General features: G+C 69.3%; 53 protein-coding genes, 1 tRNA gene and 1 pseudogene (1 of these 55 only partly in view). 28 read left to right on the top strand and 27 right to left on the bottom strand.

The annotated features are described in order from the left end of the window. The 3 genes from ABD705_RS08515 to ABD705_RS08505 all read right to left on the bottom strand — a co-directional run. On the bottom strand, positions 1-330 hold the beginning of the coding sequence (locus tag ABD705_RS08515) for a CoA transferase (RefSeq protein ID WP_344782544.1). 1,113 nt of this gene lie to the left of the window's left edge; 330 of the gene's 1,443 nt are visible here — the first part of the coding sequence; it begins with the start codon at positions 328-330; its stop codon lies off the left edge, out of view. 85 nt (positions 331-415) lie between these two features. After that, positions 416-1,264 (bottom strand): aldo/keto reductase, encoded by an 849-nt coding sequence (locus tag ABD705_RS08510; protein WP_344782542.1) that lies wholly within the window; start codon positions 1,262-1,264, stop codon positions 416-418. A 95-nt stretch (positions 1,265-1,359) separates the two neighbouring features. Beyond that, positions 1,360-1,791 (bottom strand): VOC family protein, encoded by a 432-nt coding sequence (locus ABD705_RS08505; RefSeq protein WP_344782540.1) that lies wholly within the window; start codon positions 1,789-1,791, stop codon positions 1,360-1,362. A 207-nt stretch (positions 1,792-1,998) separates the two neighbouring features. Here ABD705_RS08505 and ABD705_RS08500 point away from each other — a divergent pair, with 207 nt between their 5' ends. From ABD705_RS08500 to ABD705_RS08465, 8 genes are all read left to right on the top strand, one after another. Beyond that, positions 1,999-3,216, top strand: a complete 1,218-nt coding sequence (locus ABD705_RS08500) for an acyl-CoA dehydrogenase family protein (protein WP_344782538.1) — start codon at positions 1,999-2,001, stop codon at positions 3,214-3,216. Next, entirely contained in the window at positions 3,213-4,427 is a 1,215-nt protein-coding gene (locus tag ABD705_RS08495; protein WP_344782536.1) for a CaiB/BaiF CoA transferase family protein, read from the top strand. Before ABD705_RS08500 ends, ABD705_RS08495 begins: the two co-directional genes overlap by 4 nt. A 26-nt stretch (positions 4,428-4,453) precedes the next feature. After that, on the top strand, positions 4,454-5,644 hold the full coding sequence (locus ABD705_RS08490; protein ID WP_344782534.1) for a mandelate racemase/muconate lactonizing enzyme family protein: 1,191 nt from the start codon (positions 4,454-4,456) through the stop codon (positions 5,642-5,644). Then, a complete protein-coding gene (locus ABD705_RS08485) occupies positions 5,641-6,765 on the top strand; it encodes a CaiB/BaiF CoA transferase family protein (protein WP_344782532.1) in 1,125 nt (374 codons plus the stop codon). Before ABD705_RS08490 ends, ABD705_RS08485 begins: the two co-directional genes overlap by 4 nt. Before the next feature lie 52 nt (positions 6,766-6,817). After that, positions 6,818-8,140, top strand: coding sequence for an MFS transporter (locus ABD705_RS08480; RefSeq protein ID WP_344782530.1), 1,323 nt, complete (start codon positions 6,818-6,820; stop codon positions 8,138-8,140). A 63-nt stretch (positions 8,141-8,203) separates the two neighbouring features. Then, entirely contained in the window at positions 8,204-9,142 is a 939-nt protein-coding gene (locus tag ABD705_RS08475; RefSeq protein ID WP_344782526.1) for a LysR substrate-binding domain-containing protein, read from the top strand. 37 nt (positions 9,143-9,179) lie between these two features. Further along, positions 9,180-10,640, top strand: coding sequence for an aldehyde dehydrogenase family protein (locus ABD705_RS08470; protein ID WP_344782524.1), 1,461 nt, complete (start codon positions 9,180-9,182; stop codon positions 10,638-10,640). Positions 10,641-10,967: 327 nt separating this feature from the next. Beyond that, positions 10,968-12,404: an HNH endonuclease signature motif containing protein gene (locus ABD705_RS08465; RefSeq protein ID WP_344782522.1), complete on the top strand. Its 1,437-nt coding sequence runs from the start codon at positions 10,968-10,970 to the stop codon at positions 12,402-12,404. Between the two features lie 115 nt (positions 12,405-12,519). On the opposite strand, the gene ABD705_RS08460 is transcribed toward ABD705_RS08465, so the two are convergent. Then, positions 12,520-14,415, bottom strand: coding sequence for a DUF2207 domain-containing protein (locus tag ABD705_RS08460; protein ID WP_344782520.1), 1,896 nt, complete (start codon positions 14,413-14,415; stop codon positions 12,520-12,522). 35 nt (positions 14,416-14,450) lie between these two features. On the opposite strand from ABD705_RS08460, the gene ABD705_RS08455 reads away from it, so the two are divergent. From ABD705_RS08455 to ABD705_RS08430, 6 genes are all read left to right on the top strand, one after another. After that, positions 14,451-14,888, top strand: coding sequence for a MarR family winged helix-turn-helix transcriptional regulator (locus ABD705_RS08455; protein ID WP_344782518.1), 438 nt, complete (start codon positions 14,451-14,453; stop codon positions 14,886-14,888). Between the two features lie 156 nt (positions 14,889-15,044). Then, complete coding sequence (locus ABD705_RS08450; protein WP_344782516.1) at positions 15,045-17,135, top strand: prolyl oligopeptidase family serine peptidase; 2,091 nt, start codon at positions 15,045-15,047, stop codon at positions 17,133-17,135. A gap of 190 nt (positions 17,136-17,325) precedes the next feature. Then, positions 17,326-18,405 (top strand): type I restriction endonuclease, encoded by a 1,080-nt coding sequence (locus ABD705_RS08445; protein WP_344782514.1) that lies wholly within the window; start codon positions 17,326-17,328, stop codon positions 18,403-18,405. A gap of 18 nt (positions 18,406-18,423) precedes the next feature. Next, positions 18,424-19,266, top strand: coding sequence for an NAD-dependent epimerase/dehydratase family protein (locus ABD705_RS08440; RefSeq protein WP_344782512.1), 843 nt, complete (start codon positions 18,424-18,426; stop codon positions 19,264-19,266). 27 nt (positions 19,267-19,293) lie between these two features. Then, positions 19,294-19,902 (top strand): DUF1214 domain-containing protein, encoded by a 609-nt coding sequence (locus ABD705_RS08435; RefSeq protein ID WP_344782510.1) that lies wholly within the window; start codon positions 19,294-19,296, stop codon positions 19,900-19,902. After that, the gene (locus ABD705_RS08430) at positions 19,899-20,558 is read left to right on the top strand and encodes a DUF1254 domain-containing protein (RefSeq protein WP_344782508.1); all 660 of its coding nucleotides are present in this window, start codon (positions 19,899-19,901) and stop codon (positions 20,556-20,558) included. The genes ABD705_RS08435 and ABD705_RS08430 overlap by 4 nt, the downstream gene beginning before the upstream one ends. 59 nt (positions 20,559-20,617) lie before the next feature. On the opposite strand, the gene ABD705_RS08425 is transcribed toward ABD705_RS08430, so the two are convergent. The 3 genes from ABD705_RS08425 to ABD705_RS08415 all read right to left on the bottom strand — a co-directional run bounded on the left by ABD705_RS08425 (position 20,618) and on the right by ABD705_RS08415 (position 22,747). After that, positions 20,618-20,690, bottom strand: a tRNA-Arg gene (locus ABD705_RS08425). 76 nt (positions 20,691-20,766) lie between these two features. Beyond that, positions 20,767-21,441 carry an asparagine synthase gene (locus ABD705_RS08420; RefSeq protein WP_344782506.1) on the bottom strand — a complete coding sequence of 225 codons (675 nt, stop codon included), beginning with the start codon at positions 21,439-21,441 and terminating at the stop codon, positions 20,767-20,769. Positions 21,442-21,523: 82 nt separating this feature from the next. Next, positions 21,524-22,747: an NAD(P)/FAD-dependent oxidoreductase gene (locus tag ABD705_RS08415; protein ID WP_344782504.1), complete on the bottom strand. Its 1,224-nt coding sequence runs from the start codon at positions 22,745-22,747 to the stop codon at positions 21,524-21,526. Between the two features lie 124 nt (positions 22,748-22,871). Between ABD705_RS08415 and ABD705_RS08410 the strand changes: the two genes are divergently transcribed. Then, positions 22,872-23,357, top strand: a complete 486-nt coding sequence (locus tag ABD705_RS08410; RefSeq protein WP_344782502.1) for an Lrp/AsnC family transcriptional regulator — start codon at positions 22,872-22,874, stop codon at positions 23,355-23,357. A gap of 58 nt (positions 23,358-23,415) precedes the next feature. Here the strand turns inward: ABD705_RS08410 and ABD705_RS08405 are convergent, their stop codons facing one another. Further along, entirely contained in the window at positions 23,416-24,366 is a 951-nt protein-coding gene (locus ABD705_RS08405) for an aldose 1-epimerase family protein (RefSeq protein ID WP_344782500.1), read from the bottom strand. Between the two features lie 142 nt (positions 24,367-24,508). Between ABD705_RS08405 and ABD705_RS08400 the strand changes: the two genes are divergently transcribed. Then, positions 24,509-25,090: a DnaJ family domain-containing protein gene (locus ABD705_RS08400; RefSeq protein WP_344782498.1), complete on the top strand. Its 582-nt coding sequence runs from the start codon at positions 24,509-24,511 to the stop codon at positions 25,088-25,090. A 72-nt stretch (positions 25,091-25,162) separates the two neighbouring features. Here ABD705_RS08400 and ABD705_RS08395 read toward each other — a convergent pair whose 3' ends face one another. The 8 genes from ABD705_RS08395 to ABD705_RS08360 all read right to left on the bottom strand — a co-directional run bounded on the left by ABD705_RS08395 (position 25,163) and on the right by ABD705_RS08360 (position 33,617). After that, positions 25,163-26,209, bottom strand: coding sequence for an NAD(P)H-dependent flavin oxidoreductase (locus ABD705_RS08395; protein WP_344782496.1), 1,047 nt, complete (start codon positions 26,207-26,209; stop codon positions 25,163-25,165). 73 nt (positions 26,210-26,282) lie between these two features. Then, positions 26,283-27,893, bottom strand: coding sequence for a xylulokinase (locus ABD705_RS08390; RefSeq protein ID WP_344782494.1), 1,611 nt, complete (start codon positions 27,891-27,893; stop codon positions 26,283-26,285). Then, positions 27,890-28,588: an L-ribulose-5-phosphate 4-epimerase gene (locus ABD705_RS08385; RefSeq protein ID WP_344782492.1), complete on the bottom strand. Its 699-nt coding sequence runs from the start codon at positions 28,586-28,588 to the stop codon at positions 27,890-27,892. The genes ABD705_RS08390 and ABD705_RS08385 overlap by 4 nt, the downstream gene beginning before the upstream one ends. Before the next feature lie 45 nt (positions 28,589-28,633). Next, positions 28,634-29,347, bottom strand: coding sequence for an HAD-IA family hydrolase (locus ABD705_RS08380; protein ID WP_344782490.1), 714 nt, complete (start codon positions 29,345-29,347; stop codon positions 28,634-28,636). A gap of 1 nt (position 29,348) precedes the next feature. Continuing rightward, on the bottom strand, positions 29,349-30,401 hold the full coding sequence (locus ABD705_RS08375) for an NAD(P)-dependent alcohol dehydrogenase (protein WP_344782488.1): 1,053 nt from the start codon (positions 30,399-30,401) through the stop codon (positions 29,349-29,351). Between the two features lie 24 nt (positions 30,402-30,425). Then, positions 30,426-31,313, bottom strand: a complete 888-nt coding sequence (locus tag ABD705_RS08370) for a carbohydrate ABC transporter permease (RefSeq protein WP_344782880.1) — start codon at positions 31,311-31,313, stop codon at positions 30,426-30,428. Between the two features lie 5 nt (positions 31,314-31,318). Further along, positions 31,319-32,176, bottom strand: a complete 858-nt coding sequence (locus tag ABD705_RS08365) for a carbohydrate ABC transporter permease (RefSeq protein ID WP_344782486.1) — start codon at positions 32,174-32,176, stop codon at positions 31,319-31,321. Between the two features lie 58 nt (positions 32,177-32,234). Further along, a complete protein-coding gene (locus tag ABD705_RS08360; RefSeq protein WP_344782484.1) occupies positions 32,235-33,617 on the bottom strand; it encodes an ABC transporter substrate-binding protein in 1,383 nt (460 codons plus the stop codon). A gap of 112 nt (positions 33,618-33,729) precedes the next feature. On the opposite strand from ABD705_RS08360, the gene ABD705_RS08355 reads away from it, so the two are divergent. After that, positions 33,730-34,665, top strand: a complete 936-nt coding sequence (locus ABD705_RS08355; protein WP_344782482.1) for a sugar-binding transcriptional regulator — start codon at positions 33,730-33,732, stop codon at positions 34,663-34,665. A gap of 4 nt (positions 34,666-34,669) precedes the next feature. Beyond that, positions 34,670-35,464 carry an aspartyl protease family protein gene (locus ABD705_RS08350; RefSeq protein WP_344782480.1) on the top strand — a complete coding sequence of 265 codons (795 nt, stop codon included), beginning with the start codon at positions 34,670-34,672 and terminating at the stop codon, positions 35,462-35,464. Positions 35,465-35,490: 26 nt separating this feature from the next. Here the strand turns inward: ABD705_RS08350 and ABD705_RS08345 are convergent, their stop codons facing one another. Further along, on the bottom strand, positions 35,491-36,324 hold the full coding sequence (locus ABD705_RS08345) for an SDR family oxidoreductase (protein ID WP_344782478.1): 834 nt from the start codon (positions 36,322-36,324) through the stop codon (positions 35,491-35,493). A 47-nt stretch (positions 36,325-36,371) separates the two neighbouring features. Continuing rightward, positions 36,372-37,637, bottom strand: coding sequence for a pyridoxal phosphate-dependent decarboxylase family protein (locus ABD705_RS08340; protein ID WP_344782476.1), 1,266 nt, complete (start codon positions 37,635-37,637; stop codon positions 36,372-36,374). Between the two features lie 98 nt (positions 37,638-37,735). Here ABD705_RS08340 and ABD705_RS08335 point away from each other — a divergent pair, with 98 nt between their 5' ends. Beyond that, positions 37,736-39,646, top strand: a complete 1,911-nt coding sequence (locus ABD705_RS08335) for an FAD-dependent monooxygenase (protein ID WP_344782474.1) — start codon at positions 37,736-37,738, stop codon at positions 39,644-39,646. After that, positions 39,643-40,068, top strand: coding sequence for a MarR family winged helix-turn-helix transcriptional regulator (locus ABD705_RS08330; RefSeq protein ID WP_344782472.1), 426 nt, complete (start codon positions 39,643-39,645; stop codon positions 40,066-40,068). The genes ABD705_RS08335 and ABD705_RS08330 overlap by 4 nt, the downstream gene beginning before the upstream one ends. A gap of 45 nt (positions 40,069-40,113) precedes the next feature. Here the strand turns inward: ABD705_RS08330 and ABD705_RS08325 are convergent, their stop codons facing one another. The 4 genes from ABD705_RS08325 to ABD705_RS08310 all read right to left on the bottom strand — a co-directional run bounded on the left by ABD705_RS08325 (position 40,114) and on the right by ABD705_RS08310 (position 43,702). Then, on the bottom strand, positions 40,114-41,175 hold the full coding sequence (locus tag ABD705_RS08325; RefSeq protein WP_344782470.1) for an MBL fold metallo-hydrolase: 1,062 nt from the start codon (positions 41,173-41,175) through the stop codon (positions 40,114-40,116). A 69-nt stretch (positions 41,176-41,244) separates the two neighbouring features. Next, complete coding sequence (locus ABD705_RS08320) at positions 41,245-41,724, bottom strand: MarR family winged helix-turn-helix transcriptional regulator (protein ID WP_344782468.1); 480 nt, start codon at positions 41,722-41,724, stop codon at positions 41,245-41,247. 35 nt (positions 41,725-41,759) lie between these two features. Continuing rightward, on the bottom strand, positions 41,760-42,842 hold the full coding sequence (locus tag ABD705_RS08315) for an alkene reductase (RefSeq protein WP_344782466.1): 1,083 nt from the start codon (positions 42,840-42,842) through the stop codon (positions 41,760-41,762). Further along, positions 42,839-43,702: an SDR family oxidoreductase gene (locus ABD705_RS08310; RefSeq protein ID WP_344782464.1), complete on the bottom strand. Its 864-nt coding sequence runs from the start codon at positions 43,700-43,702 to the stop codon at positions 42,839-42,841. Before ABD705_RS08310 ends, ABD705_RS08315 begins: the two co-directional genes overlap by 4 nt. A gap of 186 nt (positions 43,703-43,888) precedes the next feature. Between ABD705_RS08310 and ABD705_RS08305 the strand changes: the two genes are divergently transcribed. Genes ABD705_RS08305 through ABD705_RS08295 form a run of 3 tightly spaced genes read left to right on the top strand, consistent with a single transcriptional unit; the run spans position 43,889 to position 46,950 of the window. Further along, a complete protein-coding gene (locus ABD705_RS08305) occupies positions 43,889-44,983 on the top strand; it encodes a LolA family protein (RefSeq protein WP_344782462.1) in 1,095 nt (364 codons plus the stop codon). A gap of 55 nt (positions 44,984-45,038) precedes the next feature. Continuing rightward, positions 45,039-46,082, top strand: coding sequence for an ABC transporter ATP-binding protein (locus ABD705_RS08300; RefSeq protein ID WP_425562062.1), 1,044 nt, complete (start codon positions 45,039-45,041; stop codon positions 46,080-46,082). Continuing rightward, positions 46,069-46,950, top strand: a complete 882-nt coding sequence (locus tag ABD705_RS08295; protein ID WP_425562057.1) for an ABC transporter permease — start codon at positions 46,069-46,071, stop codon at positions 46,948-46,950. Before ABD705_RS08300 ends, ABD705_RS08295 begins: the two co-directional genes overlap by 14 nt. Before the next feature lie 2 nt (positions 46,951-46,952). On the opposite strand, the gene ABD705_RS08290 is transcribed toward ABD705_RS08295, so the two are convergent. Then, complete coding sequence (locus tag ABD705_RS08290; RefSeq protein ID WP_344782458.1) at positions 46,953-47,969, bottom strand: hypothetical protein; 1,017 nt, start codon at positions 47,967-47,969, stop codon at positions 46,953-46,955. Positions 47,970-48,000: 31 nt separating this feature from the next. Continuing rightward, positions 48,001-49,170, bottom strand: coding sequence for an acyl-CoA dehydrogenase family protein (locus tag ABD705_RS08285; RefSeq protein WP_344782456.1), 1,170 nt, complete (start codon positions 49,168-49,170; stop codon positions 48,001-48,003). A gap of 79 nt (positions 49,171-49,249) precedes the next feature. On the opposite strand from ABD705_RS08285, the gene ABD705_RS08280 reads away from it, so the two are divergent. The 3 genes and pseudogenes from ABD705_RS08280 to ABD705_RS08270 form a co-directional block, all read left to right on the top strand. Next, entirely contained in the window at positions 49,250-50,194 is a 945-nt protein-coding gene (locus ABD705_RS08280; RefSeq protein WP_344782454.1) for a Ppx/GppA phosphatase family protein, read from the top strand. A gap of 298 nt (positions 50,195-50,492) precedes the next feature. Further along, positions 50,493-50,816, top strand: a complete 324-nt coding sequence (locus tag ABD705_RS08275) for a hypothetical protein (RefSeq protein ID WP_344782904.1) — start codon at positions 50,493-50,495, stop codon at positions 50,814-50,816. Beyond that, positions 50,747-51,040: pseudogene (locus ABD705_RS08270) on the top strand (UBP-type zinc finger domain-containing protein); the annotation flags it as partial. The gene ABD705_RS08275 and the pseudogene ABD705_RS08270, both read left to right, overlap by 70 nt. Positions 51,041-51,058: 18 nt before the next feature. Here ABD705_RS08270 and ABD705_RS08265 read toward each other — a convergent pair. Both ABD705_RS08265 and ABD705_RS08260 read right to left on the bottom strand, forming a co-directional pair. After that, positions 51,059-53,149, bottom strand: a complete 2,091-nt coding sequence (locus ABD705_RS08265) for a RecQ family ATP-dependent DNA helicase (RefSeq protein WP_344782452.1) — start codon at positions 53,147-53,149, stop codon at positions 51,059-51,061. A 109-nt stretch (positions 53,150-53,258) separates the two neighbouring features. Continuing rightward, on the bottom strand, positions 53,259-53,729 hold the full coding sequence (locus ABD705_RS08260; protein WP_344782450.1) for an SRPBCC family protein: 471 nt from the start codon (positions 53,727-53,729) through the stop codon (positions 53,259-53,261). Between the two features lie 16 nt (positions 53,730-53,745). On the opposite strand from ABD705_RS08260, the gene ABD705_RS08255 reads away from it, so the two are divergent. Further along, positions 53,746-54,069 (top strand): ArsR/SmtB family transcription factor, encoded by a 324-nt coding sequence (locus tag ABD705_RS08255; RefSeq protein WP_344782448.1) that lies wholly within the window; start codon positions 53,746-53,748, stop codon positions 54,067-54,069. A 60-nt stretch (positions 54,070-54,129) separates the two neighbouring features. Here the strand turns inward: ABD705_RS08255 and ABD705_RS08250 are convergent, their stop codons facing one another. Then, positions 54,130-54,765, bottom strand: coding sequence for an NADPH-dependent F420 reductase (locus ABD705_RS08250; RefSeq protein WP_344782446.1), 636 nt, complete (start codon positions 54,763-54,765; stop codon positions 54,130-54,132). 228 nt (positions 54,766-54,993) lie between these two features. On the opposite strand from ABD705_RS08250, the gene ABD705_RS08245 reads away from it, so the two are divergent. Further along, positions 54,994-55,656, top strand: coding sequence for a TetR/AcrR family transcriptional regulator (locus tag ABD705_RS08245; protein WP_344782443.1), 663 nt, complete (start codon positions 54,994-54,996; stop codon positions 55,654-55,656). The last annotated feature ends 687 nt before the right edge of the window (positions 55,657-56,343 follow it).

Genomic DNA, 56,343 nt, shown 5'->3' with positions numbered 1-56,343 from the left:
CCAGTCGACCGGCGTGAACAAGCCCTCGCGCGCGAAGTCGGCGCAGGCGTCGCGGCTGTCCACCGTGACCGCCGGGGTCGCGGCGCCCGCACGTGCCGCGACGAGCTCGGCCGCGGCGCGGAGCCCCGCCGCGATCGCGCCGGTCGCCAGTCCCGTCACGTCGAACGCGGACGGCAGCACGACGCGCGGGCCGGTGGCCGACCCGGCGCCCTCGGCCGCCTCCCCGTCTGGGCCCTGACCGCCCGCGGCCCCATCCGCGGCTCGCTCGCCCGATCCGGTCGCTGCGGTCGCGCGCCAGAGCAGCGCCAGCAGATCAGCGAATGCGCTCATCATCCGACCTCTCGGCGCGGACCGTCCCGTCACCGGTCCATGCAGGAAATGCTACCAAGCCGGCCGCGCGATGTCGGGGGGGCGATCAGCCGACGGCGTCGAGCTCGGCGACCGTCTGCTCGTCCAGGGTGAGGCTTGCCGCTCCGAGGTTGTCGGCGACGTGCGCGGCCGACGAGCTGCCGGGGATGGGGAGCATCATCGGCGAGCGCTGCAGCAGCCACGCCAGGGTCACCTGCGCCGCAGTGGCGCCCAGGCGCTGGGCTGCGGCATCCACCACGTCGTTCGCGAGCTTGCCGGCGTCCAGCGGTGCCCACGGGATGAACGCGATCTCGTGCGCGGTGCAGTAGTCGAGCACGTCCTGCGACGAGCGGTCGGCGAGGTTGTAGCGGTTCTGCACGCTGGCGACCGTGAAGTGCGTGGATGCCTCTTCGATCTGCGCGATGCTGACCTGCGAGAGCCCGAGCGCGCGCGCCTTGCCTTCGCGCTGGAAGGCCGCGAGCTCGCCGAACTGCTCGGCGAGCTCGACCTTCGGGTCGATCCGGTGCAGCTGGAACAGGTCGATCTCGTCGACCTGCAGGCGCCGCAGGCTCATCTCGAGCTGCTGGCGCAGGTATTCGGCGCGGCCGACCGGGATCCACTTGTTCGGCCCGGTGCGCACCTGGCCCGCCTTCGTGGCGATGCGCAGGCCGGCCGGGTACGGATGCAGCACCTCGGCGATGATCCGCTCGCTGACTTCGGGGCCATACGAGTCGGCGGTGTCGATGAAGTCGACACCGAGCTCGACCGCGCGGCGCACGGCCGCCCGCGCGCCCTCGGGATCGGCCGGCTCGCCCCAGATGCCGCGGCCGGTGATGCGCATCGCGCCGTAGCCGAGCCGGGTGACCGTGCCGAGGTCTTTGATCGTGATCGTGTCCGTCGTCGCTGCCGTTGCCATATTCGGTGCAATCGGGGCGAGCGGGGATCTATTCCGCGCGGGCGACTGGGGCTGGCACCACGGGCGCGCAGACAGTGCGGCCCCGCCGCGGCGCTTCACTCGAGGCGCACGGTCCCGTCGCCGTCGATGTGCCAGCCGGGGTTATGCGCGATCTCCCAGATGACACCGTTCGGGTCGGCCACGTGGCCGTGGAAGATGCCGCCGAACTCGCCCTCCTGTGCGGACTTGACGATCGACCCTCCTGCGGCGAGAAGCTGCTCGATGGTGGTGGTCACGGCGGCGCGATCTGCGACGTTGTGTGACAACGTGACTCCGCTGACGCCGCTGGTGGAGTGGCCCCGCAGCAGATCCTGATCGAACTTGTCGGCGGCGAACAGCCCGAGCACCAGGCCCGGCGCGATCTGGAAGAAGAGGATCTCACCGGGCTGGTCGAACAGCGGCGTCCACCCGAGCCCGTCGCGGTAGAACTGCCGTGCGGCGTCCAGATCGGCCGTCGCGAGGGTGAGGAAGTGCACGCGTTGATCCACGTCGTCAGTCTGGCAGGTGGGGGGCGCAGCGCGACCCGCACCCCACAGGAAACTGCCCGCCGACAGCGAGCAGCGACCGTCGCCTCTGAAGTTTTACTTCAGAATATGGGATGAATCGTATGTTAGTGCTTCGGTATCTGTCCTTGCGAGACTCGAGTCTGGCAGCACAGCCGCTGCGATGACCGAATGTCTCGACGAGGAGGCGACATGACGTCCCCCACCACCACACTCACCCCCACGCTCACTCCGCCGGTTGCGTTCACCGAGGAGTACCAGGACTTCGCCGCGTGGGTGCGCGAGTTCGCCGCCGGCCACGCCGACAGCTACCTCGAGGTCGCCCGCCGCACTGAGTTCCCCTGGCATCTCGCCCGCGCGTTGGGCGCTCAGGGCCTGCTGGGCCTGGGCACTTCGGAGGAGTACGGCGGGATGGGGCGGCTCGGCGGCGAGCTCACCAAGGTCCACCTCGGCATCGTGCACGAGGAGCTCGCTTACGCGAACTTCTATCTGGCGCAGATCGCCTACACGTGCAACTTCACCGCTCCGCTGCTGGAGAAGTTCCTTCCGGCGCACCTCGCCGCCGAGTGGATCCCGGGCATCGTCGCCGGGGAACACATCGTCGCCTTCGGCCTGACCGAGCCCGGCAGCGGATCGGACGCCTCGGCGATGCGCATGAAGGCCGCTCGAGTCGACGGGGGCTGGAGCCTCTCGGGCGAGAAGACCTCGATCACGTTCGCCCCGCACTCGAAGGGGATCATCGCGCTCGCCAAGGCCGACGCATACGTGGACGCTGACGGCCGAGAGCACCGTGGCGGCATCACGTGCTTCCTCGTCCCCTTCGACTCCCCCGGCATCGAAGTGCAGCAGTTCGACGACCCCGGGTGGAAGCCGCTCGGGCGCTCGGCCGTGTTCATGGACGACGTCTTCGTCCCGGACGAGTACGTCCTCGGCGACGTCGGCGGTGCATTCCGCATGGTGATGGCTGAGTTCGACTACACGCGCTCGGTCATCGGATTCATGTCCACCGCAGTGGCCCGCAGGGCGCTCGACATGACCATCGAATACTCCCGCATCCGGACGACGTTCGGCAAACCGATCGCCGCCTACCAGGGTGTCAGCTTCCCGATCGCCGAACACGCAACCAAACTCGAGGCGGCGCGGTGGCTCACCTACCGCGCGCTGTCGAAGGCAGATCTCGGCGAACACCACACCACCGAAGCGGCGATGGTCAAGTGGTACGCGCTGGAGGTATCACTGGCGGCGATCCACGACTGCATCATCGCGCACGGCCACACGGGCTATTCGGAGGAGCTGCCCCTCCAGTCGATGTTCCGCGACGTGTCGGGCCTCGAGATCGGCGAGGGAACGCCACAGATCCAGAAGCTGATCATCGCGCGCGCGCTGATCGGGCGGGAGTACACGCAATGACCGGGCCACTCGAAGGCGTGCGGGTGATCGACCTCACACAGGCCCTGTCCGGCCCCTACTGCACGTCGATCCTCGCCGACTATGGCGCCGACGTCATAAAGGTCGAGCCGCCCCGGGGCGACATGATCCGACACACGGGACCATTCGCCGACGACGACGCGCATCACGACTTCGGCAATGTCTTCCAGAACGCCAACCGCAACAAGCGCTCCATCGTGCTGGATTTGAAGACTGAGGCGGGTCGTGCGGTCCTGATCGAGCTCGTGCGGGGCGCCGACGCCCTGGTCGAGAACTTCAGCACGGGTGTCATGGACCGACTGAACCTCGGATACGAACTGCTGGCCGAGATCAATCCGCGGCTCGTCTACACATCCATCCGCGGATTCGGCGACCCCCGCGGAGGCGCCAGTCCCTATGCGCACTGGCCGGCGTTCGACATCGTCGCACAGGCGATGGGAGGCCTCATGAGCATCACCGGCCCGGATTCCGACACTCGCGTGCGTGTCGGATCGGGCATCGGCGATACCGTTCCGGGGCTGTTCGCAGCCCTGGGCACCGTGATGGCGCTGTTCGAAGCCAAGACATCCGGCCTCGGCCAATACGTCGACACGGCGATGACCGACGGCGTGCTCGCCGTCAGTGAGATCGTGGTCAACGTCTTCGACGCCACCGGCACTTCACCGGCGCCCATGGGCAATGCGCTGCAGGGGTTCGCGCCGTTCGACACGCTGCGTGCGCGGGATGGTGAGGTCGCGCTCGGCGCCCCGCACAATGCCCAGTGGGCGAAACTGTGCGACATCATGGGGCGGCCGGACCTCATCAGCGACGACCGCTTCGACAGCGACCACCACCGCTGGGAGAACCGCGAAGCGGTGTACGACATCGTCGGTGCATGGGTCGGACGGCATACCGTCTCCGAACTCGTCGACCTCCTCGGCGGAAAGGTGCCGCTGGCACCCGTACTCGATGCCGCGGCGATCTTCGCCGACCCGCATTTCGCCGTGCGCGGCATGCTGCCCGAAGTCGAGAATCCGCGCACCGGTCGCACCACGCACGTGACCGGCCCGGTCACAAAGCTCACCCGCACGCCGGGGCGCGTGCGCCACCGGGCACCCCTGCTGGGTGAGCACACCGCGGAGATCCTCGCGGAGATCGGCTTCGACGCGGAACGACTCGTACCTCTCGTCGCCGCCGAGACGACGCATCCCTGAAAACAATCAAGACGAAGGACACATCAATGAAGATCACAGACGTCGAGCTCATCCCGGTCTCCACCCCTCTGGTCGTGCCATTCCACATGCCCGGCACCGAGATCACCCACATCCACAGCATCGTCATCCGCATCACGACCGACACGGGCCACGTCGGCATCGGCGACTCCGGCGACACCTCGACGTGGTACCGGGGCGAGACGCCCGAGTCGATCGCGGCGATCATCGAGAAGCACATCGCACCCCGATTCCTCATCGGACAGAACCCGCTGGCCATCGAGAAGATCGTCGGCGAGATGGACACGTTCGTGCGGGACAACAACCAGGCCAAGGCGCTGGTCGACTTCGCACTCCACGATCTGAAAGGCAAGGTCGCGGGTCTCCCGGTATATGAGCTACTCGGCGGCAAGACCACCGAAGGCTCACGCCAAGGGTGGGTCGCCGGCGCCGGCACCGAGGAGTTCCTCGTCGACCAGGCTCTGCTGGCGATAGCGAACGGATTCTCGCTGGTGAAGATCAAGAGCGGCGGTGACGAGGCGCAGGACGTGCGCAATGTCAAGGCGGTGCGCGAGGCCATCGGCGAGGACGTGCGTCTTGTCATCGACATCAACGGCTTCTGGAACTATGACCAGGCGCTGCACACCATCCGGAAGCTGGATGACTACGGCCTGTACTGCGTCGAGCAGCCGCTGCCGCACTGGGACATCGAGGGCCTCGCGCGCCTCCGCCAGCGCGTGGGCACCCCGATCTTCGCCGACGAATCCGCACAGGAACTGCACCACCTCAAGGAGATCATCGACCGTCGAGCCGCCGACGGGCTGTTCATCAAACTGCAGAAGGCCGGCGGCCTCGTCAAAGCCCAGCGCTGGCTGACGATGGCCCGCCTCGCTGACCTGCCGGTGATGAGCGGCTGCATGATCGGCTCCGGTCTGGAGGCGAGCCCCTCGGCCCACCTCATGATGTCGAACCAGTGGGCATCCCAGTTCACGCACGAGAACCTCGGACCGCTCATCATCAACAACCAGTTTGAGAACGCCGAGCATCGCATCACCGCGGACATCGCCCAGCAGGTGCCGGTCTTCAAGGACGGCGTTCTGTACGCGAACGAGGGCCCCGGGTACGGCATCGACCTCAACGAGGACTTCATCGCCGCCAACGGCACCCTCGGCGGCGAGGTCCGCCACGTCCGCGACGAGCGCGCACGGGTTCTGGTATGACCATCCCTGCCGCCCGGACAGGACCGCTCGCCGGGCTCAAGGTGATCGAACTCGGCGGGATCGGTCCCGTGCCCTTCGCCGGGATGTTCTTCGCCGACCAGGGTGCGAATGTGCTGCGCATCGACCGAGCTCAGGGCGGATTCGAGATGCCGATCGACCCCCGGTTCGACACCCTGCAGCGTGGAAAGCAGCGAGTCACCCTCGACCTGAAGAGCGGCGAAGGCGTCGAACAGGTGCGCGACCTCGCGGCACAGGCCGATGTGCTGTTCGACCCCTACCGTCCCGGGGTGCTCGAGCGCCTCGGACTCGGGCCCGACCTCCTGCTCGATGGCAACCCGCGGCTGGTCGTCGGGCGCATGACCGGGTGGGGGCAGTCGGGGCCGCTTGCCCAGCGGGCCGGCCACGATCCGAGCTACATCGCCCAGACCGGCGCTCTGCACGCGATCGGTCGGGCCGGCGGCCCGCCCCAGCTGCCGCTGAGCTTGGTCGGCGATTTCGGCGGCGGTGCGATGTACCTGGTGTCAGGCACCCTCGCCGCGCTGTGGGAGGCGCAGCGATCGGGTCGGGGCCAGGTCGTCGATGCGGCGATCGTAGACGGGGTGGCGCATCTGATGGCGTCACCGTACTCGCTGCTGGCCGGCGGCGCGTGGCGGGACGAACGCGGTCGAAACCTGATCGATTCAGGCGCGCCATTCGTCGACGTGTACGAAACGGCCGACGAGAAGCACGTGGCCGTCGCCGCACTGGAGCCGCCCTTCTTCGCACAGCTGACGGCCGGGCTCGGGTTCGCACCGGATGAGCTGCCGGGGCAGTGGGACACGGCCCGCTGGCCGGAACTGCGCACTGGGCTGGCAGCCGCCTTCCGCAAGCGCACTCGAGACGAGTGGGCAGCATGGTTCGCCGACACCGATGCGTGCGTCTCTCCAGTGCTCTCCATGGCCGAAGCACCCACATCGCCGCACTTGGCGGCTCGAGGCACATTCTTCGAACGCGATGGCGCCTACGAGCCGGCCCCCGCCCCGCGGTTCAGCCGCACTGCGCCGGGCCGGCCGGACGCACCATCGGCCCCCGGTTCCGTCTCCGCTGCCGACGCGATCGCGGCGTGGTCTTCCCGGGCTTAGCCCATCCGCAACACAGCTGTCCACATCAACGAAGAGAGAGACAATGTCACAGATGACAAAGACACGCGCAACGACGCGCGGCGACCAGACTCAGGTCAACAAGGTGATCGTGTCGAGCTTCTTCGGCTCGACGATCGAGTTCTACGATTTCATCCTCTACGCGACGGCGACCGCGACGGTCTTCGTTCCGGTCTTCTTCTCGACGCTCAATCCGCTCCTCGCGATCGTCGCGTCATATCTCACGTTCGCCGCCGGTTACGTGTCCCGCCCGCTCGGGGGCATCATCTTCGGCCATTTCGGTGACCGAATCGGCCGCAAGCGGATGCTTCTGGTGTCCATGTCGGTCATGGGTGCCGTCTCGGTGCTCGTCGGCCTCGTGCCCGCGATACCCATGTGGGGCGCTCTCATGCTGCTGGTGCTCCGCCTCGTCCAGGGCATCGCGATCGGGGGCGAGTGGGGCGGCGCAGCGCTCATGTCCCTCGAGCACGCCCAGACGTCCAAGCGCGGTTTCGCCGCATCGTTCGCGAACGCGGGCGGTCCGGCCGGCGCGTTCCTGGGCACCGCCGCCCTCGCACTGTTCGCTCTTCTTCCGCAGGACCAGTTCCTGTCGTGGGGCTGGCGCGTACCGTTCCTGTTCTCGGTGGTGCTGCTGGCGGTCGGCCTGTACATCCGGTCGCAGATCGCCGAAAGCCCCGTCTTCGTTGCGGCGATGAAGGCCGCCGAGTCGCAGAAGTCGCTCACCCGCAGTCTGCCCATCGCCCAGGTGCTGCGCCGTCCTCGCGCCCTGATCGTGATCGGCCTGGTCGGCGCTGGGGCGTTCGTGATCCAGGCCCTGTTCTCGACGTTCGGTCTCACGTATGCGGTCGGCGCCGGTGTCGATCGTCCGGTCGCATTGTGGGCGTTCGCGTTCTCCCAGTTGTTCGCTGCCGTCGCGATCCCCGCCTTCGGCGCACTGTCGGACCGCGTCGGCCGCAAGCCCGTGATGCTCGCCGGCTACATCGGCATGGCGGTGCTCGCTTTCCCGCTGTTCTGGGCCCTGGCCGCCGGCACCACATGGCTCGTGTTCGCCGTGTTCCTCGTGGCCCTGACGATTCTGCAGAGCTTGACGTTCGGACCGATGGCGGCGTTCCTCGCGGAGAACTTCGGCACCACCTCCCGCTACACCGGAGCCTCGCTGGGCTACCAGCTGGCCGCGCTGATCGGCGCAGGCTTCACCCCGGTAATCGCCTCGACCATCTTCGCATCGTCGGGTGGGGCGATCGAGGGCGTCATCTGGTTCCTGATTGCGGGTTGTGCGGTCAGCGCAATCGTGCTCGGCTTCTTCACGAAAGAAAGCCGCCACGTCGAGATCGACGACACCGTCGCCTCATCCTGACCAGTCCGCCGCCGCATCGCCCGGTGACGCCGCAACGGCGTCACCGGGCGGGAAGAGGAATCGATGACCACCCCCGAGTCGCCCTTCACCACCGGCACCGGGTTCACATTGCGTCAGCTGGAGTACTTCGTGACGACCGCCGAGGAGGGCTCGGTGACCGCAGCGGCAGAGGTGTTGTACGTCTCTCCGACCGCGGTGTCGCTGTCGCTGACCCAGTTGGAGCGCGTCCTCGGCGCCGACCTGCTGATCCGGCGGCGTGCGCATGGCGCAGAGCTCACTTCTCTGGGCCGAGAACTGCTCCCGCACGCACGAGCCGTGCTCGCCACCGCGTCGCACCTCGTCGACGAGGCGGGGCTGGGTGGCGAACTGCGCGGCTCGGTCGCGGTCGGATGCTTTCCCAGCATGGGGCCGTCGGTGCTGCCCGCACTCATCCACACCTTCATCGCCGACCATCCCGCCGTGCGCGTGCGATTCAAGGAGGACCACCCCGACCAGCTCACGGACGACGTCCGCACCGGCCGGATCGATCTCTTCCTGTCTTACGACATCGACCTCGGCGACGACCTCGAGAAGGTTCCGTTCGGTCAGCGCCGCGTCGGGGTGCTGCTGCCGGCATCACACTGGGCCGCGGACCCCACGACCCCCGTCGACCTCGAGCGCCTCACCCGGGAACCGTATGTCGCGCTGCAGTCGCAGCTGAGCACCGCGCACTTCGCGCAGATCTGGCAGGCGACCGGCATCACGCCACCGGAGGTCCGCTACTCCTCCGAGAACTTCGAGACCGTCCGCTCGATGGTCGGTCGCGGTCTGGGCTGGTCGATCACGATGCAGCGGCCTCGCACGCACGTCACCCATGAGGGGCTCGAAATCACCACCCGAGATCTGCCGGAGGGCATCGTCGACCCGGTCGACGTCGTCGTCGCCTGGCGATCGTCGGCATCTCTCAGCCGCCCTGCGCAGGCCTTCCGCGACCTCGTGCTGCGCGACGGCGGCACCGCTTGACCCGAACTCGACACATCCACGAAAGGAACTGATCACCATGACAACCTTGTTGACGACTCCCCTCTGGCAGGGGACGCTGTTCTCGGACGGCTGGCGCGCGGGATCCGGCGGGCCGCTGACTGTCAAAGCTCCCGGCACCGATGCCGTCATCGCGACTGTCTCCCAAGCAGGACTCGACGACCTCGACCACGCCGTCGCCTCGGCCACCATCGCGCAGAAGGGGTGGGCCAAGCAGCCGTACTCCACCCGTGCGGCGGTCATGCTCAAGGCCGCGCAACTGCTCGAGGCCGACCCCACGCGCCTGACCGATGTCCTCGTTCCCGAGAGCGGATCCGGCCAGGGCAAGGCCGGCTTCGAGGTCGGGCTCGTGGTCACGGAACTGCAGGAGTCTGCGGCGCTGGCGTCGCATCCATATGGCGAGCTGCTGCGGAGTGTGAAGGACCGCACCTCGATCGCCCGCCGCGTGCCGCTGGGCGTCGTCGGCGTGATCTCGCCGTTCAACTTCCCCGCGATCTTGTCGATGCGCTCGGTGGCACCGGCGCTCGCGGTCGGCAACGCCGTGATCCTCAAGCCGGACCCCCGTACGTCGATTTCAGGTGGCCTGGCGCTCGCTGCCCTCTTCGAAGAGGCCCGCCTGCCGTCGGGTGTCCTTCATGTGCTCCCCGGCGACGGTGCCATAGGGGCCGCCCTGGTCACTCATCCCGACGTGCCGTGCATCTCGTTCACCGGTTCGACCGCGGCCGGGCGCAAGATCGGCGCCGCCGCAGCGCCGCTGCTCAAGCGGGTGCACCTGGAACTCGGCGGCAACAACGCGATGCTCGTCCTCCCCGACGCAGACGTGCAAGCGGCGGCATCCGTGGGCGCATGGGGGTCGTTTCTGCATCAGGGGCAGATCTGCATGACCACAGGACGCCACCTCGTGCACCGCTCGATGGCTGCGCAGTATGTGGCTGCGCTCGCGGAGAAGGCCAACGGCATCCCGGTGGGCGACCCGACGCAGGGTCTTCCCCTGGGACCGCTCATCGATGACAGGCAGCGCGACCGCGTGCACGGCTATGTGACGGCAGCCGTCGAACACGGTGCCACACTGTCAGCGGGCGGCGACTATGACGGGCTCTATTACCGGCCGACCGTGCTCGCCGATGTCGCTGTGGACAATCCCGCATGGACGGACGAGATCTTCGGCCCGGTCGCTCCGGTGCAGGTCTACGACGACGTCGACGAGGCGATCGAGACAATCAACGCCTCCGAGTATGGACTGTCGGTGTCGATCATCACCTCGAACCCCTATGCGGCATACGAGCTTTGCGACCGCATCGAATCCGGTGCCGTGCACATCAACGACGCGACGGTCGACGACGAGGCCGTGATCCCGTTCGGCGGCACCAAGGCATCGGGTGTCGGCGGACGGTTCGGAGGCCCGCAGGCGAACCTCGACACGTTCACCGAGACGCAGTGGGTCACGATGCAGGGCAGCGTGGAACGCTACCCGTTCTGAGCCGCCGCCGGCAATTGGAACGCGCCGAATCCATGAGTGAGAAAAGAATCACAGAAAGATAACGAAAAAGCTGGCGCTCGTTACCTCGCCGTTATATAGTCGGTTTCAGGTAGTTGTTTTGCTGTGGCAGCTACCGACATGTGATTGCAGGACACTCTTGGTGCAAGGGAAAAGGGCCGGTCGGGAGCCTCTCCGATCGGCCCTTACTCTTGCCCGTGCGCGTCGGTTCCTGCACAGGCCGGGTGCTGGCGGGGTTGTCCACAGAAACCATCGGTGACCGGGTGTTTGCCCGATTCGAATGTCGGAGGCCCTCCCTATATTGGGAGCATGACCACGGCACCCGACGCACTGCTCGAGCAGCTCACGCGGCTGGATGCGATGCTCGGCGAGGCCCTGCACGCGGCCGTGGACGACGACACGACCCGAGTGCTGTCGGATGCCGCGACCATCGCCTTCACCAAGGTCACCGAGTCGATCGGGCGCCGGTGCGACGCGTTGCGCATTACGGCCGCGCGCGAGATCGACGACCGTTCACGGCCCGAGCTTGAGCGGGAACGGCTGTCTGCCCGCAACGGGTGCCGCAACGGCGTCGACCTTCTGGCCCGGCTGACCGGCACCGCTGCCGGCACCGCCACGGCCCGCATCGAGCTGTCCCGCCGGGTCGCCGGCCGCACCACCCTGGGCGGTGGGCAGCGGCCGGCCGAGTTCCCGGCCATCCGCACCGCCCTCGCCGACGGTCGGCTCGGTCTGGACAGCGCCACCGCCATCACCCGCACCCTCGGGCCGATCGCCGACCGCTGCGACCGGGCCCATCTTGCGGCCGCCGAGGGCGAGCTGGTCGCCGCCGCGACCGGCACCGGACCCGACTCGGCGACCCCGGTGTGCGCTGACGAGACCCGCCTGCAGGCGAAGGTATGGCGGCTGCTGCTGGACCCCGACGGGCCGATGCCCGAGCACGAGAAGGCGCTGCGTCAGCGCTCGTTCGTGTTCGGCCGGGAACGCGACGGCGTGGTGCCCTGCCACGGCGGACTGCTGCCCGACGTGGCCGCCCAGTTCCAGCGGCTGATCGACGCGCACCTGAACCCGCACACCCCCGACCACACCGAGAACCCGGGCGTCGTCTTCCGCGAATACCCCGAGTACGGTCCTGCACCCGATAACCGCACCCGGTCGCAGAAGCAGCACGACGTGCTGGCGTCGATCCTGAACGTCGCCGCCCGGTCGGCCGAATCGCCATCGATCGGCGGCGCCCCACCGACCCTGCTCGTGACGATCTCGGCCGACGACCTCCAACAGCACGGCGGTGTCGGTTTCGTCGACGGCACCGACGCCGTCGTGCCCGCCTTCGTCGCCCGGCACATCGCGTGCTGCGGCGGCATCCAACGCCTGGTCGTGACCGACAGCGGCCGCGTCGTTCAGCTCAGCGCTCCGAACCGCATCTTCACCGCCGCCCAGCGCCGTGCCATCAGCGCCCGCGACGGCGTATGTGTCATCACCGGCTGCCACGTGCCCGCCGAATGGTGCGAAGTCCACCACGTGCAGGAGCACTCCCGCGGCGGCCCCACCGACGTCGACAATGGCGTCAACCTCTGCTGGTGGCACCACCGGTCGCTGGATTTCAGCGGCTGGGAGATCCGCATGGTCGACGGGATGCCCCAGGTACGGGCACCCGGATGGATCGACCCGCCACGCCGATGGCAACCCACCCGAGGATCACTCCACGCACAGCACGACCGACAGCGACGCCGATTGGCCCGAATGTGATGCCGGCTATGTCGGGCCGGCACCGCCGGGCCGGCGACGGTGGGGCGGCCGGGCGGTGGGTCGGGCGGACGGCCGGGCGGTGGGCCGGGCGGTCAATCCCGAGGCACCGACGCGCTCACACGCCGCCGCCACCGCCCCCACCGCCACCACCGCCGGCGGAGCCGCCTCCGCCCGATCCACCCGACGTGGTCGACGACGAGGATGCCGCGGTGGACAGCGATCCGATCCCGGCCGCGAACGACGACGCGTCAAATCCGTGCGTGCCGGCGTACCAGTACGGCGTCGCCGCCGTCCCGTACCCGGCGCTGTACAGCACGGCGAGCTGGTCGGCCCACCGCTTCTCCTGTCCGAACACCACCGCATACGGGAGCAGCTTCTCGTACAGCTTCAGCACCTGCCGCGGGTCGGTCGCGTCGATCCGAACACGCTCGGCGCCGCCGGGCGACTGCAGCATGCGGATGCGGTCGGCCTCCGCCCACTCGATGAACTCGCGCAGCCCTCTGAGGTGGTCGCGCGCCTCCGCCCCCGCGCTGGTCAGCGGCTTGCGCACCGTGAGCATCGCCGTGACGACGAAAGCGGCGCCGCTGCCGAACAGCACGAGGATCGCCAGTCCGCCGCCGGTGTCGGCGGCAAGCGCGGCCACGCCGAAGCCGACCGCCGCCACCATGAACGCTCCGGCCAGCAGCACCAGCAGGCCGCGGCCGCGGCCGGCCGGCCTGCGGCGCAGTCCGATCGCCACCAGGTTCTTGTCCGCCCAGGCCAGGGTCTTCACCGCCGCCGCCGAGAAGCGCCGATCCGTGCGGCCGAATTCGAACGTCGCGCCGGGGTGGGCATCACCGCTGAACAGGCCGTTCAGCAGCATCCGCCCGTCGCCGTCGGCGCGCGACCGGTCCACCAGCTGCGCCTGCAGCCTGTAGCCGCCGAACAGCTTGCGCCCGCCTTCGAGAATGCGGATGCTGCCCACCACGGCCTGCTCGAGCACCTCGGCCGGAATCGCCTTCGACTTCTGCCCCAGCAGCACCGCCGACTGCAGCGCGTCGATCTGCGGCGGCGGCGTGTACTCGGCGATGATCGTGGGCCGCCCGGCCGCATCGGCGAGCTTGCGCCTGCGATAGCCGATGCCGGCCACGAGCACGCCGAGCGCGCCGAGCCCGGCCACACCCTGCAGCCACCCCCATGGGGTGGCCAGATACGACGAGTCGAACGGGGTGAAGGTGCCGGTCGTGAACCCGACCGCGATCGTCACCGTCGCCCGCGGCGGCAGCTGTGCTGCTCCGGCGGTGATCGTCGTCGAGCCATCGGCCGCGGTCTGCGCCGTGATGTCGCATCGGGTCGTGTCGCCGTAGGCGCCGAACATGCAGCTGCGCCGGCCGGTCAGGGCACCGGCAAGGTCGGCGGGCACGTGCAGCGTCGCCGAGACCGCGCCGAACGGCTGCGACCAGTCGTTGCCGTTGACGTCCCAGTAGAACTCGTCGGCGTCCGTGTCGGCGAAGGTCCAGGTGACGTGGCGCAGCGTGTAGGTGAACACGTAGGTCTGCGCGCCGTGCACGAAGCCGTCGGCGCGCGAGGTGATCGTGAACGCATCGTCCTCGTGCTCGACCTCGGCCGGCCGCACGCGGCCGTCGCCATCGGTGACCGAGACCAGCTTCAGCTGCAGCGGCTGCCCGTTGTAGCTGTCGGGGACGACGCGCCGCATCCCGTGGTTCTGATCGCTGTTCGGGAACAGCGCGACGAACGTCTCGACAACTCTCAGCGTGCTGGTGCCGTCGTCGGCGCGCCCGATCGTGTAGTCGGCGTGCATGCTCTGGAACGTGAAATCGTTCACATCGCCGGCGACCGGACCGGCCGTCGGCGCCGCCGCGGCGGGCACCCCGGGTGCGGCCGGTGCAACTGGGGCAGCCACCGCGGGAACGGACACCGCTGCAGCCGCTGGCCCCGCGCCCAGCACGGGCAGGATGGATGCCGCCGCGACGGCGATCAGGAGGGTGAGGGCGCGCAGGGTCTTGAGCATTCCTGCCAGCCTATGCGGGCCGATACGCTGGAGCCATGATCGACCGTCGCCTCGCTGTCGCCGCGTGGGAGAGTCTGTTCCGCGCGCAGCACGAGGTGTTCGACGAGATCAGCGGCGATTTCGAGTCGGCGCCACTCACCCAGGCCGAGTACGACGTGCTGTTGACCGTCACTCGCTCGCCCGAGATGACGGCCCGGCTGCGTGACGTCACCGGCAACATGCTGATCAGCCAGCCGTCGGTCTCACGTCTGGTGGAGCGGATGTCTGCGACCGGGCTGCTCGACAAGCTCCCCGACCCCGAAGACGGCCGCGGCGCTCTGGTGCGTGCGACCGAGGAGGGGGCATCCCGGTTCCGCGCCCTGGCCGCCTCGCACGCCCGCTCGATCGCGACGCGGATGGCCCGGCTCGACGACGCCGAGCTGAGCCGGCTGAAACTGCTCACCGACAAGCTCCGCGGCCACGGCGGCAGCTGACCGCCGCAGCGCGAGCCGGGCGGCCGTGATGGCGGTCGCCGCGGTCCTACTCCGATGGAGAGAACAGCTCGAACGCCGAAACGTATGCGCTCACCCGTCCAGGCTACGGACTGCGACGGCGGATGACGAGCGCGACCGCGCCCGTAGGCTGAACGGATGGCAGATCCTCTCGACGACGACCCGTACCTGTGGCTGGAAGCCGTGCACGACCCGGCGGCGCTGGACTGGGTGCGGGCGCGCACCGCCGAGACCGAGGCCGCATACGACTCCCCCGCGCTGGCGCAGCGACTGCGCGACATCCTCGACGACCCCGATCGCCTGGTCGTGCCCGCCCGGCACGGCGACTGGATGTACGACCTGTGGCGGGATGCCGCCAACCCGCGCGGTCTGTGGCGCCGGGCGACGCGCGCGTCGTTCCTGGCCGGGCGGCCCGACTGGCAGATGCTGCTCGACATCGACGAACTGGGCCGCGCCGACGGCATCCCGTGGGCGTTCGCCGGCGCGGTGCACGGCCCCCGCGGATCGCAGCGCGCGCTCGTGCAGCTGAGCCCGGACGGCGGCGATGCGCACGTCATCCGCGAGTTCGATCTGGCCGCCGCCGGGTTCGTCGCCGACGCCCCGTTCACCGTCGAGGCCGACAAGTCGCGCGGCGCCTGGCTCGACGCCGACACGCTGCTGATCTCCTGTGCGCTCGAAGGCGGGGCGAAGACGGCGTCGGGCTATCCGCGCAGTGCGCGCCTCTGGCGTCGTGGCTCTCAGTTGGCGCAGGCCCCCGTCGTCACCGACGCGGCCGAGTCCGACGTCGCCGTGTTCGTCGGCGCGGACCACACCGGCGGCCGTTCGACCGGGGTGACGGTGATCGCGCACGACTTCTTCCACGACGAGGTGCGGGTGTGGGCGCACGAACACGACCCCCACGGCGCAGCCGCGCAGGCCGACGCCGCGCCCGTCCCCGATCCGGTCCTCATCGATGCGCCCCAGGACGCGCACGTCGACCTGCACGGCGAACTGGTCACCGTCCGCACGACCACCGAGTGGACCGTGGCCGGCATGACCCACCCCGGCGGGACGCTGCTGGTCGGTCCGCTGCGCACCCTCACCGCCGGCGACGGGGCGGAGCTGGTGGCCGTGTTCACGCCGACCGCGACCGCGGTCCTGGAGGACTGGACCTTCACTCGCACCCGGCTCGTGCTCACCGTGCTCGAGAACGTGCGCAGCCGCATCCTCTCTCTCGACCCTGCGAACGGGTGGGCGCAGACCGAGCTTCACACGGGCGTGGCCACCGATGACATCCTGGCCGTCGACGTCGCGACCGCCGATGCCGACGAGGACGACGAGCTGTGGCTGCTCGCGCGCGGGTTCCTCACGCCGCAGATGCTGATCGTGACGGATGCCGCGGCCCCGGCGCCGCGCGTCGTCGACCGCGCTCGCACCGTGTTCGACGCCGAGGGCCTCGTCACGACGCAGCACTGGGCCGTCTCGGCCGACGGCACCCGCATCCCGTACTTCCAGATCGCGCCGCGCACGCTCGAAGGCCCGGCCCCCGTCGTGCTCAGCGGCTACGGCGGCTTCGAGGTCTCGCGGCTGCCGGAGTACGCCACGATCTTCGGCCCCGCCTGGCTGGAGCCCGGCCGCGTGCACGTCGTGGCGAACATCCGCGGTGGCGGCGAGTTCGGGCCCGGCTGGCATCTGGCGGCGCTGCGCGAGAAGCGGCACCGCGCCTATGAGGATTTCGTCGCGGTGGCGCGCGACCTGGTCGCCCGCGGCGTGACGACGCCGAACCGGATCGGCTGCCACGGCGGCAGCAACGGCGGGCTTCTGGTCGGCAACATGCTGACGCGGTTCCCCGACGACTTCGGTGCTGTGGTGTGCGGCGTGCCGCTGCTGGACATGCGCCGGTACACCCGACTGTCGGCAGGGGCGAGCTGGATCGCCGAGTACGGCGATCCCGACGACCCGGACGACTGGGCGTTCATCCGCACGTTCTCGCCGTACCACCTGATCGAGCCCGGTCGCACCTACCCCCCGAGCCTGTTCTACGCCGCGACCAGCGACGACCGGGTCGGTCCGGTGCAGGCGCGCAAGATGGTCGCGCGGCTGATGGATGAGACGGATGCCGAGGTGCACTACCTGGAGCAGAACGACGGCGGGCACGCGGCATCCATCGACAACGCCGCGAAGGCGGCGCTGCAGGCGACGATCTACGCGTTCCTGGACGACGTGCTGGTGCGGCGGCCGGGCCGGTAGTCGGACGACCGGCCGCACCCTGTTGTCGATCGCGTACGCGAGGCCTGAGAATATCGGACCCTTGTGCCCGAGAACACGACCGGTTCCGTCACGCCGCTCTCCCCCGCGTCCGGACCCCTGATCCAGCCCGCGGTGTCCCAAGCCTCCGCTACGCTCGGAATCGCATACCGCCAATCAACGGGGAGAAGGCATGGAATTCGATGAGCGCCTGCACGCGCTGGCTGTGAAGGTGAGCAGCCAGGCGGCTGCCGTCGAGACCGAAGAGGCAACCAAGAACGCCTTCGTCATGCCGTTCATATCGTCGATCCTCGGCTACGACGTTTTCAATCCGGCAGAGGTGATACCCGAGTTCACGGCGGACGTCGGCATCAAGCGTGGTGAGAAAGTCGACTACGCGATCGTCCACGACGGCGATATCCAGATCCTCATCGAGTGCAAGGCATCACTCGGGAGCTTGAAGATCGAGCACGCCTCCCAGCTGTTTCGTTATTTCGCCGCCACCAACGCTCGGATCGCAGCGCTGACCAACGGAGTCGTCTGGCAGTTCTACACCGACCTGGACGCGCCGAACCGAATGGATGCGAAGCCCTTTCTCGTTCTCGATCTCCGTGACGTCGATGAAACTGTCCTCCCCGAACTGCAGAAGCTGAGCAAAGCAAACTTCGACTTAGGGTCGATCATCTCCGCTGCGGAGGAGCTCAAATACGTCGGTGCGCTCAAGCGAGCGATCGCGGCCGAGTTCCGAACACCATCCGACGAGTGGGTGAAATTCTTCACGACCCGCGTTTATGAGGGTTCATACACGCAACGGGTTCGCCAGCAGTTCACCGCACTCGTGCCCAAGGCAACAAGTCAGTTCCTATCAGAACGTGTCAATGAACGGCTCAAAGCCGCACTGACGGCAGGAGACCAGCACCCACCCCAGACACCGCCCGTCACGAGCATCGAGGCTGCGGAGGACGACCTCAGTCAAGACCCAGAGATCGTCACCACTATGGAGGAGCTGCAGGGATTTCGCATTGTCAAAGCGATCGCATGCGCCGTCGTGGATTCTCGCCGAGTCACCCAGCGCGACGCGAAGAGTTACTTCGCTGTCCTCCTGGACGACAACAATCGGCAGCCGATCGCACGCCTGCATTTCAATGGGAAGCAAAAATACCTCGGCCTCCTGGATGAGGAAAAGAACGAGACGCGGCACCCCATCGAGGCCCTGGACGAGATCTACGCACACGCCGGGTCCATCCGGAGCGCTGCGGCTCGATACGCCTGACCGTGGCAGGGTAGTGACATGCGCATCGCTCTGACCGGCTCTTCCGGAAAACTCGGCTCGGTCGTCGCCCGCGAGCTGCGGGCGTCGGGCCATGATGTCGTCGGACTCGATCGGGTCGGCGAGCGCCGTCCCGGCTTTCTGCAAGTCGATCTGACCGATTACGGCCAGGTCGTCGACGCGCTCGGCGGCATCGACCGCGGGCCCGGATTCGACGCGGTCGTGCACCTGGGCGCCATTCCAGCCCCCGGCATCCGCACCGACGTATCGACGTTCCACAACAACATGCCGAGCACGTTCAACGTGTTCTGGGCGGCGGTGCGGCTCGGCATCCGTCGCATCGTCTACGCGTCCAGCGAGACCGTCCTCGGTCTGCCGTTCGACGTGCCGCCGCCCTACATCCCGGTCGACGAGGAATACCCGCCCCGCCCGGAGAGCGTCTACTCGATCGTGAAGGTGCTCGAGGAGCAGCTGGCGACCGAGCTGGTGCGGTGGTACCCGGACCTGTCGATCACGGCGCTGCGCTTCTCGAATGTGATGTGGCCCGAGGACTATGCGACTTTCCCGGCATTCGATGCCGACCCGATGCTGCGCAAATGGAACCTGTGGGGCTACATCGACGCGCGCGACGGCGCCCAGGCGATCGAGCGCGCGCTGGAGGTCGCACCGGCCGGATTCGACCGGTTCATCATCGCGGCGGCCGACACCGTGATGTCGCGTGGGAACCGGGAGCTGGTCGCCCAGGTGTTCCCCGGCGTGCCGGTGCACGGCGAGCTCGGCGACCACGACACGCTGCTGTCGATCGACAAGGCGCGGCGGCTGCTGGGCTTCGAGCCGCGGCATTCCTGGCGCGACCGGACGTGACGGCCATGCGCGGGCTACTGTGACGCTATGACCGGGGTGTTCGGGTGGATCTCGCAGTCCGGCGTCGTGCAGGGCGTCATCATCGGCGCGACGTTCGCGTTCCTGACGACGATCCTGATCCTGAACGCGGCCGGCCGGTCCCTGACCCGCCGGGTCAACGGCTGGCGTGCGATCGTCCGGGTCGGCAAGCCCGGCAACGGCGTGCTCGCCCGCGCAGCGTGCGCGAAGGCGCTGCCGGTGGTGAACTCGTGGGAAGAGGCGGCGTATTACACGGCCGTCACGGACGGGTCCGGGCGCGCGCTGCGCGGCGACGCCGACTACCGGCTGCATTTCGCCGCCGGTCAGTTGCCCCCCACCGGCGCGTTCTGGTCGCTGACGCCGACCGACTCGACCGGATACTCGCAGCCCAACGCCGCCCACCGCTACGCCGTGGGCAGCCGGTCCGACCTGGAGGCGAATCCGGACGGTTCGGTCGACGTCCATCTGCTACGGCAGGTACCCGCGGCCGCCCAGCGCAACTGGGTGCTGGTGCCGCCAGGTCGGTTCACGCTGTGGCTGCGCGTCTATCTTCCGGGTGCTGCGATCGTCGACGGCAGCTACCAGGTGCCGCCGGTCGTGCGGGAGACGCGAGCATGAATCGGATCATCCTCAGATACGCGACCCCGATCGTCATCATCATTCTGCTGATCTTTGCCTGGGTGATCTCTCGCAGACTCGAGACCGGCCGGCAGGATGTCATCCCCCTGGTCGTCGCCGGCGTGATCGTGTGGGTCGTGGGCACTGCGGTGTTCATCTGGTTCTGGCCGCGGATCACCGTGGGCGGGTTCAAGCGGGCGATCCTGAGGCGCGGGCTGGGCGGCGGCCCGATTCCGGTCAACACGCTGTATGCCGTGCCTGGCACCGCCACTCCGGATTCTGCGGGTGGGTCGCTGATGGCCACGGGCGCCGAGGACCTGCTCTATGTCGGGGGGTGGCTCGACCTGCGCGAGGGCGCCCAGGTGCTGCACACGCCGGAGCTGACCGGCCGCTATTACAGCGTGCAGCTGACCGATCCGGCCACGAGCGCGAACTTCGCCTATGTCGGCACCCGCGCGACCGGCTCCGCCGCCGGCGACTACCTGCTCACCGGGCCGCGATGGACCGGCACCGTGCCGGACGGGATGACCCGCATCGCAGCGCCGGGCACCCAGGCTCTCGTGATCGGCCGCGTCTTCGCCGCCGATGAGGCCGATCTCGCGGAGGCGTACGCGCTGGCGCAGCAGCTGCGGCTGAGCCCGCTGCGTCAGCGCTGAGCCGCAAACGCGAAACGGCCCGCTTCCGCGGGCCGTTTCGGGACTGTCTCAACACAGTGTGCGCCCGAAGAGACTCGAACTCCCAACCTTCTGATCCGTAGTCAGATGCTCTATCCATTGAGCTACGGGCGCTCGCGCACGCGAACGTGCACAGGGGTCAATGTTATCCGACGATCCGGCTCGCCGCTAATCGAACCCGGATGCCGGACTATTCGAGTTCGGACAGGTCGGCCCGGCCCGGCTTCGCCGGCGCTGCGGCGGCGAGCTCACCGGCGGCACCCTGCGCGTTGCGACGCCGATGCGCAGCCAAGCGCGGCAGGTCGACCAGGCGCAGCGACTGCATGCGCGCGTCGCGCAGCTTGGCGTAGTCGGGCTCCAGGTCGGGGCGGGCGGCCTCGATGCGCAGCGCGCTGTCGATGTTGCGCTCCACCTCGGACCACGCCGCCTCGCGGGCATCCTCGACGAGCTTGCGCAGCTCCTCGGGGTCTTCGGCGCGCTCGCGCAGCACCTGCGCCACCTGCTCGGACTGCCGCTGGCGCCGACGCAGGTTGCGCACGTCGCGGCTGCGATAATCGTGCGTGCCGTACGAGTCGGTGTGCCGGCGGCTCGCGCGCTTGCGCTCCGACTCGACCCGCGCCGCATCGGCCTGCGCCTCGTCCGCCAGACTCAGCAGCACATCGCGCGCTTCGGGCAGGAACCGCTCCACGGCGAAGTCCTCGCCGTGCGCGAGGATCTCGACCAGGATCGTGTTCTTCAGCGTCAGACGGGTCGCCGCCGACGCGACGTAGACGCCCTCGCCGACCATGTCGGCCAGTTTCATCTGCTTCGGCCGGCGCCATGAGCGGGTGCGGTCGGTCCGGTCGCCACGCATCGTGTCTGCCACCCGATCTCCCCGGCCCGCCCGTTGTCCTCCACACAGATTAGCCGCCGAACCCGGCGCACCGCGGCCGGGGCGCGCACCCCCGTCAGCGCAGCGGGTCGAACGGCGCGATCTCGGGCGCCGTGCGCCCGGTCACGATCCGCTCGGCGAGGAACCTGCCGGTCGCCGGCCCCAGCACGATGCCCCACATGCCGTGGCCGCCGGCGACGAACACGTCGGGTGCCCGGGTCGCGCCGATCAGCGGCAGCCCGTCGGGTGTCACCGGCCGGGAGCCGACCCACTCGTCCTGCCGCCGGTCCAAGTCCATGCCGTCGAGCAGCCGGCGCGAGGCCTTCACGATCGCCTCGATGCGGCGCGGCTGCGCGGATTCGTCCGGGCTGCGGAACTCCATCGTGCCCGCGATCCGGAACCGCCCCTGGTACGGCGTGCACGCGATCCGCTCGGCGGGGAAGTACACCGGGTAGCGCACCGGCTGCTCGGGCGCGACGCTGAACGAATAGCCGCGGCCGGCCTGCACCTGCACCCGCACTCCGAACTGCCCCGCCAGCGCCGGCAGCCAGGCGCCGGTGGCCACGACGACGTGGTCAGCCTCGATCCGCTCGCCGTCCGCCAGCGTCACGGCAGGGCGCGGGCCCGGCGTGATCTCGGTCACGGTCGCCGGCATCCGCAGCTGTGCGCCGCGCGCGGCCACCGCCCGGCCCAGCGCCTCGACGAACGGGCCGGGCTCGAGAAACCGCTGCCCGTCCAGCCGGTACACGCAGGTCACCTTCTCCGACAGCTGCGGCACCAGTTCACGCGGGTCGGCAAGCCGATCCACCGGCACGTGCTGCCCGTGCCGGGCCACATCGCGCAGCTCCTGCAGAAACGGCGCGCTCTGCTTCTCCTTCTCGAACCCGACGACGAACGGGCCCTCGCGGGTCCAGGCATCCACCCCCGCCCCGGTGATCTCGTCATAGGCGTCGAGTGCGACCTCGTCGATCGGCGTCAGCGCCGCCATCGTGCGGTCCCACGCGCGATGGGTGCCGTGGGCGGCGAAGCGCAGCAGAAACGACCAGAGCTTCGGGTCCACCCGCAGCGGCACCGCCAGCGGCGCGTCGGGATCGATCAGCGCTCCTGGTCCGTACGTCCAGATCGACGGATCGGCCAGCGGCATCGCCATGCCCGGGGTGAGCCAGCCGGCGTTGCCCCACGATGAGCCGGCGGCGACACCGGTGCGGTCGATGACCGTCACCTCGACGCCCCGCTCCTGCAGGTGCCAAGCCGTGGCCAGGCCGACCATGCCTGCGCCGATGACGATTGCGTGCGACATCAGATTCCCGTTCTGCGCAGACGTCGTCGTTGCGCGTCTCCAGTCTGGTGATGGTTCGTCTGCAGGGTGCACTTCACGAAGATCATTCGAGAATGGATGCCGTAGACTGCAGATACTTCACGAAATGGCGAGATCCTCCATGCCCCCAGCCGCACGTGTGCTCGACGACACCGACCACGCGATCCTGCGCGAGCTGACACAGGACGGCCGACTGACCAACAGCGAGCTCGCGGCTCGGGTCGGCATCGCCCCGTCCACCTGCCACGCGCGGGTGCGCGCACTGGTGTCGACGGGCGTGATCACGGGCTTCCACGCCGAGATCGACCCGGCCGCCACCGGCCGGCAGCTCGAGGCGCTGATCGCGATTCGGCTGCACGCCCACGCCCGCGGCGGGCTGCGCGCCTTCCAGCGCTACCTCAGCGAGCTGCCCGCCACCCGCCGGGTGTACTTCGTCTCGGGCGAGCGCGACTTCCTGGTGCACGTCGCGGTGGCCGATTCGGCCGGCCTGCGGCGCCTCGTCGGCGACACGCTCAGCGTGCGCGAAGAGGTGGCCGCGACCAACACCAGCATCATCTTCGAGCACGTGCCCGGCATCCGCACCGCACTCTGACCGGGTGCCCCATCGGGCACCCGGACCGGGCGCCGCGGCCGGTCTCGTCAGAGCGATGTCAGCCGATCGCGGCGATCCGCCAGGCGGCGGTGGCCGACTCGCCCGGCTCCAGCACGATCAGGCCGGTGTCATAGGGGTAGGCGGCGGCGTTGAACGCATCCGGCGCGCAGGTCATCGGCTCCACGGCCACAGCGGCCCGGTGCGCGGGGTCGGCCGCGCCGCCGGGCTGGTCGGAGGTGAACACCTGCACCCACGGGCACGCGGCATCCCAGACCATCTCGACGCCCGAACCGGCCGCATCGGTCAGCCGTGCCGCGACCTGGCCGTCCTTACCCGTGGCGAGGCCGGTGAACGCGTGGTCGAGCACGGCGGCGCCGATCCGGTGCGCGGAGCGGTAGTCGAAGCGCGCCGCGTCGGTGTCCACCGGCGCGAGTCCGTCCGGGAGCATCCGCTCGGTCGCCACCCGCAGCACCTGTGCGGCGGGCAGCTGCAGCGTCCAATCGTCGGCGTGACCGGCGCCGGCGACCAGATAGGGGTGCGCGGCGGTGCCCCAGGGGGCGGGATGCTCGGACTCGTTCACCGCGGTCACGGTCTGCGTCAGCCCGTCGGCATCCAGTGCATACGCGCTGCGCACGACCACGCGCCACGGATAGCCCTTCTGCGCCTCGATGACACCCTCCAGCGTCACGTGGCTGGCGCCCTTGTCCACCGGCTGGTAGTCCAGCCAGGAGGCCAGTCCGTGCAGCGCGTGCCCACGGGCGGGCTCGGTCAGCGGCACCTGGTAGTCGACGCCATCGACCGAGTACTTCCCGTCGACCACGCGGTTCGGCCAGGGCGCCAGCGTCGCGCCGCGATGACCGGGCCGCACCTCGTCGGCGTCGAACGGCAGGATCAGATCGCGCCCCTCGAAGGTGAGAGAGCGCAGCGACGAGCCGACACTGGCGACCACTGCCTCGTAGTCGCCCGCGCGCAGGGCGTGCTGAATGCCGGAAAGGGGGGTACGTGCCATGGCAAAGTCCCTGAAGGGTGAGGTGTCGGGGGTTCGGCGTCGCCGCGCGACGCCACACCCGGGGAGTCTACCCTGGTGCCCGGTTCCGCCCACTGTACCGGACAGGGCGTGGCGACGTAGGCTCGTCGCACCGGAGCATCTGATGACCGACGACCCACGTGAATCCGCCGCCCGCTACCGCCTCGAGCGCGAGCAGGAGCAGGCCCGCCGCGAGCACCCCGAGCTGTTCCGCGGCGCGCCCGAGCAGCCTGCTGAGCCGCCGCGCGCAATGACCGAGACGCAGCGCTGGGCCTATGTCGAGACGTCGCTGCAGCAGGCGATCCGCCGCGGCGACTTCGACGACCTGCCCGGGGCCGGCAAGCCGCTGGAGGGCCTGGGCGATCACCACGATCCGGACTGGTGGATCCGCCGCAAGATCCAGACCGAGCAGCTGACCGGCCTCGGGCCGCCGGCGCTGACCCTGCGGGTCGAGCACGCCCGGTTCGAGGCCACCCTCGACGCGCTGCGCAGCGAGGCCGACGTGCGCGAGCACGTCGAGGACTTCAACCGCCGGGTCATCAGCGCGCGCCGGCAGCTGCTGGGCGGTCCCCCGGTGGTCACGCCCACCCACGACACCGAGGCCGAGGTGCGGGCGTGGCGCGCGCGCCGCGCGGCCCGCGAGCCTGCGCCCGCTGCAGGGGAGTCGCCGCCGGTGCCGCAGCGCCGGCGATTCCGCCGCCGCTGAGCGGGCCGTCGCCCAGCGGGCGTGTCGGTCCGGCCGCACGTGACCCCCGTAGCCCGGCGGCCGAGCGACGCGTCAGTCCGGCAGCCCGGCGGCCAGCTCGGCGAACACTTCGGCGGCGTCGTCCAGGTGCGCCAGCGCGGCGGATTGACCGGCCCACAGCGACGCGAACTCGCCGATGCCGCGCCGGCGCGCCTCGGCGCGGAACTGCCCGGTCAGCCAGTTCTGCGCCGGGAACGGCGCGATCGCGCCGCGTGACTCGATCTCGCGGACGGCACGATTCGGGATGCCGCGGGCCAGCCGTCCGCTCATCGCCCGCGTGAGCACCGTGGTGACGTCGGTGGCCGCGCCGATCGCGGCCCGATGCGCCTCGCTGGCATCGGACTGCCAGGTGCGCAGGAACGCGGTGCCGGCCAGCACTCCCGATGCGCCGAGGGCGAAGGCGGCCGCGACACCGCGCCGATCGGCGACGCCGCCGGCGGCGATCACCGGAACGCGCACGGCATCGACGACCTGGGGCACCAGCGCGAACGTGCCGACCAGGGATGCCTCCGGCTCGGCCAGGAACGACACCCGATGGCCGGCCGCCTCGGCGCCGCTGGCGACGATCGCGTCGACACCCGCGGCTTCCATCGCGACGGCCTCGGCGACCGTGGTGACGGTGCCGGTGACGCGGATGCCCCGCTCGTGCGCGGCGGCCATCAGCTCGCCCGAGGGTGTGCCGTAGACGAGGCTGAGCACGGCGGGGGCGGCATCCAGCACCGCGGCGAGCTGATCGTCGAACGGCGGGAGGAACCGCTCGGGCAGCGGCGGCAGCGGCATCCCGAGCTCGTCGAAGATGGGCTTGACGGCGGCGGCCGCACCGCCCAGGCCGGCGTCGTCGGGGGTGACCTCGTCACCCGTGGGCAGCCACAGGTTCAGCGCGAACGGGCGCGAGGTCGCGCCGCGCAGCGCGGCGGCGACCTCGCCGATGCGTTCGGGCGAGTAGCCGTACAGGCCGTAGGAGCCCAGGCCTCCGGCATCGCTGACGGCCGCGGTCAGCTCGATGGACGACAGCCCGCCGAACGGGCCCAGGATGATCGGCTGGTCGATTCCGAACAGCGCGCGAAGCGAATCTGCCATAGTCCTGACGCTACCGCGCTGACGCTGCGCCGGCCCACCCCTACCCGAGCACCCGCCGGACGAACCATTAAGATCACAGATCGGATGTCAGGTGCGCGACAGCCGCATGTTCGACAGCCAATCCGGCCCGATATCGATGCAGGTAGACGCCAAATCCAGCGACGTCGTCAGGCAACGGTGCGACTACATCGATCTGAGCATCTGCGAACACACGCTCGGCGAGATATCGGGCCAGATCCATGTCAGCCGACTCGGACAGGTAGGCCGCCAGCACCGCGATCCCCCAGGCCCCGCCCTCCGACGCACTCTCGCCGACTGCCACAGGTGCACCCAGCGCGGCCGCCAGGAACCGTTGGGCCACCCCCGCCGTCCGAAACATCCCGCCGTGGGCATACATGCGGTCCAGGCGAACGCCCTCGTAAGCGAGCGCACGCATTCCCATGGCGAGGGTGCCGAAAACGCCGTACAGCTGCGCGCGCATCATGTTCGCCAGTGTGAACGTGCTGTCCGGTGTCCTAATGAACAGCGGCCGACCGGCGTCGATGCCGGTGATGGTCTCTCCGGCAAGGTAGTTGTAAGCGAGCAGCCCTCCGGCGTCCGCGTCGCCGGTCAACGCCTCGTGGAACAGCACGTCGAAGACTTCGTCCGAGGAAAGCAATGCACCGGCTGCCGCCGCGAATCGCGCGAACACGCGAGCCCACGCCGCCAGCTCGCTCGCCCCGTTGTTGCAGTGCACCATTGCGACCGGACTGCCCGCCGGCGTGGTGACCACGTCGATTTCGCGGTGCACCCGCTGCAACGGTCGCTCCAACACGACCATCGCGAAGATGCTCGTGCCTGCGCTGACGTTGCCCGTCCTAGGCGCGATTGCGCCCGTGGCGACCATCCCGGTCCCCGCATCTCCCTCGGGCGGACACAGTGGCACGCCTGGCAGTAGCCTGCCGGCCGGGTCCAGCAGCGCTGCACCGCCGACGGTGAGTTCACCGGCGGGCATGCCGGCAGGAAGCACGTCCGGCAGCAGCGTTCGCAGCCGCAGACCGGGCACGTCGGCCGCAACGAACCGGTCGTAGCGCGCGACGAGCTCCCGGTCGTAACTGCCGGTCGCGGCGTCGATGGGAAACATGCCCGAGGCATCGCCCACCCCCAGCACCCGACGGCCGGTGAGCCGCCAGTGGACATATCCGGCGAGCGTGGTCAGAAAGTCGATCTGCGGGACATGCGGCTCGTGATCAAGAACCGCCTGCTGCAGGTGCGCCACCGACCATCGAAGCGGGATGTTCTGACCGAACAACGCGGTAAGCGCTGCCGAAGCCGGCCCGGTGGACGTATTCCGCCACGTTCGAAACGGTACGAGTGGCTCGCCGGAGGCATCGAACGCGAGATAGCCGTGCATCATGGCGGAGATGCCGAGTGCACGCAACCGACGGATCTCGACGCCGAAGGACTCCCGGACGCAATCGGCGAGATTCCGATACGCCGACTGCACACCAGACCACACCTCATCCAGCGGATATGTCCAGCGACCGTCGACGAATGCGCTCTCCCAAGCGTGCTCTCCCACCGCAAGCACATCGGCCGGATTTTCGCCGATCAGACATGCCTTGATGCGGGTCGACCCCAACTCCACACCCAACACCGCGTTGCCCGCGACGATCAGCGCTGTACCTTCGTCCGGAGTGATCATGACATCCTCTGGGCCTCATCGATCTGCCCATAGACATTCTGATAGCGCTCGTAGAGCCGGTCGATCAGATCCCGCGGAATCGGGAGAACCTTTCCGCCCTGCCGGGCGATGTGCACGGTTCGGGCGACATCCTCGAGCATGACTGCCGCCTTTACCGCATCCGTCGCGTTCACGCCGATCGTGAAGGGCCCGTGGTTCTGCATCAGGACCGCGCGAGATCGATGCCCGCGCAGTGTCTGCACGATTCCGCGACCGATCGACTCGTCACCGATAACGGCAAGCGGCCCCACCGGGATCGGGCCGCCGAACTCGTCTGCCATCGCAGTGATGACGCAGGGAATCTCCTCCCCTCGGCTGGCCCACGCCACCGCATAGGGCGAATGGGTGTGGACGATACCGCCGACCTCAGGCATGTGGCGATAGACGTATGCGTGAGCGGCGGTGTCACTGGACGGACTCCGGTCGCTGCCTGGGCTGCCGGCGACCACTTTGCCGTCAAGGCCGCAGACCACCATGTTCCCCGGCGCAAGGTCGTCGTAGGAGACACCGGACGGCTTGATGACGAACAAATCCGCCCCGGGCACGCGCCCCGAGACGTTGCCGCCTGTCCACGCGACCAACCCGTAGCGCACCAATTCGCCGTGCAGGCGCGAGACCACTTGGCGCACCTCGGTGATCAGGGCTTCGACATCCATCACGTTTCCTCCATCTGCTCGTCTCATCCGGCCTCGCCCATGCGCCTAGCCGCCAGTACCCTCGGGCTCCTGAAGCAGGACGATCTCGACCTGGAGCCTACCGTCGTCCGCCACCATGACCGACACGTCCTCCAGCGATGCAACCAGGGCATCGGCGTGCCCGCGCAGCTGCTCGACATTCTCAGTCCCGACAACCCCCACCGCGATACAGCCCGCCGCCGATGCCGAGTCGAGACCAGAAGCCGTGTCCTCAAATGCCAGCGCGCGCTCTGTGCCGATGCCCCAACGCTGCGCCCGGCGGAACGGCTCCGGATCGGGCTTGCCAAAGTCAACATCGTCGGCAGTGATCAGCAGACTCGGCGTGGGAAGTGCGCTGGCTGCGATCCGCGCACGCGCCACCGGGCCGGCGGCAGACGTGACGATCGCCCAGCGATCCGCCGGGATGCTTTCGACCAAACTCCGGGCCCCGGGCTTGAGTGGAATCGGTACAGAGATCTCTGTCTCGATCTCGGTGAGCCGCCGCGCGGCCGCGCCACTGCGATGCGGTGCGACGAGATCCGCGATGAGATCTTCCGCGGTACGACCGTGAAACTTCCGTACCAGACCGAGATCGATCCCTTCCTCGCGCGCCCACACCGCCCACGACGACTCGACGGCGTTGATCGAGTCGACCAGGGTCCCATCCATGTCGAACAGGACTTCGGAGACAAACCACCGCCGACGCACCCCCGTCGGCGGTGCGACGCTCAGCTGCGCCACGTCAGCCCGCAGAACTGGTCGGCGTGAGAGCCGGGACGATCATCGTCTTGATCGCCAGAGGATCTGTCTGTGCCTTCATCAGCGCACCTTCGACGTCCTCTAATCCATATCTCCCGGTGACGATGTCAGAGACATCGATCCGCCCGGTTGAAATGAGGTCGATCGCGGTCGGCCAGGTGTTCACGTATCGGAAGGTTCCAGTGAGCGTGATTTCGCGATGCTGGATCATCGCGATAGGAATGGTCAACTCATCACCACCCATTCCGACCAAGACGGCGATGCCACCGCGCTTGATCGCAGGAAATGCCGAGCCGATCGCACCCGCGTGCGCGGACGCGTCGATGTAGATGTCGAAATGCTCGTCATACGCGCTCAGGTCCGAGGCTGCCGGATCAAGTGCGACCGTCGCACCGTGCGCAAGTGCGAATTCGCGCCGGTGTGGAATCGGGTCGCTGATGACGACCTCGGTCGCGCCAAACGCGCGCGCAACCTCAAGATTCAGGATGCCGATGGGGCCGGCACCGGTGATCAGCACCTTCGCTCCCGCAGTCACCCCAGCTCGCCGGGCAGCGTGGACAGCCACCGACACCGGTTCCACCAGGGCCGCCGCCTCGTCGCTCATAGAGTCCGGGATCGCATACGCGAAGTCGTCGTCGACCAGCGCATACTCGGCAAACGACCCATCCACCGGCCAGGCGCCGTAGAAGCGGATCTTGCGGCATAGATGGTAGCGACCGCTCTTGCAGAACTCACATGAGCGACAAGGTGTCTGCGGTTCGACAGCGACGCGAGTACCGATGCGTTCCGACGGGACACCGTCCCCCACCGCCGCGATCACTCCAGCGGTTTCGTGGCCGAGCAGCAGCGGCCCCTGCACCACGATATCGCCGACATGGCCGGTCTCATAAAAGTGAGTGTCCGAACCGCACACGCCCACGGCAGTCACACGGACGAGCACCTGCCCGGGGCCTGGCTGCGGCACCGGGACCTGCTTCAACTCGATCGTACGTGGCGCTGACAATACGCTCGCAGCCATCATCTCAGGCAGAGACATGTCCATTCCTTTCGTTCGGGCGAACTAGCCCTTGACCGTTCCCGCTGTCAGGCCGCCGACGATCCAGCGCAGCGAGAATATTGCAAACAGAATTCCGGGAACCATCGATACGACGGTCGCAGCCGCCATGGGCCCCCAGTCAATCGACTGATACGAGATGTACTGCTGGATCCCGGTGGTTATGACCTGGGTGTTCTTTCCGCTGAGCACCAGCGGCAACGTGTAACTGTTCCACGCCCAGATGAATGACAGCATCAGGCTCGCTCCGAGTCCGGGTGCGATTAGCCGGAACAAGACGTGCCGGAATGCCGTCCACCGATTGCCACCATCGACGGCAACGGCCTCCTCGAGTTCCGGGGGTAGATCCTCAATGAAGGAGCGGAGCATCCATACGAGCATCGGCAGCGTAACGATCTGATAAGCGAGGATCAGGCCGATGTAGCTGTCCGACAGCCCCGTCTTCTGAAAGATCAAATAGAGCGGGAGGATGATCAGCAGTTCGGGGGCGAATCGAAGCGACAAGAGGCTGAATGCGATGCTCTCGCGCCCCCGAAAAGTGAATCGTGCAAGCGCATAAGCGGCGGGCAGGCCGACAACGAGAGTCAGCGCCAACGAGCCCAGTGTCACGATGATGGAGTTGAGGAACGGGGTCAAGAATTCCGGTCCACTAAACACCTTCACATAGTTGGCGATGGTCGGCAAGAACACGAACTTCGGTGGATTAGAGATGATGTCCTGTGGTGTCTTCAGGGACATCATCATGATCCACACGATCGGCGACAACGCGAAGATCGTCCACGCCGTCAACAGCAGGATGTAGACCGTGTGTTTGCCTGCATGACGACGCTGACGGAGCCGCACTGGCCGGTCGACGCGATCACGCAGTCGCACAGCCGCGTCCTGAGTGGTCATAGCGGTCACGACATCGCCTCCTTGCGGCGGGCCTTCAGCAAGAAATAGGAAATCAGATAACACAGCAACCAAAGCACGATCAACGCAGCCATTGCCGTTCCGAAGTTCAGGTTTCGGATACCTTCCAGGTAGGCCAGTACGTGCAAGTTGGTTGTGGCATCGACCGGCCCTCCCTTGGTGGTCGTGTAGATGATGTCGAACATCTTGAGCGAGTCGATTCCGCGGAATGTGATGATCACGACGAGAACCGGCATCAGCATCGGCAGAGTAACGGAGACGAAGTTCCGAATCGGCCCGGCGCCGTCGACTGCCGCTGCTTCACGAAGTTCCGCCGGCACGCTCTTCAACCCCGCCTGGGCGAGCAGGACAACGAAGGGAGTGAAGATCCACACATCGATCAGCACGACGGACCATAGCGCGCTGTCTGGCCCATTGAGCCAAAGCAGCTTGTTCTGCCCAACTGCCTGCAAAAGCCAGTTCACGACGCCGTTGTCGGTCAGCATGACTTTCCACATCAGTGCAGCAATAACTGGCGGAAGCAATAGCGGCAGAACGATCAAGACGCGGAAGACGTTTCCGTATCGGCCTTGGTTGAGTAAGATCGCCAGTCCGATCCCCACCACACATTCGATGACCACAACAGTCACCGCGTACAGCAGCGTGATCCAAATAGCATGCAAACCAGCGCCGGTCGTGAACAGGTCGACGAAGTTCTGTCCCCAGTTGAACTTGGGCGCGCCACGGTTCAGGCGGTACGACGTGAACGACCACCAGGCGCCCGTGATGAATGGGTAGAGAATCGCCACCAGGACAGCGAGCCCCGGCAACAGGAGCAGATATGGGAGAGATGGCTTGTGTTTCATCGGAGAGCCTTCTGAGTCGGAAGTGGGCCGGCGAACACTGCCGCCGGCCCACAGCGTCCTACTTGATCGCCGCGTCGATCTTTTTAGCGGCATCGTCCAGTGCCGACTGGACGCTCTGCTGGCCGAGCAATGCCGACTGGATCGCAGTAGCCCAGATGTCACCGGCCTCGGTCCACGTGGCAGAAGGCGAATACATCCAGCGGGCGTATTTGGAGAGGATTTCCTTCCACACCTTGTTGTAGTCTCCCCAACCCTCGGTGGCCTTCGCCATCTCGGGGCTGTCGGCCACCGAGAGGCGAGTCGGGTTCATGTTGCCGTTTGAAATGGCTGCCGTGAGTTGTTCCTTAGAGGTTGCCCACTGAATGAACTGCCATGCGGCGCCCTTATGCTTCGACGCAGCATTCATTCCTAGCGACCACACCCACATGCTCGATGCACGACCCTCCGGCCCCTCGGGCGGTAGTGCATAGCCCACCTTGCCTGCGATGGCACTGCCGGCCTTCTCGAAGTCAGGAGCCATGTGGTCCGCATCAATGTAGAACGCGACGTTGCCGGCGAGGAAGTCCTGCTGGGCCTCGTACCAGGTATAGCTGCTGGCGGCCTTGGGACCGGTCTTCATGAGGTCGACCCACTTCTCCACCGCCTCGACCCCCTGCGGCGAGTTGACCGTGGCTTTGCCGTCGGTGAAGTCTTTGACGCCATATGCGCCAGCGAAAGTGGAGAAAGGGTTGAGCGTCGGATAGGTCTTGTCCCCGCGACTAACGAAGCCCGAGATCTTCTTGCCGTCGAACTCCGTGCCGTTCAACTGCTTTGCGTCCGCGATCAACTCATCGATGGTCTGAGGCACTGCCATGCCGTGCGCTGCCAGAATGTCCTTGCGATAGAACAGCGCATAGCCCTCTTCATTCGCGGGAATGGCCCACGTTCCCCCCTTGCCTGCACCGGCGAAGTCCGTCGTGTCCCAGCGCTCTGCATCGATCAGTGCGGGGAAGAAGTCCTTGAAATCCCAATCGGGCGCCGTCTGCTTGGCGTCGTCGACCCACGGCTGCAGATCTTCGATCCAACCTGCGGCGGCATACTGATAGTTCATCGGCTGGGACGTCATGAAGACGTCGTATGAGCCCGACTGTGATTGCAGTTCGGTGACGAGTTTGACCATGTAGTCAGTCTCGGTAAGTGTCTCGACGTTCACCTTGACACCCGTCTTTTTCTCAAAGTCGCTCAAGTCTTGCTTGACCGAATCTGACAGCGGGTGCTGGCTCATCAGGACGTTGATCGTCGTGCCCTTGTAGTTCTGCCAATCAAACGACTTGACCGACGATGACGTGTCTTCCGGACCGCTGCCCTGCGCGCATCCAGCCACCATGGTGACGGCTGCCGCTGTTGCGACACCCACAAGGATCGCGCGCCGCAGGCGCGGCCTCCGACGAGATGAATGCATACGGAACTCCTTTGAACACGAATGTTGAACTCGGATACGCCGCCGGCAGATTGGCCGAGGGGCACGACCAGACACTACGAGATCTGAACGAAAGTTACTCTATGCTGCACATATGAGCGAGATACCTCTCCCCACTCAGCTTCGCTGTGCCTATGTCGCCGTGCAGCATCTGCAGTACGGAACGCCGATGCTGGAACTCGCGTCTGAGCTCGGTGTGTCGCGCTTCACAATTAGCCGGATGATTGATCGCGCACGGCATGCCGGCCTTGTCGAAGTGGTGACCCACCTTCCCGAACCCGTCGACCTGGAGGTGTCGGCCCTGCTCCAGCGGGCCTTCGCGCTGGATGACGCGATTGTGGCCGTGCCGCCGTCGGCGGACGAACAGACCGTCCGCGCGGCGATCGGACAGGTCGCCGCCAATCTGCTCCGTGCGATCATCGCGGACGACGATGTCGTTGGCGTCGGCCCCGGCCGAACCATCCTCGAGACGGCCGGTCATCTCACTACCCTCGCTGCCTGCGACATCGTGCAGTTGACCGGCGTCGCCTCGGACGATCCGGTGGGCGACCTGCGAGCGCTGATGAAGCTGAGCGAAGCATCTGGAGGCAGACTGTTCCCCGTGCACGCGCCGTTGGTCACCACCGACTCGGATTCTCGACGTGCAATCACAGCGCAACCCGCCATCCGCAGCGCCTTGCACCGCATGGACTATCTGGACCGCGCCGTCCTGACCGTGGGCGGATGGCCGGACAGCTCGCTCTTGGCGCGCCAGTTCGCGACGATGGGCGAACTCGACGGATTGCTGGGACGAGGAGTGGTCGCCGAGATCGGATGCACTCTGCTTGATGGCGACGGGCACGAGATCGACGGATATCAGGACCGATTCGTAGGCATCACCAGTACCCAACTGTCCTCCGTGCCAACCACGATCGGCCTTGGGGGCGGTCCCGGCAAAGAGCGCGCCCTGCTGGCGACTCTGCGCTCGGGCCTGGTCAACACGGTCGTCACCGATATCACGACCGCGCGTGCGGTCCTGGATAACATGTGATCCGATGACCGAACTGCCGATGCAGGTGCGCGCAGATGACGAGCCGGGCACGGCACTGTGCTTCGTGACGGCGACCGTCGACGGCATCGCCGAGGAGTTCCTGCTCGACACCGGCGGCTCGCGCAGCCGGGTGCGCGCGAGCGGTCGCACCGCCGGCTGGCTGATCGAGGACGACGACCGGTCCGGCCGCGGCGTGCACGGACCGGCCGGACGCGTCTTGCGGGCGCGGGTGCCGGCCATCGCGTTCGGGCCGATCACGGTGCGCGACGTCGTGGTGGACGTCTCGACCGACGACGCGCACGGGGAGAGCGCCCTCCTCGGTCTGGACGTGCTGCACGGCCACCGCCTCGACATGCTGCCGGCCTCAGGCGTGTGCCGCATCGACGCCGACGAGCCGGTGGATGCCGTCTGGCCGCTGGTGACGTCCTCGCGCCATCACCCGATGCTCGACGTGGCGTGGGACGAGGCATCCGCCCGCGCCGTCTGGGACACCGGCGCGAGCATCACGATCGTCGACACCGGGTTCGCGGCGGCGCACCCCGGACTGTTCGTGCCGCTCGGCGAGTCGAGCGGCACCGATGCGCATGGCAGCACCGCCGACACGCCGCTCGTGACGATGGCCGCCTGCCGCATCGGCGGGCGTGTCTTCGCGCCGTCGCCGGCGGCGACGGCGCCGATCGCGGGGCTTGCCCGTCCGGGCGACCCGGCGTTCGAGCTGATCGTCGGCTACCCGATCATCGCGCAGGCGAACTGGGCGACCGACCTGCGCGCGGGCGCCTGGGGCTTTCTGCCGGACTGAGCTCTCAGACCGAGCTCGGACCGAGATCAGGGCTGCAGCAGCTTGCCGGTCTCGTGCACGACGCTCGTGCCGGTCGGATCGATCAGCTTCTGTGCGACGAGCCCGCGCGCCTGATCAGAGGACTGATAGCGCAGTGCCGGGGCGGGATCGGCGGCGATGTCGCGGATCACCTCGCCGACCGACTGCGCCGACTGGCCGGCGGCACCCATCGCCGCAAGCCGCCCGTTGAACCGGGTGATCAGGTCGCGATACGGGTCGTCGGCGGGGATGTCGTGCACGTGGCCGCCGACGTGGGCGAAGAACGGCGTGTTCACCGGCCCCGGCTCGAGCACCGAGACGAAGACGCCGAACTCGCGCATCACCGCCGCCAGGCTCTCCATCAGTCCCTCGACGGCGAACTTGCCGGCGTTGTAGGCGTCGCTGAAGGGCAGTGCCACCACGCCGTTCAGGCTCGTCACGGTGATCACCCGGCCCGAGCGCGCGGCCCGCATGCCCGGCAGCACGGCCTTGGTCACCCGCGCCACGCCGAAGAAGTTCAGCTGCAGCGACGCCGCCAGCTCATCGAGGCTGAGCTGCTCGAGTGTGCCCCGGTGTCCGGCGCCGGCGTTGTTGACGAGCAGGTCGATGCCGCCGCGCTCGGCCAGGACGGCGCCGATGCACGCGGCGACGGACTCGTCGCTGGTGACGTCGAGGCTGCGCAGCGTGACTGCCGGCAGTTCTGCCGCCAGCGCCTGCAGCGCCTCGGATGCCTCGGGCCGGCGCGCGGTGGCCACGACGTCCCAGCCGGCGACGGCCAGCGCGCGGGCCGCCGCCAGGCCGATGCCGCTGCCGGCACCGGTGATCACTGCTGTCGAAGTCATCCGACACGATCCTCTCTGGCCCGGCCACGATGGCGGTGCAGGCCCGCTCAGTATCGTCCCGCAGCGGTGTCCCGCGCCAGGGCCGACATCGCCGCCAGGACCGCGTCCACCACGTGGTCGGGATCGGCCAGCGGATTGGCGGCGACCGAGCGGAACCAGCTCTGGCCGTCGACGACCGCGGTGCTGACCCAGGCATCCTGCAGCCGCGCGCGCACCGCCACCGGATCGGCGCCCCGCGGCCGCCAGACCACGACCCCCGCGACCGGTGCGGCCCACAGCTCGAGCGCCGGCTCGGCGGCGACGCGCGCGGCCAGCCGTGCCGCCAGCGCCATGTCGGCGTCGATGCGCGCCGCCAGGCCCACCCGCCCCCACGCGAGCAGAGTGGCCGCCAGCGGCAGCGCGGCGGCGCCGTGCGAGCCGAGCAGGCCGATGTTCGGCGCCCCCAGGTAGCTGCCGCCGTAGCTCAGGCACTCGTGCGCGGCCGCCACGTCGGCGAACAGCACCAGCGCGCTCTCCTTGGGCTGGTACAGCCACTTGTGCGCCGAGATCGCGACCGAGTCGGCACCCTCGATGCCGTCCAGCACCGCCGCGTGCGACGACAGCTGCAGCGGTCCCGCCCACGCCGCATCCACATGCCGCCAGGCAGCGCCGGATGCCGCATCCAGCGGATCGATCGATCCGGTCGCCGTCGTGCCGGCGGTCAGCACCACGGCGGCGTCGGACAGGTCCGCCGGAAGCAGGTCGGCGCGCAGCCGCTGCGCGGCATCGACCGGCACCTCGACCAGCTGCATCCCGAGGATGCGGGCGGCCTTCGCGACGCTGACGTGTGCGACGGCGGATGCCACGACCCGGCGGGCGCCGGTCAGGTCGCGGGCGGCCCACAGCGCCGTGAGGTTCGCCAGCGTCGAATCGGGCACGAGATGGCCGCCGGTCATCCCGAACTCGGGCGCGAGCCATTCGACCACGCGCTGCTCGAGCAGCCGGGCGCGCGGCGCGGAGTCGGGCTGCAACAGGTTCTGGTTCATCGCGGCGGCCCACTGCGCGGCCGCCCACGTCACCCACGGGGTGGGCGGATCCATGTGTGCGAAGAAGCCGGCATGGTCCAGCCGGGTCGCCTCGACCAGCGCGGTGTCGGCGAGCCGTGCCAGCGCCGCGCGCGAGCCGATGCCGTCGGCCGGCCACTGCGCCGGAACCGGCAGCGGCGCCACCGGATCGCCGTGCGCCGTCCCCCGCCGGAGCTTCGCGTCGATCAGCCGCGCCAGGGCGTTTTGGAGGCCGTCCTCGTCAGGCGCGAAGTCGCTTTCGTGTGCCATGGCTGTGAAACTCCGATTCGACATTGAAATCGTTGGGGTACTGACTATATTATGGGGTGGGCGCACTCGACGACGCGTTCTCGATCGAAGGAGATCCCATGCAGTTCTATCGTGACGGCTACCGTCCCGGCGACCCCGACATCATCCCGGTCGCACGCGAGGCCCTGACCCGCCCGACCGAGTTCCCCGCCGAGATGGACGTGCTGATCGTCGGGACCGGACCGGCCGGCACCGTGCTCGGCGCGCAGCTGGCCGAATTCCCCGGCATCCGCACCCGTGTCATCGAGCGCCGCGGCGGACCGCTCCAGCTCGGGCACGCCGACGGCGTCGCCTGCCGCACCGTGGAGATGTTCCAGGCGTTCGGGCTGGCCGAGCATCTGGTGCGCGAGGCGTACTGGGTGGGCGAGGTGCACTTCTGGGGGCCGTCCGAGGTCGATCGCACCCGCATCCAGCGCACCGGCTGGGTGCAGGACACGCCCGACGGCCTCAGCGAGTTCCCGCACGTGATCGTCAATCAGGCGCGCATGCAGCAGTTCCTGCTGGAGCACATGGAGAAGTCCGCCAGCCGGCTGCAGGTCGACTACGGCATCGAGTTCGTCACACTCACGGTCGGTGACGGTCCGTACCCGGTCACGGCGACGCTGCGCCACCGCGGCGGCGAGTACGACGGCGAGCAGTTCACGGTGCAGGCGAAATACGTCGTGGGGTGCGACGGAGCACGCAGCGGCGTGCGCACCGCGATCGGGCGCGAACTGAGCGGAGATGCGGCCAACCACGCCTGGGGCGTGATGGACGTTCTGGCCACCACCGACTTCCCGGGCTGGCGCACCAAGAATGTGGTGCAGTCGGCCGGCAAGGGCAGCCTGCTGATGATCCCCCGCGAGGGCGGCAACATGGTGCGCTGCTACGTCGACCTGGGCGAGATCCCCGACGGCGACACCACGATCCGCTCCACGACCGTCGACCAGCTCACGAGCGTGGCCAACAACATCCTGCACCCGTATTCGATCGACGTGCGCTCGGTCGCCTGGTCGTCGGTGTACGAGGTCGGACAGCGCCTGACCGACAAGTTCGACGACGTACCAAAAGATGATGCCACCGGGCGCCTGCCGCACGTGTTCATCGCCGGCGACGCGTGCCACACGCACTCGGCGAAGGCCGGTCAGGGCATGAACGTGTCGATGCAGGATGCCTTCAACCTCGGCTGGAAGCTCGCCGCCGTGCTGGAAGGGCGGTCGGATGCCGCGCTGCTGCACTCGTACTCGGCCGAGCGGCAGTGGGTGGCCGCCGACCTGATCGAATTCGACCGGTTCTGGTCGGCGTTCATCGCGCAGCCGGCTCCTGACCCGGCCCACCCCGAGCTCGGCGGCGTGACCGCCGAGCAGATGCAGGCCGAGTTCGCCCGGCAGGGCAGGTACACCGCGGGCCTGGCCACGAAGTACACGCCGTCGGCGCTGATCGGCGGCGACGAGCACCAGCAGCTGGCCTCCGGATTCGAGATCGGCACCCGGTTCCACTCGTCACCGGTGGTGCGCATTGCGGACGGCAAGCGCGTGCAGCTGGGCCACACCCACCTCGCCGACGGCCGGTGGCGGCTGTATGCGTTCGGCGACGCGGGCGGCTCGGGGCTGATCGACCTCGCCACCTGGCTGGGCGAATCACCGGATTCGCCGGTACGCCGGTTCACCGCGCCGGGTGCCGACATCGACAGCGTGATCGACGTGCACGGCGTCTTCGCCGCAGGTCACCACGACATCGACATCACGACCCTGCCCGAGATGCTGCTGCCGCATTCGGGCCCGTTGGGCCTGCAGGACTGGGAGAAGGCGTGGGCTCTCGACCCTGCGGACGACATCTATGCCGCGCGCGGCATAGACTCCGCCGGCGCGATCGTCGTCGTGCGGCCGGACCAGTACGTCGCCCAGGTGCTGCCGCTGTCGGCGCGCGCGCAGGTCGCAGACTTCTTCGCCGGGTTCCTGCGCGACCAGCGTGCGGTCGTGCGCCGATGATCGAGCGCGAACCCCAGCGGCACATCGGCTATCTGATCCGCCGAGCGCAGCAGCTGCACGTGGCGACGTGGGCGCGGATCGTGTCGACCGAGATCTCCAGTCCGCAGTACACGATCCTGGTGATCCTCGATCAGCGCGGCAGCGCCAGTCAGCGCGAACTCGGCGACGAGGTCGACCTGGACCGCTCCACGATCGCCGACCTCGTCGCGCGGATGGAGCGCCGCGGCCTGCTGCGGCGCGACCGCGACCCGGACGACGCCCGCCGCAAGACCGTCACCCTGACCGAGCACGGCCGCGCCGAGCGGGTGCGGCTGCGGCCGCTGGTCGAGCAGGTGCAGCGCGAGCTGGTTGCGCCGCTGAGCGACCAGGCGCATGCCGGCCTGCGCCATGCCCTGCACGGGATGCTGGACCTCGACGACTGAGCGCCTCGACGGCGGGGGGCTCCGGCACGGCCCCTCGGCGGCCGTTCAGTCCGTGCTGCCGCCGCCGAGCACGAACTCGCGGAACATCGCCGTCTGGGTCAGGGCGGAGAACAGGAAGAAGCCGGTCATGTTCGACCAGCCCGCCGTCCAGGTCAGCTGCGCGGCGATCTTCCACGGCGAGGCGTTCGGATCGGCCGCGAGCACGGCGGCGACCTCGGCGGCGCGGCGCGCATGATGGCGCTCATGCCTGCGGGCGCGTGCTGCCAGCCCGGTGAACCGGTATCCGTGGCCGGGCAGCGCCTCGTGGTCGTCGAACGCGGCGACCGCGCGCAGCGACCGCAGGTAGTCCGCCAGCGGATTGGTCGCGGTCGGTCCCCCCAGGCCCAGCCCGGCGTGCATCGTGGGCAGGATGTGGTCGCCGGTGAACAGGATCGCGCGCGCGTCGTCGCGCAGGCAGATGCTGCCGGCGGTGTGGCCGGGGGTGGACATCACCCGCAGCGAGAAGCCGGGGACCTCGAGCACGTCGCCGTCGCCCACGGTAGTGTCGGCGGCCACGAACATCGGCGCCGGCTGCGCGTCGCGCAGCCGGTAGATCTCGGCCCGGCGGCCTTCGGGCACACCCCACTCGTCCAGGTGTCGGCTCAGGGCCGGCTCGGTCCATCGAGCGGGCTCTCCCGCCGCGATGGCCGCCGCATCGGCGGCATGCAGCGTCACGGTGGCGCCGGATGCCGCACGCAGCCGGTTCACCATGCCGAGGTGGTCCGGGTGCATGTGCGTGACGGTGACCGAGGCGATCTGCTCGGGCTGCCCGCCGACGGCGCGCACCGCGTCGGCGAGCACCCGCCAGTTCTCGTCGGTGTCCCACCCGGTGTCGATGACGTGGATGCCGCCGTCGGCATCCCGCAGCAGGTAGGCCAGCGAGAACCCGATGTGCTGGCCGCTGGGCATCGGCAGGGCCACCGCCCAGACGTCGCTGCGCACCTGCTCCAGCGGCGGCACGGTGCCGTCGGCGACCGCGGCGGACTGGCCTGCACTGGTGGACTGGAACGGGCGGCGCGCGACCGCCGCTTCACCACGCGCTGTGCTCAGATCCCGCTGCCGCGGCATGCGCCCACCTCCGAACTGTTCCTTCGCACTCTATTGCGCGCCGCCCGCGCGGGCCGCATCGCGCCCGCCTCACAGCGGCGGCGCCGCGGTCTCGAGCGCACCGCGGATCTTCTGCGCCGTCGCCACGAACGCCGCCGTCTCCTGCGCCGACAGTCCCGCGACGGTCTGCTCGTTGAGGCCGCGCCACACCGCGATGACGTCGTCGTGCAGGCGCCGTCCGGCCGCGGTGAGCGAGACCACGCTGATCCGCTTGTCTTCGTCCGAGGCGCGCCGGCGCACCAGTCCGGTCTTCTCCAGGCGCGCCACGGTCTTGGCGACGGTCGGATGGCTGACCTTCAGCGCATCCACCAGGACCTTCTGCGACAGCCCATCCGGCGCGGCGGCGAGCTGGATGAGCATGATCTCCTGATTGGGGAACAGACCCAGCCGCGACAGCTGCGCGGCGGCGATGGCCCGGTGCGTGCGGGCCATCGCATAGATCGCATAGCTGACCGGGAACAGCGCCTCCAGCTCGGATGCCTCCGCCGCAGGGCGCTGTTCCTCGGTCATCGTCACTCCTCAGGTCGAGTCGGCGGCAGCACGCCTCATACCGGCTGCAGCACGTCCAGCGTCGGGTAGTCCGTGTACCCGGCCGCACCCCCACCGTAGAACGTCGACGGGTCGGCGACGTTGAGCCGCGCGCCCGCGCGCAGTCGCGCCAGGATGTCGGGGTTGGCCAGAGCGCTGCTGCCCAGGGGCAGCACATCGGCGATCCCCGCCGCCAACTCGGCGTCCAGCGCGTCCCGATCGACCGTCCGCCCGGCGCGCAGCAGCAGCAGTGTGTTCGGCCACGCGCGGCGCAGGTCGGCCAGCAGCTGCTCGTCTGCGGAGACGTGCAGCAGGTGCAGATACGCGAGATCCAGGGCGGCGAGACCGCCGACCAGGTGACGGTACAGGTCGGCGGCATCCAGACCCTCATCCAGCCCGCCGAGCCGGCCGCCCGGCGAGAGCCGGATGCCGACCCGCTCCGCGCCGATCTCGTCGGCGACGGCCGCCGCGATCTCGAGCATGAGCCGCGCGCGGTTCGCGATCGAGCCGCCGTACCGGTCGGTGCGAGTGTTGGCGTTGGGGGCGAGGAACTGCTGCAGGAGGTATCCGTTGCCGCCGTGCAGCTCGATGCCGTCGGCACCGGCGGCGATGGCCGCTGCCGCCGCCCGCCGGAAGTCGGCGACGGTCGTCGCGATCTCGGCGATCGTCAGCGCCCGCGGGGTGGGCACCGGCTGCGCGCCGGAGGGGGTGAAGATCGTCACGCCCGGTGCGATCGCCGACGGCGCGAGCGCCGGGCGGTGGTGCGGGGTGTTGGCCGGGTGCGACATCCGCCCGACGTGCATGAGCTGGATGAACACCCGGCCGCCGCGCTCGTGCACGGCGTCGGTGATCTGCCGCCACCCGGCGATGTGCTCGGGTCGGTAGATGCCGGGGGTGTTCAGGTACCCCTGGCCGTCGTCCGAGGGCTGCGTGCCCTCGGTGATCAGCAGCCCGAGGTCGGCCCGCTGCGCGTAGTACTGCGCCGCCAACGGCCCGGGTGTGCCGTCGGTCAGCGCCCGGCTGCGCGTCATCGGCGCCAGCGCGAGGCGGTGCGCCAGCTGCAGGTTCTTGATCGTGATCGGGTCGGTGATGGTGGTCATGATTCGCTTTCGGTGTCGGTGGTGGTCAGTTCCCGCAGATAATCGGTGACGCTCGTCGCCGCGCGGCCGAGGATCGTGTCGAGCACGAGGGAGTTGCCGCCGTGCAGGCCCGCGCCGTCGTAGTGCTCGAACATGCGCTGCAGCCCGTCGCGCAGGTGCGCGGGCATCCTCGGGTCCCGGTCCTCCGGGCTGCCGGAGGTCGCGCGCACCGGCCGGCCCAGCAGCTCGGTCAGTGCCGCGGCGATGTCTTCGCGCGAGAACTGCCCGGGCCCGGACAGTTCGAACGTGCCGCCGAGCAGCCGGTCGGTGGTCAGCGCCAGTGCCGCCGCTTCGGCGACGTCGCGATAGTCCACGTACGCGAACCTCGTCGTCGCCGAATACGGGCCGCCGATCACGCCGCCGGCACGGGCGGCGGCCACGTGACCGCCCAGCTGCGCCATGAACATCGCCGGCTGCAGAACGGTGAACTCCAAATCCGAGTCGTAGATCGCCTGCTCGACCGGCGCCTTGTCACGATGATTCGACAACGCCACCAGCGACGGGTGGTAGACGCTGGAGAACACGATCCGGCGCACCCCCGCCGCTGCCGCAGCAGCGACCATCACCGTCCCGGTAGCCGCCTCGTCGGGCACGAATGCGGGCACGATGTGGAAGACGGCATCCACGCCGGCGAGCGCGGCGGCCAGCTGCTGCGGGTCGTTCAGATCCGCGACGACGGTGTCGACCGCCCCGTTCTCCCGCGCCGCCGCTGCCCGCGACGGCGCATGCACCAGACCCCGCACCTCGACGCCCCGGCGCGCGAGCGCCCGGGTGACCAGACCGGCGGATGGTCCCGCCGCTCCCACTGCAAGAACCTTCATGGCTTTCTCCTCGTGTGTGAGCTCACCGCCGAGCGATCCATGTTGCCGGCTACATGAGTACTGACAGAGGTAAATGTAGCCAGCTACGTATTTATTCCGCCTTGTCGAAGATGGCCGTCAGCTGAGCATCCGGGATGAAAATCCGTGACCGTCTCGCCTGCCGTGCGCACAGCGTAGGCTCGACGCATGAGCAGGGTATGGGTGCGCTGGTTGCCCGCCATCGTGATCCCGGTGGTGATCGCCGGCGGCACGCTGGCGGCGAATGCGCAGATGAACGTCACGGTGCCGGATCGGACACCGGCGCAGGTGCTGGCCCTGGCTGCGGGCAGCTCGGTGCACACGTTCTCGGGCACCGTGCAGCAGACCTCCGATCTGGGGCTTCCCGAGCTGCCCAGCACCGGACCGGCCGCAGGAATGGCGGGTGCGGCGGGTGCATCCGGCGCCGACGCCGCAGCGGCCTCGGCCATCGGACTGCTCACCGGCACGCACACGGCACGGATCTATGCGGATGGGCCCGCCAAGCAGCGCATCCAGGTGATGGATGCCCTGGCCGAGCGTGATCTGATCCGAAACGGCACGCAGCTGTGGCTGTATGACTCGAACAAGGCCACCGCCACACACCTGAGCCTGCCGAGCGCATCGGCGCCGCCGCAGCATGAGATCGCGGCCACACCGGCCGAGGTGGCGCAGCGGCTGCTGAAGGACTTGACGCCCAGCACCGCGGTGACCCTCGGTGAGGCGGTCAGCGTCGCGGGCCATGACGCCTACGACCTGGTGCTGACACCGCGCACGTCCGGCACCCTGATCGGGTCCGTCTCGATCGCCGTCGATGCCCAGAACGGATTCCCGCTGAGCGTCGCCGTCACCGCGCGCGGCGCGCAGTCGCCGGCCCTGCACGTCGCGTTCACGCACCTGGACTACCGGGCACCGGCGGCCGACCTGTTCACCTTCTCGCCGCCGGCGGGCACCACCGTCACGCAGCAGAAGCTCCCGGCCCTGCCAGCACGCCCGGAGCACGGCGCGGCAGGCCCGGGGCACGGCACCGACCAGGCGCACCAGCCGACGCTGACCGGCACTGGGTGGGCCACGATCGTGCAGCTGCGCGCGGGCAGCGTGCCCACCGCGGTGCACCGCATGCCGCTGCTGAACCAGCTGACGACCCCCGCAGCCTCCGGCCGGGTGCTCAGCACGTCGCTCGTGAACGTGCTGCTGACGCAGGACGGACGCGTCTTCGCCGGCTCGGTGCCGGTGTCGGCTCTCGAGGCCGCGGCGGACCGCTAGTGTCCGCGCGGTCGTGACCGGCAGCGCCGTGGCGGGCAGCGCCGTGACGGGCGACCTGACGGGCAGCGACGCGAGCGCTCGCGACGCTGCGGGGGCGGAACCGGCGATCCGCACCCGGGGCCTGAGCAAGCGGTTCGGCCGGCGCACCGCCGTCGACGGCGTCGACCTCACCGTGCCGCGCGGCGCCGTGTTCGGCTTCCTCGGACCGAACGGCTCGGGCAAGACGACCACGATCCGGATGCTGCTGGGCCTTGCCGGCGCCACGAGCGGCGACGTGCAGGTGCTCGGGCGCAGCATGCCCCGCGCGGCCGACGAGGTGCTGCCCCGCGTGGGCGCGCTGGTGGAGGGCGCCGCGTTCTACCCGTTCCTGTCCGGCGCCTCGAATCTGCGCCGCTTCGATGCCGCCGACCGGCGCGCATCGCGGGCGACCCGTGCGGTGCGCGTGGCCGACGCGATCGAACGGGTCGGGCTCGGCCACGCCGCGCACAAGCAGGTGCACGCCTACTCGCTGGGCATGAAGCAGCGGCTCGGCATCGCGCAGGCGCTGCTCTCGCCGCGCGAACTGCTCGTGCTGGACGAGCCCACCAACGGACTCGACCCGCAGGGCACCCGCGAGGTGCGCGCGCTCATCCGCTCGCTCGCCGACGACGGCGCGACGGTCTTCGTCTCGAGCCACCTGCTCAGCGAGATCGAGCAGATGTGCACGCACGCGGCGGTGCTGCGCGCCGGCCGGCTGGTGGCGCAGGGCACGATCGACCAGCTGCGCCGGTCCGGCCGCGCCCAGGTGCGGGTGCAGACCCCGGATGCCGATGCGGCGGGCCGCATCCTCGCCGGCTTCGGATTCGTGGTCGGCAGCGGGCATCCGGACGGCTGGGTCATCGCCCAGGCGCCGCACGACGAGGACGGGGCCGACGGCGCCGCGGGGGCCGACTCGACGGACGAGGCCGGCGCCGGCGCACCGGCGCCGCCCGCGCCCGAGCAGATCGTCGCGGCGCTGGTGGGCGGCGGCGTGCGGGTGCGCGGATTCGCGGTGGATGAGCCGAGTCTCGAGGATCGGTTCGTGGAGCTGACCGGGGAGGGCTTCGATGTCGCCGGCTGAGTCAGTGCGCGCGACCGCGAACCCGGGCGCGGCGCCCGCCGCGAGGCCGGGCGTGGGGTGGGCGCTGCTGGCGTCCGAGCTGAGCGTGCTCTTCCGGCGCTGGCGCACCTGGGCGATGCTGGCGGCGCTGGCGGCCGTGCCCCTCCTGATCGCGATCGCCGTGCGGGCCACGACGCACGAGCCGCCCGCCGGGCGCGGCCCGCAGTTCCTGAGCCAGATCACACACAACGGGTTCTTCGTCGGGTTGACCGGGCTGCTGGTGTGCATCCCGCTGTTCCTGCCGCTGACGGTCGGCGTCGTCGCCGGCGACACCATCGCGGGCGAGGCCGGCCACGGCACGCTGCGCTATCTGCTGATCGCGCCGGCCGGGCGCATCCGGCTGCTGGTCGTGAAGTACCTCGGCGCGGCGGTCTTTTGCGCGGCGGGCACGCTGGCCGTCATCGTCGCCGGGCTCGCGATCGGCGCCGCACTGTTCCCGATCGGGCCGGTGACGCTGCTGTCCGGCAGCACGGTCGGCTTCGGCGAGGCGATCGTGCGGCTGCTGCTGATCGGCGTGTTCGTGCTGATCTCGCTGCTCGGGCTGTGCGCGATCGGCCTGTTCATCTCCACCCTCACCAATGTGCCGGTCGGCGCCATGGCCGCGACCGTGGTGCTGGCGGTGATGTCGCAGGTGCTGGATTCGGTGCCGCAGCTGGACTGGCTCGGGCCGTGGCTGTTCAGCCACTATTGGCTGTCGTTCGCCGACCTGCTGCGCGAGCCGATCTCGTGGACCTCGCTCGGCGACAACGCCCTGCTGCAGCTGGGCTATGTCGCCGTGTGCGGGGCGCTGGCGTATGGGCGGTTCAGCACGAAAGACATCCTGTCGTAGCCTCAGGCCAGGTGCGCGCGCACCTCGGCCGCCATCGCCTCCGGCGTCAGATCGATCATCGCCTCGCTGTGCAGACGCTCGAAATAAGTGACGTCGCTGCGATACATCGCCTCGGCGTTGGCGCGACTGACCACGCGCAGCAGCAGCGAATACCGGCCGGACGGCGCCGGCCCGCCGCCGTACAGCGCCCAGTTGAACGACGTGAGGTTCAGCGCGTAATACGTCTGGAACACACCGGAGAGCACAGTGCCCAGGTCGGCGCAGTCCGCGGCGGTCAGATCCGTGATGTCGTGAGCACCGTCGATGACGGCCCAGACCTCATGGAAGCCGATCGGCGCCCACGGGGTCAACGCGCAGACGCGGCCGCGCCGGCCGATCCACCGGTCGCCGCCGTCCTCCTGCGCCAGCAGAGTGTCCCAGTACGACTCGGCTCCCGGCCAGGCCTCGGACAGCCGCACCAGGTTGCGCTGGGTCGTGGTGCCGATGTCGTCGTGCGCGGATTGACCGTGCGGGTGGACGAGCGAACTGCCGCTGGGGGGCAGATAGTTGGCGTTGACCGACGACCACATCGGACGGATGCGGCGCACCCCGCGGGTGTAGTCGGCGAACGCCGACAGCAGGTCGCCGACCCGGCCCGGCGTCAGCTCGGGCAGGTCGAGGAAGTGCGACCCGGTGTCATACAGGCCCACTGAGGAGAACTCGGAGTAGGCCATCACGTTCGGCACGATCACGGCCGAGCCGCGCCGGATGCGGCCCTCGTCGGTTATCGCGGGGTCGAGCAGTCCGGTGGCGGTCTCGATGGTCCCCGCGCAGAACGGGCAGAACGACGGCGCCGCCGTCAGCGCGGTCAGATCGGGCCGCGTCTCGGGGGCGAGCCGGGTGCCCGAGACGATCCGGGAGGTGTGCCCGGTCAGCGGGTCCACCCGGATCTTCAGCGGGACCTCGATGATGGAAGTCGGGTCAGTCAGCTCCGGCACCCGGGCGGTGATGTCGTGCTGCACGAACGGTATCGATGCCATAGCGGCAGGTTACCCTGCTGCCCCCACCCGCTCAGGCCGGCCGGGTGAGGCGGCGCCCGATGATCTCCTTCATGATCTCGGTGGTGCCGCCGAAGATCGTCGAGACCCGGGAATCGAGGTAATCCTGGGCGACGGCGTACTCGCGCATGAAGCCGTATCCGCCGTGCAGCTGGACCGCGCGCTGGATGACCCGCTGGTGCAGTTCGGTGACCCACCACTTGGCCATCGCCGCCGTCACCTCGTCGAGGGTGTGCTCGGCGGCGTCCAGAATGCACCGGTCGACGAAGACCTGGGCGATCTCGATCTCGGTGGCAAGCTCCGCGAGGTAGAAGCGATTGGCTTGGAAGTCGGCGATCCGCTGTCCGAACGCCTTCCGGTCGCAGGCGTAGGCCAGCGCCTGATCGAAGGTGGCCCGCATCCGCGCCATGGCCGTGACCGCGATGTCCAGACGTTCGACGGGCAGGTTGCGTCGCATCTGCGTCCAGCCCTCGCCCTCTTGGCCGAGCACATGGGTGCGCGGCACGCGGACGTCGTCGAAGAAGAGCTCGGCGGTGTCCTGCGCGGACAGTCCGACCTTCTTCAGCGGGCCGCTGCGCGTGAATCCCGGTATGTCGGGCTCGACGACCAGCAGGCTGATCCCGGCGCGCCCGGCGTCGGGGTCGGTGCGGCAGGCGACGATGAAGACGTCGGCCAGCAGTCCGTTGGAGATGAAGGTCTTGGCGCCGTTGAGCACGAAGGCGTCGCCGTCGGGCCGCGCCGTCGTCGTGATGCCGGCGAGGTCCGATCCGGCGCCGGGTTCGGTCATCGCGATCGCGCCGACCTTCTCGCCGGCGATCATCGGCGCCAGCCACCGCTGGTTCTGCTCGTCGGTGCCGAACGCGATGAAGTAGGGGGCCACCAGATCGTTGAAGCCGCACAGCGACATCGAGACCGCGGTCGCGCCGACCCGCACTATCTCTTCGATGACGATCGCGTTGAAGCGGAAGTCGGCCACGCCGCCGCCGCCGAACTCCTCGGGTGCGGACATGCCCAGGATGCCGGCGGCGCCGGCCTCCTGGAACAGGCTGCGGTCCACTCGACCGGCGGCGATCCACGCGTCCAGGTTCGGGACGACCTGGCGTTCGACGAAGCGCCGCACCATGGCGCGGAAGTCGTCGTGGGACTCATCGAAAATGGTTCGCGGGAGGGAGACGGAGGCCATCCCCCGATCATAGGCGCGCGCGGTGCTGCCCCTGCGACCGGCACCGGATCGGCCGGCCGCATCGCGCTATTGTCGTTGTGTGCGCCTGGGAGTCCTCGACATCGGCTCGAACACCGTCCACCTGCTCGTGGCGGACGTCTTTCCCGGCGGCAGACCGCTGGGTCGCACGAGCGAGCGCACCGTTCTGCGCCTGATGCGCTACCTCGGTCCCGACGGCGAGATCACCGAGGAAGGCATCCAGGCACTCGAAGCGGCCGTCTCCCGCGCCCGCGAGATCGCGGCGACCGAGAACGTCGAAGAGCTCCTCGCGACGGCGACGTCCGCGGTCCGCGAGGCGGCCAACGGCGCAGAAGTGATCGCGCGCATCGAGGCCGCGCTCGGTCAGGACCTGCAGGTGCTCGGCGGCGAGACCGAAGCGCGATTCACGTTCCTCGCCGTGCGCCGCTGGTTCGGGTGGGCCGCGGGCCAGATCCTGCTGATCGACATCGGCGGTGGCTCGCTCGAGCTGGCGGCGGGTCCCGAGGAGCTGCCGGATGCCGCAGCATCGGTGCCCCTGGGCGCCGGCCGGATGACCCTGGCCTACCTGCCGGGCGATCCGCCGGACGAAGGCGCCGTGCAGCGGCTGCGGGCGCACGCCGACCAGACCCTGCAGCCGGTGGCCGACGCGTTCGCGGGGCTGGCTCGCCCCGACCTCGCGGTGGGCTCGTCCAAGGCGATCCGGTCGCTGGCGCGGCTCACCGGCTATTCCACGAACGGGCCGGCCGGGGTGGAACGGCTGCGGATGCCGCGGGCGTCGCTCGAATCGTGGATTCCGCGTCTGGCCCGCCTTCCCGCCAGTGCGCGCCAGGAGCTGCCCGGAATCACCCCCGACCGCACGTTCCAGATCGTCGCCGCCGCCGTCGTCGTGCACGCGGCGATGGCCGCGCTGGGCGTGGACGAACTGGAGGTGGCGCCCTGGGCGCTGCGCGAGGGCGTGCTGCTGCGCTACATCGAGTCGATGGCCTGGGCGCCGCCCGGCGCCTGAGTGCCCGATGCCGACCGGATCTCGCAAACCATTGTAAAAAACAATGAACTGCTTTAGCGTGTCCGATGGATCACCTCCACAGAACGCAATGACGCGTCGGCCATCCGCATCACCACCCTCGATCGTGGGCCGGTCAGCTGCCCGATGAAGGGATGGACATGGTCACTACGAGAAATGCGATCGGATCGATGGATGGCACAGCCGGGGCCGCACGGCAGGGGCCGTATGGTGAGCGCGCGCTTACAGGATGAACACGCCCGGCCTCGATGTCGACCGGCACGGCCTGGGGAGGTGTGCAGTGACTGTGGAGCCCCCCGCGATCTCGACGCCGTCCATCCGGCGGCTCGCGGGCAACATCGGCTTCCTCGCCGCCCGATTCTCCTGGTTCGCCGCGCGACCCGCGAATGCCGCCCTGACACCGTTCGACCTGCGCACCCGCCAGTACTCCGGGCTGGAACCGGCCGGTGTCGGCTCCGGGACCACGCAGCGCGATATCGTCCGCGCACTGCGCCTCGACTCGAGCGCCGTGGTCGGGCTCGTCGACGGCCTCGCGGCAGCTGGTGGGTGCGGCTGCGACGCTGCGCCACGTGCGGACACATCGGATGCTGCGACTCCTCGTTGAACCGCCACGCCACCGCGCACGCACGCGCCACCGGGCACCGCGTGATGCAGAGCTTCGAACCGGGCGAGGACTGGTTCTGGGACTTCGAGGCCGGCGTGCAGATCACCGGGCCCGAGCTGGCTCCGCCGACCAGCCATCCGGAATCGCAGTCGGTGCCGGGACCGGCCGGCCGCGTCCCGGACGACTGGCAGCAGATTCTGGCCGCTCGCGACGCCGACGCCTGAGCGCGCCGCGCATCCGACTCAGCCGCGCAGCGCGAGGACGAGCGGCAGCACCGCGTCCGCTCCGCGGCGACGCAGTTCGCGTGCGGCGACGGTGAGCGTCCAGCGACTGTCGGCGAGGTCGTCGACCAGCAGGATCGGCCCGGCCGGCAGCGACAACGCCGACGCATCCCATCGGTCCCAGACCCCGGCCAGCCGATAGACGCTGTTGCCGCCCGGCTCGCCGGCCGGGCCGCCGCCGCGCGCGGCCAGCGTGCCGACGAAGGGCAGCCGCCCGGCCGCGGCCAGACCGCGCGCGAGCGTGTCGATCAGCAGCGGCCGGCGACCCGAGGCCATCGCGACGATGCCGGTCGGACGCTGCGCCCACGGCCAGTCGGCGAGCACCCGCACTGCGGCGTCCAGCAGCGCGGGGCTGATCGGCCCGTCCTTCGGGTCGGCGAACAGCGTCCGCAGCGCACCGCCCCACCCCAGATCGGTCAGCCTCGCGAGTGCACGGCCCTCCTCGGACCGCTCCTCCGCGGCGATCCTGCCCTTGACCGGCACCCCGAGCCGGTCGGCTCCGGTCGGCCACTGCGCACGCGGTTCGATCGGAACGCCGACCCGATCCAGCGACGACGCCGCCGAAGCCGTTGCCGTCTCGGCGATCTGCGGCGAGAACCAGACGCCCGCGCAGTTGTCGCACCGCCCGCATTCGGTGGCGGTGTCGTCGTCGAGCAGTCGCTGCAGGAACTCCATCCGGCATCCATCGGTCTGTTCGTACGCCACCATGTGCTGCTGCTCGGCCCGCCGCTCGGCCGCGATGCGGTCGTACCGTTCGGCGTCGTAGACCCACGGCGTGCCGGTGGCGACCCAGCCGCCGCGCACCCGATGCACGGCCCCGTCCACGTCGAGCACCTTCAGCAGCAGCTCCAGCGGCGTGCGCCGGACGTCCACCAGCGCCTCCAGTGCGGGCGTCGACAGCGGCGCGTCGCCGAGGGCGCCGATGACCCGCTCGGCGCGCTCGCGGGTCGGCATCGACGCGGTGGCGAAATAGCGCCAGATATCGGGGTCCTCGGGGCCCGGCAGCAGCAGCACGTCGGCGTTCGCGGTCGCGCGGCCGGCGCGCCCGACCTGCTGGTAGTACGCGACGGGCGAGGACGGCGCGCCGAGGTGGATGACGAACCCGAGGTCGGGCTTGTCGAATCCCATTCCGAGCGCGCTCGTGGCCACCAGCGCCTTCACCTCGTTGCGCTTCAGGCGCGCCTCGAGCTCTTCGCGCTCGGCGGGGTCGGTGCGGCCGGTGTAGGCGCGCACCTCGTGACCGGCTTCGCGCAGCAGCCGCGCGACATCCTCCGCACCGCTGACGGTGAGGCTGTAGATGATGCCCGACCCGGTGAAGTCGTCCAGATGCGTGAGCAGCCAGGCCAGCCGCGCCCGGGCGCTGGGTAGCCGCAGCACGCCGAGCCGCAGCGATGACCGTGCCAGCGGACCGCGGATCGTGAGCACCGGCGGCGCGTCCGCACCGCCGCCCAGCTGCTCGGCGACATCGGTCACGACGCGGCTGTTGGCCGTCGCCGTCGTCGCGAGTATCGGGACGACCGGCGGCAGCCGTCGGATCAGCTCGCCGAGCCGGCGGTAGTCGGGACGGAAGTCGTGCCCCCAGTCGCTGATGCAATGGGCTTCGTCGACCACCAGCATCCCCATTCGGTCCACCAGCGTCGGCAGCTGCTCATCGCGGAACGACGGGTTGTTCAGGCGCTCGGGTGAGACCAGCAGCACGTCGACCGAATCATCGGCCAGCCGCGCGCGCACCTGGTCCCACTCGTGCGCATTCGTGGAGTTGATCGCGACCGCCCGCACACCGGCACGCTCGGCGGCGGCGATCTGGTCGCGCATCAGAGCCAGCAACGGCGAGACCAGCACCGTCGGGCCGGCGCCCTGCCTGCGCAGCAGCAGCGTCGCGACGAAGTAGACGGCGGACTTGCCCCATCCGGTGCGCTGCACCACCAGCGCGCGGCGGCGGGCGCGCACGAGCGCCTCGATGGCCTCGAACTGCCCGTCGTGGAAGACGGCGGCGTGCCCGACGAGCGCCCGCAGCATCTCGCGAGCTTCGGTGCGGAGGTCGTCGGTCATCCCTCGAGTCTGTCAGGGGCGGACGACACACGCCGCCGCCGCGGGCCGCGCCAGACGTGGCGGACGCCGGTCCCGGGTGTTCGCGCCGCGTGACCTGGCCGGCCCCCGCTCAGGCGTAGAAGCCGTCGCGCAGGTTGATGCCGTGCTCGACCCACACCTTCAGCGCGGCGAGCATGCCCGTCCACCCCTCGCAGTTGTCGAACGCGTGGTGCGCACCGTCGGGGGTGACCTGCCAGGACGACTCGGTGATCGTCACCAGCGTGCGCGCCCCGTCGTCGATCGGCTCGAATTCGAACGTCGTGGTCGTCCGACCGTCGGCGGCGGTGACGGACTGGCCGCCCCAGCGGATCACGATGCGGGTCGGTGGCTGGGCCTCGACCACGTCGACGGGAAATCGTCCGGGGAAGTCGCGGAAGTCCCAGGAGACGTCGGCCCCCGCGTCGAGGCGGCCGCGCGCTCCCCCGGTCGTGAAATAGTGCGAGAGCTGTTCAGGGTCTGCGACGGCCTCGTACACCTCCGCGGGCGGGCGGGCGACGCGTCCCGACACCGTGAACGTCAATTCCTTCAGTTCGCCAGTCATGTTGTATTTTTACAACATGTCGGTGGAGTCGCACAAGCCCTCGGACGACGACCGCGTCTTCAAAGCGCTTGCGTCGCCCGTGCGCCGCAGCATCCTCGACGCCCTCAAAGAGGCGCCGCGCACGACGGGGGCGCTGTGCGACCTGTTCGGCGATCTGGACCGCACCACGGTGCTGCAGCATCTGCGCGTGCTGGAGGCGGCGGAACTCGTCACCGGACGAAGGGTGGGGCGCGAGCGCCACCTGGCGCTCGCGCCCGTGCCGATCAAGCGGATCCACGACCGATGGATCGACGGCTACACGCGTGCCGCCGTCGACCTGCTCGCCCGTCTCGACACATGAGTCGGATGCCGGCGCCGGCCATTCGACGATGCCGGGTGCCGGCATCGAGCATGCATACGCTCAGTACGCGCCGACGCCCACGCGGGAGTTCACGCCGAGCGAGAAGTCGAATCCCGCCCCAGCGCGAGCCACGCCCATCTCCAGCACGGCCGCGCCCTCCAGCCAGTGCGCCATGATCAGGTCACCGGCGTCCCGAGGACGAAGTCCGAGACTCGTGATGAACGCGGCCAAGCTCTCCTTGGCCCGCGTGTCGTCACCGGCCATGAACACGTCGACCGGGTCGCCCGCGGCCACGATATGGGCGAACAGGGTGTTGAACGCCTTCAGGACGTGGGCACCGGCCGGCGCGACGTCGGCGACCAGCTGCGCGCTCGACGTGTCATAGGGGATGGCGAGCCCCGTGGCATCCGCGTTGAACGGGTTGGTGATGTCGACGACGATCTTGTCTGCCAGCGACTGCCCGAACTCGCGGACGACCGACACGGCCGCGGCGTGCAGCACGGCGAGGATCACGATGTCGCCGGTCGGCCTGGCGCCCCAGGTCCCCGTCGTCGCACCGTTGCCGAGGGCGCGTGCCGTGGCTGCCGCCTTGCCGACATTCCTCGCGAGGATCTCGACCGTGCTGCCGGTCTCGAGGGCCCGGGCGCCGATGGCCCGGGCCATGTTGCCCGAACCGATGATGCTGATACTGCTCATGAAATGCTCCCTTGTTCGTCCTGATCAGTGGGCCGTCAGGTTTGCCGGCGGTCGACCGGAACCTCAAGATGAGGCATTCCTCCGGTTGCCTGCATGGAACCGGAGGGGTGCCTCATGTATTCCAGATCGGCGAAATCCTGCCCGCGCGCCACCCGGCCTCGAGGGCCGGAAGCGCACGGTCGCACCAGAACCGGAGGCCACCCTCAGCTCGCGGGTTACACTGGCCGCATGAGTATCAGCGCAGTCGAGCGGAGGCGCATGCCGCAGCGCCGGGACGCCCGGGAGCGCCGTGCGAGGCTGCTTGTCGCGGCGCGCTGCGAGTTCGCCGCCCGTGGGGTGGATGCCTCGCTGGAGGCGATCGCCCGGGACGCCGGCGTCGCCATCGGGACCCTGTACCGCCACTTCCCGACCCGACTGGACCTGCTCCTGGCCGCTCTCGAACCTCGACTGCAGGAGTTCGCCGAGGGATCCGCGAAGGCGCTGCAGATCGACGATCCGTGGGACGGGTTCGTCGCCTATCTGGAGAACCTGCTGCGCGTGCAGGCGGGAGACCGCGGATTCAACGACTTCCTCTCCCGTCGGTTCCCCGGCAGCGCTGAGACCGAACTCATCCATGACCGGATGTGTCACGAGATCGAAGACGTGCTCACCCGGGCACAGGAAGCCGGCGCGGCGCGCCCCGACATCACGCAGGCCGACATCGTGAACCTCATCTGGTCCAACGGCCGGATGATCGACGCCACCAGCACCACCGCGCCCGACGCGTGGCGGCGGCACCTCTACCTGATGCTCGATGCCTACCGTGCCGAGCGCGCACATCCGCTGCCCGAGCCGCCGATGACGGATCAGCAGCTCTACGACGCCATGGTGCGTCTGAGCACGGCGAAGTAGCGGCGGTGGCCGCTCTGCCGGCCATGCAGGCTCTGGTGACACGGCCTGGCTAGGTGACCCCTGGGTGCGCAGCCTGGGGATGCGGCGGATGCGGCGCGGCGGGTGTGGACGGGGCTGATCCGCATCGGCCCTCGTCACGGGAAGCACCGGGTGGCGGTGCGGGCGGCGATCAGCGTCGCGGTGCCGCTGCTGGTGGGCAGTGACCGTCGGTGCGAGAGCACTGCTCATGATCGAGCTCGCCGTGCCCGCCGACCCCCCGACCCCCGGTGTTTCCAAGGGTTGCGGGCCGTCCGGGCACGACCTGGGCGCTTGGTCAGGCGAGCGGAACAGAGGCCGGCGTCTTCGCCTGGGCTCACGACCGGCAGCGGCCGGGCATGTGTCTGGGAGCCGTGACGGCGCTGCCCCCGACACTTGCGGCCGTCGCCGTCGCCCTGACGATCGCGATCCTGGCCCCGTCCAGCCGTCCGATCGCGGCGTCGCTGTCGGTGTATGCGATCATCTTGGTGCCCACGCTTGCGTACAGGGGGGCGGTTGCGGGCGTGCCGTTCGCGAGGCCCAGTCATTTGGTGCCGGTTGTGCGGTACCCTGGTCGCTGGTCGACACCTTTCGGCGCGTCGAGTCCCCAGCTCGATCAGTGCCTGTTCCCCAGACGTGGCCGCGTCGGGAGATGCTCAACCCATGGTGGGT

The sequence above is a fragment of the Microbacterium kribbense genome, from assembly GCF_039537285.1.
Taxonomy (GTDB): Bacteria; Actinomycetota; Actinomycetes; order Actinomycetales; family Microbacteriaceae; genus Microbacterium; species Microbacterium kribbense.
Note: the sequence above shows the minus strand (reverse complement) of the source record. Positions and strands in the feature narration are given on the sequence as shown.

Coding starts and splice junctions, on each gene's coding strand:
- ABD705_RS08440 (WP_344782512.1), top strand. CDS start 18,424: ATGCGCATCGCTCTGACCGGCTCTTCCGGAAAACTCGGCTCGGTCGTC.
- ABD705_RS08485 (WP_344782532.1), top strand. CDS start 5,641: ATGACCATCCCTGCCGCCCGGACAGGACCGCTCGCCGGGCTCAAGGTG.
- ABD705_RS08490 (WP_344782534.1), top strand. CDS start 4,454: ATGAAGATCACAGACGTCGAGCTCATCCCGGTCTCCACCCCTCTGGTC.
- ABD705_RS08295 (WP_425562057.1), top strand. CDS start 46,069: ATGTCGCCGGCTGAGTCAGTGCGCGCGACCGCGAACCCGGGCGCGGCG.
- ABD705_RS08265 (WP_344782452.1), bottom strand. CDS start 53,149: ATGACCGACGACCTCCGCACCGAAGCTCGCGAGATGCTGCGGGCGCTC.
- ABD705_RS08370 (WP_344782880.1), bottom strand. CDS start 31,313: ATGACCACTCAGGACGCGGCTGTGCGACTGCGTGATCGCGTCGACCGG.
- ABD705_RS08500 (WP_344782538.1), top strand. CDS start 1,999: ATGACGTCCCCCACCACCACACTCACCCCCACGCTCACTCCGCCGGTT.
- ABD705_RS08340 (WP_344782476.1), bottom strand. CDS start 37,637: ATGGCACACGAAAGCGACTTCGCGCCTGACGAGGACGGCCTCCAAAAC.
- ABD705_RS08355 (WP_344782482.1), top strand. CDS start 33,730: ATGAGCGAGATACCTCTCCCCACTCAGCTTCGCTGTGCCTATGTCGCC.
- ABD705_RS08345 (WP_344782478.1), bottom strand. CDS start 36,324: ATGACTTCGACAGCAGTGATCACCGGTGCCGGCAGCGGCATCGGCCTG.
- ABD705_RS08455 (WP_344782518.1), top strand. CDS start 14,451: ATGATCGACCGTCGCCTCGCTGTCGCCGCGTGGGAGAGTCTGTTCCGC.
- ABD705_RS08255 (WP_344782448.1), top strand. CDS start 53,746: ATGTCGGTGGAGTCGCACAAGCCCTCGGACGACGACCGCGTCTTCAAA.
- ABD705_RS08375 (WP_344782488.1), bottom strand. CDS start 30,401: ATGTCTCTGCCTGAGATGATGGCTGCGAGCGTATTGTCAGCGCCACGT.
- ABD705_RS08390 (WP_344782494.1), bottom strand. CDS start 27,893: ATGATCACTCCGGACGAAGGTACAGCGCTGATCGTCGCGGGCAACGCG.
- ABD705_RS08405 (WP_344782500.1), bottom strand. CDS start 24,366: ATGGCACGTACCCCCCTTTCCGGCATTCAGCACGCCCTGCGCGCGGGC.
- ABD705_RS08470 (WP_344782524.1), top strand. CDS start 9,180: ATGACAACCTTGTTGACGACTCCCCTCTGGCAGGGGACGCTGTTCTCG.
- ABD705_RS08460 (WP_344782520.1), bottom strand. CDS start 14,415: ATGCTCAAGACCCTGCGCGCCCTCACCCTCCTGATCGCCGTCGCGGCG.
- ABD705_RS08305 (WP_344782462.1), top strand. CDS start 43,889: ATGAGCAGGGTATGGGTGCGCTGGTTGCCCGCCATCGTGATCCCGGTG.
- ABD705_RS08510 (WP_344782542.1), bottom strand. CDS start 1,264: ATGGCAACGGCAGCGACGACGGACACGATCACGATCAAAGACCTCGGC.
- ABD705_RS08365 (WP_344782486.1), bottom strand. CDS start 32,176: ATGAAACACAAGCCATCTCTCCCATATCTGCTCCTGTTGCCGGGGCTC.
- ABD705_RS08435 (WP_344782510.1), top strand. CDS start 19,294: ATGACCGGGGTGTTCGGGTGGATCTCGCAGTCCGGCGTCGTGCAGGGC.
- ABD705_RS08480 (WP_344782530.1), top strand. CDS start 6,818: ATGACAAAGACACGCGCAACGACGCGCGGCGACCAGACTCAGGTCAAC.
- ABD705_RS08495 (WP_344782536.1), top strand. CDS start 3,213: ATGACCGGGCCACTCGAAGGCGTGCGGGTGATCGACCTCACACAGGCC.
- ABD705_RS08465 (WP_344782522.1), top strand. CDS start 10,968: ATGACCACGGCACCCGACGCACTGCTCGAGCAGCTCACGCGGCTGGAT.
- ABD705_RS08320 (WP_344782468.1), bottom strand. CDS start 41,724: ATGACCGAGGAACAGCGCCCTGCGGCGGAGGCATCCGAGCTGGAGGCG.
- ABD705_RS08360 (WP_344782484.1), bottom strand. CDS start 33,617: ATGCATTCATCTCGTCGGAGGCCGCGCCTGCGGCGCGCGATCCTTGTG.
- ABD705_RS08350 (WP_344782480.1), top strand. CDS start 34,670: ATGACCGAACTGCCGATGCAGGTGCGCGCAGATGACGAGCCGGGCACG.
- ABD705_RS08290 (WP_344782458.1), bottom strand. CDS start 47,969: ATGGCATCGATACCGTTCGTGCAGCACGACATCACCGCCCGGGTGCCG.
- ABD705_RS08285 (WP_344782456.1), bottom strand. CDS start 49,170: ATGGCCTCCGTCTCCCTCCCGCGAACCATTTTCGATGAGTCCCACGAC.
- ABD705_RS08450 (WP_344782516.1), top strand. CDS start 15,045: ATGGCAGATCCTCTCGACGACGACCCGTACCTGTGGCTGGAAGCCGTG.
- ABD705_RS08335 (WP_344782474.1), top strand. CDS start 37,736: ATGCAGTTCTATCGTGACGGCTACCGTCCCGGCGACCCCGACATCATC.
- ABD705_RS08475 (WP_344782526.1), top strand. CDS start 8,204: ATGACCACCCCCGAGTCGCCCTTCACCACCGGCACCGGGTTCACATTG.
- ABD705_RS08385 (WP_344782492.1), bottom strand. CDS start 28,588: ATGGATGTCGAAGCCCTGATCACCGAGGTGCGCCAAGTGGTCTCGCGC.
- ABD705_RS08325 (WP_344782470.1), bottom strand. CDS start 41,175: ATGCCGCGGCAGCGGGATCTGAGCACAGCGCGTGGTGAAGCGGCGGTC.
- ABD705_RS08260 (WP_344782450.1), bottom strand. CDS start 53,729: ATGACTGGCGAACTGAAGGAATTGACGTTCACGGTGTCGGGACGCGTC.
- ABD705_RS08395 (WP_344782496.1), bottom strand. CDS start 26,209: ATGGCAGATTCGCTTCGCGCGCTGTTCGGAATCGACCAGCCGATCATC.
- ABD705_RS08245 (WP_344782443.1), top strand. CDS start 54,994: ATGAGTATCAGCGCAGTCGAGCGGAGGCGCATGCCGCAGCGCCGGGAC.
- ABD705_RS08330 (WP_344782472.1), top strand. CDS start 39,643: ATGATCGAGCGCGAACCCCAGCGGCACATCGGCTATCTGATCCGCCGA.
- ABD705_RS08415 (WP_344782504.1), bottom strand. CDS start 22,747: ATGTCGCACGCAATCGTCATCGGCGCAGGCATGGTCGGCCTGGCCACG.
- ABD705_RS08430 (WP_344782508.1), top strand. CDS start 19,899: ATGAATCGGATCATCCTCAGATACGCGACCCCGATCGTCATCATCATT.
- ABD705_RS08250 (WP_344782446.1), bottom strand. CDS start 54,765: ATGAGCAGTATCAGCATCATCGGTTCGGGCAACATGGCCCGGGCCATC.
- ABD705_RS08315 (WP_344782466.1), bottom strand. CDS start 42,842: ATGACCACCATCACCGACCCGATCACGATCAAGAACCTGCAGCTGGCG.
- ABD705_RS08400 (WP_344782498.1), top strand. CDS start 24,509: ATGACCGACGACCCACGTGAATCCGCCGCCCGCTACCGCCTCGAGCGC.
- ABD705_RS08445 (WP_344782514.1), top strand. CDS start 17,326: ATGGAATTCGATGAGCGCCTGCACGCGCTGGCTGTGAAGGTGAGCAGC.
- ABD705_RS08410 (WP_344782502.1), top strand. CDS start 22,872: ATGGCGAGATCCTCCATGCCCCCAGCCGCACGTGTGCTCGACGACACC.
- ABD705_RS08310 (WP_344782464.1), bottom strand. CDS start 43,702: ATGAAGGTTCTTGCAGTGGGAGCGGCGGGACCATCCGCCGGTCTGGTC.